Here is a 57,671-nt window from a genome sequence, read left to right as displayed (position 1 = left end):
GTGGTGGTGCCCAGCATCCAGGCGCGCGGATCGCGCACCACGTCGGTATCGAAATGCACGACCTGGCACTGGCCGTGCACGCCGGCATCGGTGCGGCCGGCGCAGACCACCTGCAGCGGCGCATCGGCCACCGAGGACAGGGCTTTCTCCAGGCTGGCCTGGACGCTGGGTCCACCCTCGCCCAGGTTCTGCCAGCCCCTGAAATCGCTGCCGTCGTACTCGACGCCGAGCGCGTAACGCATGTGCTGCTACCTCGATGTTGCGGGTGGGACGGCGCTCAGGCCGGGTCGCGTTCGGACCAGACCGCCAGTTCGTTGCCACCGGGTTCGACGAACTGGAAGCGGCTGCCACCGGGGAAAGAGAAAACGGGCCGTACGATCTGGCCGCCAGCCGCGCGCACGGCCGCTTCGACCGGCGCCAGCAGATCGGCATACAGCACCAGCAGCGGTGCGCCTGCTTCGGCCCGCTGCGGCTGGCCACGGAAGAAGCCGCCCTGCAGGCGGCCATCGTCGAAGGCGGTGTAGTCCTCGCCGTAGTCGACGAACGACCAGCCGAACACGGCCTCGAAGAAGGCACGGCTGGCGGCCGGGTCGGCCGAGGCGAACTCAACGTAGTCGATGCGGTTTTCGCGGGTCATGGGCGGCGCCTGTGGTCCTGTGGTCAGTCCAGCCGGGCGAGCAGTTCGCGCGCCTGCGCCTGGCAGTGCACGTCGCCGTCGGTGGCGACTTCTTCCAGCAGCGTCCGCGCGGTCTGCGCGTCGCCCAGGTCGAGGTAGGCGATGGCCAGTTCCAGCCGCTCCTGGCCCGCACGCGGGACCCAGTCGGGGTCGGTGGAACCATCGGCCGGCACCGCCTCGTCGTGGGGCGCGGCCGCGGGCGGCGCAGCCTCCGCCGGTTCGGCCGGCAGATCGAACACGCCGCGGAACTCCGGCTGCTGCTCGGCCTGCAGCGCGTAATCGGGCACGCCGACCTCGTCGGACGGTTCCGGCGGGGCGGGCGCGAATTCTGGCGCGGGTTCATCCCAGCGCGGGGCGTCACTCACCGCCGGCGGCAGTTCGTCGCCCTCGTCGGTCACCAGCGCCCCGACCTGCCAGGACGTCTCGACGTCGGCAGCAGGCGGTGCCATCGGTTCTTCGACCGGCTCGGGCGGCAGCGCATCCTGGTCGGCATGCGTCTGGGCGTCACGGTCGTCTTCGAGGGCCCAGGCCGGCATCGACGGTTCCTGGCGGCCATCCTCTTCGTGGCCGGCGGCCCACGACGACTGCTCGGCCAGCGAATCCAGCGCGGCACCGGCAGGCACCGCTGCGGCCAGGGCCACGGCGTCGCCTTCCTCACGCAGCGGCGGCAACGGCGAGGGCTTGCGCCGGCGCAGCAGCCAGGCGGCACCGGCCACCAGCAGCAACAGCGGCAGGCCCAGCCAGTACCACGGCGTGCCGCCGGCGGGTGCGCCGGGTGGTTGCGCCAGGCGCTGCTGGGCAGCGGCCAGGTCGTTGTCCTTCATCGCAATCAAGGACTGCTGCTGTTCCTTCAGCTTCTCCAGCTCGGCCACGCGCTGCTTCAGCTCACCGATCTCGGCATCGCGGGTGGCAACGTCTTCCCTGGCCTGCCGCAGTTGTTCATTGCCCAGCATGTCACCCTCGCTGCCGGCACCGGTGCCGGTGGTTGTGCCCGCGTGCGCGGCGTCGGACGCCAGCGCCGGAGCGATCTCAAGACGTGCCCCTGCGCTGGCGGCAGCAGCAGCGGGCGTGGCGGTGGCGGCGGTGGCGGGCGCGGCTGCCGGTGCACCGGCAGGCTGCGGCACCGTGCGCGCCTGGCGCCACTGCGCGGCATGTTCGCGGACCAATGCGGCGGCTTCGTTGCCGTCGATCGCGGCCAGGGCGTCGCTGCCCGGCACGCGCAGTACCGCGCCCTGCTTGAGCAGGTTGACGTTGCCGCGGATGAAGGCCTCCGGATTGGCACGCAGCAGGGCGATCATCGCCCGCTCCCGGCTGATCTGGTTGCCCCGGGCCAGCGCACCGGCAATCTGCGAAAGGGTCTGGCCCTGCCGCACGGTGATGCTGCCGTCGGCAGCGGCGCGGGTAGCGGGTGCGGCGGCACGCGGCCGCGGCTCGGCCGGTCGCGCGGCGTTGGCCGGCGCGGACGGGGCGGCGGCAGGCGCCTGCGCTGCCGGCGGCGGCGTATCGCGGGTGATGGTGTTGCCCAGCATCCCGGCCGGGGCGACGATTTCCGGCTCGGCCACGGCCAGTGCACTGGCCGGTGCATCGACCAGGGCGGAATATTCGCGGACCAGGCGGCCCTGGCCCCAGTCGGCTTCGACCAGGAAGCTCAGCGACGGGGTTTCCACCGGGGCCTGCGAGGTCACCCGCACCACCGCCCTGCCCTGGCTGTTGGTGGTCAGTTCGAACTGGAGTTCGCTGACCAGGCCGGTCGGCCGTTGCAGGCCGACCCGCTCGAAGGTGGCGGCCGAGGCCAGCGCCACGCGCAGGTTCTCGAGCTCGGAAGGATCGGCGGACACCACCGGGATCTCGGCCAGCAGGGGCTGGCCGGGGCGTGACAGCACGCGGAGGTCGCCCAGGCCCAGGGCCATGGCCGAACTGCTGGCCAGTGCCAGCAGCGCGGCGGAGAGATAGATGAGCGGGCGCGATGCGCCCCTGGCCCGTTTATTCATGGGCGACACTATAAAGCGTGCGGACCGCGGTCCGCATCCATGTAGAGCCGAGCCCGTGCTCGGCTGCTCGGCTGCTCGGCTGCTCGGGATGAGCCGAGCATGGGCTCGGCTCTACAGAAAAGGCCGGGCATTGCCCGGCCCTCCAATCAGCGCTGTTCGGCGGCGACCAGCTCGGCCAGCTGCACGGCGTTCAGCGCCGCGCCCTTGCGCACGTTGTCCGAGACGATCCACAGGTTCAGGCCGCGCGGGTGCGACAGGTCTTCACGGATGCGGCCGACGTACACCGCATCGGTGCCCGAGGCGTGGGTGACCGGGGTCGGGTAGCCACCAGCTTCATGGCGGTCCACCACTTCCACGCCCGGCGACTGCTCCAGCAGCGCGCGCGCTTCGGCCACGGTCACCTTGTCGCGGGTTTCGATCGCCACCGATTCGGAGTGGCCGTAGAACACCGGCACGCGCACGGCGGTCGGGTTCACCAGGATGCTCTCGTCACCGAGGATCTTGCGGGTTTCCCAGACCAGCTTCATCTCTTCCTTGGTGAAGCCGTTGTCCTGGAAGTCGTCGATGTGCGGGATCAGGTTGAAGGCGATCTGCACCGGGAAGCGCTGCGGATCGATCTCCTGGAAGCTCAGCAGCTGGCCGGTCTGCTTGCCCAGCTCTTCCATCGCCGAACGGCCGCCGCCGGACACCGACTGGTAGGTGGAGACGTTGATGCGCTCGATCCCGTACTTGCGGTGCAGCGGCGCCAGCGCCACCAGCATCTGCATGGTCGAGCAGTTCGGGTTGGCGATGATGCCGCGCGGACGGTTGCCGACCTGGTCCGGGTTGACCTCGGACACCACCAGCGGCACGTCATCGTCGTAACGGAAGGCCGAGGAGTTGTCGATCACCACCGCACCGGCGGCGGCGAACTTCGGCGCGTATTCCTTGGACACGCTGCCACCGGCCGAGAACAGGGCGATCTCCACGCCGCTGGGGTCGAAGGTGGCCAGGTCCTGGATCTTCACCTTCTGGCCTTCGAACTCGACTTCGCCGCCGGCCGAGCGCTCGGAGGCGAGCAGGCTCAGGGTACCGACCGGGAAGTTGCGCTCGGCCAGGATGGCCAGCATGGTCTCGCCGACGGCACCGGTGGCACCGACGATGGCGACGTGGAAGCTGCGTTGTGCATTGCTCATGGGGGAACTCTCACGAAAACGGGAAGGGGAAAAACTCACGCACGACAGCTGGGTTCGGGGAACCTCCTCAGGCGGGGCGCGCAGAGGTTCCCTATCGTTTCCCGGTTTTTTTGCCCAGCGCGGCACGCGCGGCGAAGGCCGCGTCGGCATTGATCGCGCTCGGCATGCGCGCTGCTTCGCCGGCCAGGCCGAGGCCGGCCAGCAGGTTGTCCACGGCCAGCTGCACCATGGCGGTACGGGTACCCAGCGAGGCGCTGCCGATATGCGGGGTCAGCACCACGTTGCGCAGCGCCAGCAGTTCCGGGCGCACCTTCGGTTCGCCTTCGTAGACATCCAGGCCGGCGGCGGCCAGGCGGCCATGGGCCAGCGCATCGGCCAGGGCCAGCTCGTCGACGATGCCGCCACGGGCGATGTTCACCAGGGTGGCCGACGGCTTCATCTTCGCCAGCGCGGCCGCATCGATGATGTGGTGCGAGGCGGGGGTGTACGGCAGCACGGTGACCAGATGGTCGGACTGCGCCAGCAACGTGTCCAGGTCCACGTAGGTCGCGCCCAGTGCCGCTTCGGTCTCGGCCGGCAGGCGCGAACGGTTGTGGTACAGCACCTTCATGCCGAACCCGTGTGCACCCCGGCGGGCGATGCCCTGACCGATGCGGCCCATGCCGAGGATGCCCAGCGTGCTGCCATGGATATCGGCGCCGAGCATGGTCTGGAACGACCACTGGCCCCACTGCCCGTCACGCAGCCAGCGTTCGGATTCGGTGATGCGGCGCGCAGTGGCCATCAGCAGGGCGAAACCGAGGTCGGCCGTGGTCTCGGTGAGCACGTCCGGGGTGTTGCTGGCGAGGATGCCGGCCGCGCTCAGCGCGTCGACATCCAGGTTGTTGTAGCCGACGCCGACGTTGGCGATCACCTGCAGCTGCGCGGCATCGGCCACCTGGGCCGCGCCGATGCGCTCGTTGAGGGTGATGATCGCGCCGTCGACCGAGGCCAGGCGCTCGGCGATCTGCTGCGGCGACCAGGCGGTGACGGTATCGGTGGCCAGCAACTGCACGCGATCGCGCAGCGGCGCGATGGCCGCGTCGATCAGCGGCTGGCTCACCCACACCGTCGGCCGGGTATCAGCCATCGATCTGCCCGGGAATGCGCGGGGTGATGGTGCCGACATCGCCGCACTGGGCGCGGTGGCGCAGCGCCTGGTCCATCAGCACCAGAGCCATCATCGCCTCGGCGATGGGCGTGGCGCGGATGCCGACGCAGGGGTCGTGGCGGCCGGTGGTGACCACCTCGACCACGTTGCCTTCGGTATCCAGCGACGGGCCCGGCAGGCGCAGGCTGGAGGTCGGCTTGAGGACGATGGACGCGACCACCGGCTGGCCGGTGGAAATGCCACCGAGGATGCCGCCGGCATGGTTGCTGGCAAAACCCTGCGGGGTCAGCAGGTCACGGTGTTCGGTGCCCTTCTGCGCGGCGCTGGCGAAGCCGTCGCCGATCTCCACGCCCTTCACCGCGTTGATGCTCATCAGCGCGGCGGCGAGATCGCCGTCGAGCTTGCCGTAGATGGGTTCGCCCCAGCCCGGCGGCACGTTGTCGGCCACCACGTCCACGCGCGCACCGACCGAATCACCGGACTTGCGCAGCGCATCCATGTACGCCTCCAGCTCGGGCACCTGCTCGGCATGCGGCCAGAAGAACGGATTGTCTTCCACCGCCGACCAGTCGAAACCAGCCGGACGGATCTCGCCCAGCTGCGACAGGTAGCCGCGCACGGTCACGCCGAAGCGTTCGGCCAGCCACTTCTTGGCGACCACGCCGGCGGCCACGCGCATGGTGGTCTCGCGCGCGGAAGAACGGCCGCCACCGCGCGGGTCGCGGATGCCGTACTTGTGCCAGTAGCTGTAGTCGGCATGGCCCGGCCGGAACTGCTGGCCGATGTTGGCGTAATCCTTGCTGCGCTGGTCGGTGTTGCGGATCAGCAGCGCGATCGGGGTGCCGGTGGTCAGGCCCTCGTACACGCCGGACAGGATCTCGACCTCGTCGGCCTCGCGGCGCGCCGAGGTGTGCCGGCTCTTGCCGGTGGCGCGGCGCTGCAGGTCGTGGGCGAATTCGGCCGCATCCAGCGCCAGCCCCGGCGGGCAACCGTCGAGCACGCAGCCGATGGCCGGCCCGTGCGACTCGCCGAACGTGGTGACGGTGAACAGCTTGCCGAACGAATTGGAACTCACGGGCGCTGCGCCGCCAGTTCGGTGATGCGGGCGCTGTGGGCGATCAGCTCGCGGCATTCGACCGCGAAGATGCCCATCTGGCCGACCTTGAATTCAACCCAGGCGAAATCGACTTCCGGCAGCAGCTTGATCAGGTGCTGTTCGGATTCCCCCACTTCGCAGATCAGCAGGCCGTCCTCGCTCAGGTGCAGCGGGGCGTCGCGCAGGATCTTCAGCACCAGGTCCAGGCCGTCGTCGCCGGCACGCAGGCCCATTTCCGGCTCGTAGGAGTATTCCTGCGGCAGGGCATCGGTCTCGTCGTTGGTGACGTACGGCGGGTTGGTGACGATGAGGTCGTAGTGACGCCCGGTCAGGCCGTTGAACAGGTCCGACTTCAGCAGGGTGACGTTGTGCGCCTGCAGGCGTTCCTTGTTCTCTTCGGCCAGCGACAGCGCGTCATCGCTCAGGTCGACGCCGTCCACTTCCCAGTTCGGGTAGTAGTGGCCCATGGCGATGGCAATGCAGCCCGAACCGGTGCACAGGTCCAGCGCGCGGCTGACGTCACGGCCAGCCAGCCACGGCTCGAAGCCGCACTCGATCAGCTCGGCGATCGGCGAACGCGGCACCAGGGCGCGCGAATCGCTCTTGAAGCTGAGGCCGGCGAACCAGGCTTCACCGGTCAGGTAGGCGGCCGGGACACGCTCGTCGATGCGGCGCTGGAACAGTTCCAGCACGCGGACCTTCTCGGCCTGCAGCAGGCGTGCCTGGCCGTAGGCCGGGCCGAGATCGTGCGGCAGGTGCAGGCTGTGCAGCACCAGCTGGGTGGCCTCGTCCAGGGCGTTGTCGTAGCTGTGCCCGAAGGTCAGCCCGGCTTCGTTGAAACGGCTGGTGCCGTAGCGGATCAGGTCGATGATCGTGTGGAGTTCGGCGGCCGTTTCAGCGGTCATGGCGGTACTGCGGGCAAAGTGGCCCACGATTATAGGGGCTGGCGCCCGCGGCGGCATCCGTTGCGACGGAAACGATCAGGCTGCAGCCGGTATGATGGGGATTACTTCCTGCGGGGGCTCCCATGTTCAATCGCAACGTCGGCATCATCCTGCTGATCGCCCTGGCGGCGGGCCTGGGCCTGCTGGCCGCGCAGCAGGTGTTCGCGCCGAAGCCGCCGGCCAACCAGCCGGCCACCGAAGCGATCACCCTGTACCCGCACACCCGCGAGCTGCCCGACTTCAACCTGGCCCAGTCCGATGGCACCCGGCTCATCCCCGGCGAGCTGAAGGGCCACTGGACCCTGGTGTTCCTGGGCTTCACCTTCTGCCCGGACGTGTGCCCGACCACCCTGGCCGAGCTGGCTGGTGCGCAGAACCAGTGGGAGGCCCTGCCCGACACTCTGCGCCCGCGCGTGCTGTTCGTTTCGGTGGACCCGGACCGTGACAACGCCACCCGCCTGGGCGAGTACGTGCACGGCTTCCACAAGGACACCCTGGCCGCCACCGCCGACATCCCGTCGCTGGAGCGCTTCGCCACCTCGCTGGGCTTCGTGTTCCAGAAGGTGCCGGGCAAGCATTTCGACGAGAATCCCGAGGATTACACCGTCGAGCACTCGGCCAGCCTGGCCGTGCTCGACCCGCAGGGCCGGCTTGCCGGCCTGGTGCGGCCCCCGTTCAACGCGCCGGCCATCGCCCGCGACCTGCAGAAGCTGACCGAGAAATCCGCCCCATGAGCCTGACCACCGCCCTGACGTACGCCCTGCCCCACCGCCTGCTGTCCTCGATGGCGCGCTCGCTGGCGTACTCGGACGACCCGCGCGTGTCGCGCTGGCTGATCGATACGGTCACCCGCAAGTTCAACGTCAACCTGGACGAAGCGGCCAACCCCGATCCGCGCAGCTACCCGACCTTCAACCAGTTCTTCACCCGCGCCCTGAAGCCGGGCGCACGCGTGGCCGACGCCGATCCGCGCAGCCTGGTGATGCCGGCCGACGGCCGCATCAGCCAGCTGGGGAAGATCGAGGCCGGGCGCATCTTCCAGGCCAAGGGCCAGTCCTTCACCGCCGCCGAGCTGCTGGGCAGCGAGGAGGACGCCAAGCCGTACAACGACGGCCTGTACGCCACGGTGTACCTGTCCCCGCGTGACTACCACCGCGTGCACATGCCCTGGACCGGCACCCTGCGCGAGACCGTGCACGTCCCCGGCCGCCTGTTCAGCGTCGGCCCGGCCGCGGTGAACGGCGTGCCGCGCCTGTTTGCCCGCAACGAGCGCCTGGTCTGCCATTTCGATACCAGCTTCGGCCCGATGGTCAGCGTGATGGTCGGTGCGCTGCTGGTGTCCGGGGTGGAAACGGTGTGGAGCGGCGAAGAAATCCCGGCCTACGGCGACCGCATCACCCGCAAGGATTACCGTGGCCAGGGCATCCAGCTGGAGCGCTTCGCCGAAATGGCGCGCTTCAACTACGGCTCGACCGTGATCGTGCTGCTGCCGCCGGGCGTGGCCGAGTTCGCGCCGCAGCTGGGCGCCGAAAGCCCGGTGCAGCTGGGCCAGGCGCTGGCGAAGCTGCGCTGAGGAAGCGGCAACAATGCCGGCCAGCGGCCGGCACTACCGGGTCGGTAGATCCACGCCATGCGTGGATGGATTCACCACCGGGCCGGTAGATCCACGCCGTGCGTGGATGGATCCACCGCGATGCCGGCCAGCGGCCGGCACTACTGCAGGGTCGGGGCCGGGCCGACGTCGACGCCGTCGTAGTCTTCCACGCCGGTCTGGCTGGCCAGGGCGGCCAGTTCCTGGTTGCGCAGGTCCAGCGAGGTCTCGTCGTGGATTTCCACGCGCTCCACGTGCAGCACGTGGAAGGGCGCATCGCCCTCCTCCGGCTCCTGCTCGAACAGCTCCACCACCTCATAGCCCTGGGCTTCCAGGGTGGCCGCCAGCGCCTGCAGGCGGTCCGGGGTGGAGTGCACGAAGTAATAGCCCCACAGCAGGGGCGTGGCGAGATCCCAGTCGGTGTTCTCGCGCAGGTTGGCGAACAGATCGCGGGTTGCTTCCAGGTCCATGGCTCTCTTCCGGTTCGGTTACTTGTCGCAGCCCTGCAGCTTCAGCACCTGGCCGGGGCGCAGGCTGTAGCTGGGGGCCTTCAGGCCGTTGGCGCGCGCCAGGGTCGGCAGTTCGCACTGGAACTTCGCCGCGATGCGGCCCAGGGTGTCGCCCTTGCCGACCTTGTAGGTCTTGGCAGGCTTGGCCCTGGGCGCAGCCGGACGCGGCGCAGCCACCGGCGCGCTCGGTGCGGTCGGCACCGTGGTACTGGCGTTCGGGTCGGCCAGCGGCACGACGCCACCCACCGCCACGCTGCCGGTGTAGCTGGCGGCGGTCGGGCGCACGATGGCCGCGTTCAGGTCGGCGGTGATGAGGGTGCGGGCGAGGTCCGCGCGCGGGCCGCTGACGCAGTTGCGCTGGTACAGGCCGGCAATGCGGGTGGTGGCATTGATCAGCGTGCCGGCCGGAATCCAGCCATCGGCTTCATAGCGCGGGTTGAGGTTGCGCAGCACGCGCATGTAGCCATCACGGGTGCCGTGGCTGCCCAGGCAGATGGTCAGCTCGTAGATGGTGGTGGACTTGGCCAGGCGCAGCGTCGCCGGCTGCGCGCTGATCTTCGGGAACTCCACGCCGTACTGCTGCGGGTGCAGGAAGATCCAGGCGGCAGCGATCACCATCGGCACGTAGTCCTTGGTCTCGCCGGGGAACTGGTTGTAGACGCTGTCGGTCCAGAAGCTCTGCCCGCCGCTCTGCTTGAACACGCGCGCGGCGCGGCCTTCGCCGCCGTTGTAGGCGGCCACCGACATTTCCACGTTGTTGTTCAGTTCGCGCAGGCGTTCGTTGAGATAGCTGGCGCTGGCTTCGGCGGCACTGCGCGCGTCAAAGCGCGTATCGAAGCCGGTGCCGTCCGGGCCCAGCCCGAAGCGGCGGCCGGTGGCGGGCATGAACTGCATCAGGCCGGCAGCGCCAGCGCGCGAGGAGGCATGCACGCGGCCATTGGATTCCTTGGCCATGATGCCAAACAGCAGTGCTTCGGGCAGGCCGCGCTTTTCCCACTCGGGCCACATCACCGCGCGCAGGTTCTGGTAGTTCTCGTAGCTGGTCAGCAGCGCCGGGCGCATGTCGGTCAGCCAGCGGCGGATGCCCGCCTGCACGGCCGGGTTGTAATCGACCATGTTGTCGAAGGCATGACGCTTGTCATTGAGCAGGGCCGCGGCGCGGGCCGCCTCGGGCACATCGGCGGTGAGCGGGCCGACGTGGTCCGGGTCGGCTTCCAGGCGGTCGCCGCTTTCATCGGCGGCGTCATCGCTGGCGGCCGCGTCGGCATCACGCTTGAGCAGGCGCTTGTAGGTGGCCAGCATGTTGCTCATCTGGCAGCCCTTCTGCTTCACGCATTCGCTGATGACATCTTCCATGTCCTCCAGCGCGGCGTCGGCTTCGTTGCTGCCCTTCGGGTCGGAATTGGCGACCAGCAGCAGGGCATCGCTGTAGCGTTTCTCGGCGGTGGCCATGCGCTGCTGCAGCGCCTCGGCCTTCGCCTGGTCCCGCGCCGAGACACGCTGCGCATGGGCGTCGGGCGCCAGGGATACCAGGCCGGCAAGTGCCAGCAGCGGCCAACCACGGGAAATCAGGACAGGAACGGGCATTGGTGGCACTGTGTGCGAAACAGGCAGGCAGAGTAGCGGGGCCGCCAAGGTCCGGGCAACCCGGCCGTCGGCCCGCCACCGTCGCCGGTTAACATTGGGCGCATTCACCACAAGGGCTGGACCATGGATCCGATTCTGCTGGGCAAAGGCATCACCGATGATGTGGCCGTCACCCTGCTGCCGAAACTCGGCAACCGCCATGGCCTGGTCGCCGGCGCCACCGGCACCGGCAAGACCGTGACCCTGATGACCCTGGCCGAGGGTTTCTCGCGGCTGGGCGTGCCGGTATTCCTGGCCGATGTGAAGGGCGATGTGTCCGGCCTGGCCGTGCCCGGTACCGGCGCCGATGCGCTGCTGCAGCGCGCCGCCGAGATCGGGGTGGCCGACTATGCCCCGGCCGCCAGCCCCACCGTGTTCTGGGATCTCTACGGCAAGCTCGGCCACCCGGTGCGCACCACCATCAGCGAAATGGGCCCGACCCTGCTGGCGCGCATCCTGGAGTTGAACGACACCCAGGCCGGCGTGCTCGACATCGTCTTCAAGCTGGCCGACGACCGCGGCCTGCTGCTGCTGGACATGGATGACCTGCGCGCCCTGCTCGGCCTGGTGGCCGAGGAGCGCAAGGACATCTCCACCGAGTACGGGCTGGTCAGCGCGCAGTCGATCGCCGCCATCCAGCGCGCGGTGCTGCGCCTGGCCCAGGACGGCGGCGAAGGCTTCTTCGGCGAACCGGCGCTGGAACTGGCCGACCTCATGCGGGTCAACCACGACGGCCGCGGCGTGGTCGGCATCCTCGCCGCCGACCAGCTGGTGCTCAAGCCCAAGCTCTATTCCACCTTCCTGCTGTGGCTGCTGTCGGAACTGTTCGAGCAGCTGCCCGAAGTGGGCGACCTGGACAAGCCCAAGCTGGTCTTCATCTTCGACGAGGCGCACCTGCTGTTCGACGACGCGCCGGCTTCGCTGGTGCAGCGCATCGAGCAGGTGGTGCGGCTGATCCGCTCCAAGGGCGTGGGCGTGTACTTCTGCTCGCAGTTCCCCGACGACGTGCCGGGCAACATCCTCGGCCAGCTCGGCAACCGCGTGCAGCATGCGCTGCGCGCCTTCACCCCGCGCGACCAGAAGGCGGTGAAGACCGCCGCCGAGACCTTCGTGCCGAACCCGAAGCTGGACGTGGCCAAGGTGCTCAGCCAGCTCGGCACCGGCGAAGCACTGGTATCCACGCTGCAGGACAAGGGCGTGCCGATGCCGGTGCAGCAGACGATGATCGCCCCGCCGCGCTGCCGCATGGGGCCGATCACCGAGGCCGAGCGCGCACAGGTGCGTGCCGGCAGCCCGGTCGGCACCCGTTACGACACCGCGGTGAACCGTGAATCGGCAGCCGAGCTGCTGGCCCAGCGCGCGCAGAAGGCCACCGAGAAAGCCGCAGCCCCGGCCGCCCGCAGCCGCGAACAGGATGACGCACAGGAAGGCGGCTTCGGCCAGTCGATCAAGGATGCGATCTTCGGCACCAAGCGCCGCCAGGGCATGATCGAAACCATGGCCAAGCAGACCACGCGCACTGTCGGCACCAAGCTGGGCAACCAGATCGTGCGTGGCATCCTCGGCGGCATCTTCGGCGGCAAGCGCTGATCTGCTGCTGCCCCGCTCCCCATTTGTCATCCAGAAAAGAAGTCGTACCGCATGTCCCGCTGGCGTCCCCCCGCAGAAAAAAGCACTGCCCTGATCACTGCCGCCGGCCACGCCCGGCTGAAAGCCGAACTGGATGACCTGTGGCGCGTGCGCCGCCCGGAGGTGGTGAAGGCGCTGGCTGCTGCCGCTGCCGAGGGCGACCGCTCGGAGAATGCCGAGTACACCTACCGCAAGAAGCAGCTGGGCGAAATCGACCGCCGCGTGCGCTACCTGACCAAGCGCCTGGAATCGCTGCGCGTGGTCGACACCACGCCGACCGACCCGCAGGCGGTGTTCTTCGGGGCGTGGGTGGAGCTGGAGAACGTGGACAGTGGCGAAACCAGCCGCTATCGCATCGTCGGCCCGGACGAGACCGATGCAGGGCTGGGCTGGATCAGCATCGACTCGCCGCTGGCGCGGGCGCTGCTGAAGAAGCGCATCGATGACGAGTTCGCAGTGGAGCTGCCCGGTGGGCAGTTCACGTTCGCGGTGATCGGCGTGGAGTACGCAGCGCCGTAACGTCGACGGTCGGTCGACTGCGCCGCTGTTGGTAGAGTCGACTGTTAGTCGACTATCGCGCGCAGCGCGGGGGTTTTCATGGACCCAAGGGCAAAGCAGTCGACTAACAGTCGACTCTACCAACAGTCGACTCTACCAACAGTCGACTCTACCAACAGTCGACTCTACCAACAGTCGACTCTACCGAAGCAGAGGCAGCGGCGGCGGGTACTGGCGGCCGGGGCGCAGCGGGCGGAAATAGTCGGCGTTGCCGTAGAAGGCGTCATCCTGCTGCTCATGCCAGCCGGGAATACCTGCCAACGGCAGCGGCCGCAGCTGCAGCGGATCACCCAGCACCCTGCCCTCGCCGATGGCGCGCGCCACCGTGTCGATACACGCGGCTTCCTCTTGAGCCTGCACCAGCACGCACTTGCCCACCAGCAACCGGCCCGGCAGCAGCGTCTGTTCCATCAGCGCGTGGCCGAACACCGCCACGATGCCGATGCCGCCGCCCTGCCAGTGCGATGGTTCAAACAGCGCGCGCCAGTCATGTGCATCCCACGCGGCCAGCACGGCCGGATCGCGCACCTGCACGACCACACCGGTTTCATCGAACTGGGTCAGCGCGGCCTGCGCCCGGTTGCGCTGGCCGGGCGCCATTGCGGCAATGTGCCGGCACTGCTGGGCATTGAGCGCGCGCTTGAGCGACGGCAGGCTGGCCCAGACCAGTGCGTTGAACAGGTCATGCCAGTTGTCCGCGCGGGTGGCGATGCGGCCTTGGGCAATACGGGTTTCGTAGTGCAGGCCGTCGGCCAGCAGCGCCGCATCCTGCTCCACCAGCTGCACGCCCTGCAGTGCCAACCGGGCATCCAGCACGGAGACGGCCGGCCACCCGGGACCGGCCAGCAGATCGGCGAAACCGCGCACGCCGGCAAACAGCGGATGGTCGAACACCCGCGCATCAACCGCCGCACGCAGCGGCGGGATGAAGCGGCGAGGGCCGCCTGCGTCGCCGCCGGCGGCCGTCGCTGCGGTCACAGCACCTTGAGGTCGAACGCCGGGCGGGCAGCGCTGGGCAGCGCGTCACCGTACAGGTCGTGCTCGTCGCTCTCGGTGATTTCCACGTCGACGAACTCGCCCACGCGCAGCGGCACCTGGTCGGCATTCTGGATGTGCACCAGGCCGTCGATTTCCGGGGCATCGGCCTTGGAACGGGCCACGGCGATATCGCCTTCGATGGCATCGACCAGGCACTGCTGCACGGTGCCGATCTTGGCTTCCAGGCGTGCAGCGGAAATCTGCGCCTGCTTTTCCATGAAGCGCGCCAGGCGCTCCTGCTTCACTTCTTCCGGCACCGCGTCCGGCAGGTCGTTGGCGGTGGCACCCTCGACCGGCGAATAGGCAAACGCGCCCACGCGGTCCAGCTGCGCTTCGTCCAGGAACGACAGCAGTTCTTCGAACTCGGCCTCGGTCTCGCCCGGGAAGCCGACGATGAAGGTCGAGCGCACGGTGATGTCCGGGGCGATACGGCGCCAGTTCTGCACGCGCTCGAGGGTCTTCTCGACCGCACCGGGGCGCTTCATCAGGCGCAGGATGCGCGGGCTGGCGTGCTGGAACGGAATGTCCAGGTACGGCAGGATCCGGTTTTCCGCCATCAGCGGCACCACCTCGTCCACGTGCGGGTACGGGTAGACGTAGTGCATGCGCACCCAGGCATCGAGTTCGGACAGGCCTTCGCACAGCGCCTTCAGGCGGGTCTGGTAGGCCTTGTCGCGCCACATCTTCTCGGCGTACTTCACGTCCACGCCATAGGCCGAGGTGTCCTGCGAAACCACCAGCAGTTCGCGCACGCCGCCGCGCACCAGGCGCTCGGCTTCGCGCAGCACCTCATCCACCGGGCGCGAGACCAGCTTGCCGCGCATCGACGGGATGATGCAGAAGCTGCACTTGTGGTTGCAGCCTTCGGAAATCTTCAGGTACGCGTAGTGGCGCGGGGTCAGCTTGATGCCGTAGTCCGGCACCAGGTCCACGAACGGGTCGTGCCTGGGCGGCAGCGCTTCGTGCACCGCTTCCATCACGCTCTGGTAGTCCTGCGGGCCGGACACCGCCAGCACGTTCGGGTACGCCTCGCGGATCTGCTCCGGGCGCTTGCCCAGGCAGCCGGTGACGATGACCTTGCCGTTCTGGTTCATCGCCTCGCCGATGGCGTCCAGCGACTCGGTCACCGCCGAATCGATGAAGCCGCAGGTGTTGACCACCACCACGTCGGCCGAATCGTAGGACGGGACGATGTCATAACCTTCCGAGCGGAGCTGGGTGAGGATGCGCTCGGAATCGACAAGGGCCTTCGGGCAGCCAAGGCTGACGAAGCCGACTTTGGGGTTCAGCTGGGACATGGAAATCGCGGGACTCTGGGGGCCTGGGCCCCTGCCGGCATGGCAGGGCGCCTGGGGGCCGGGGCCTGAAAGGGCGCCAGTATACCGGGGTTGGTGGCCGGGCTCTGAACGGCCAGCCGCCTGATCGGGCACAGCCGCTGACACGCCGCTAACCCGGCCAGCGTCGACAATGCAGGCCTGTCCCCTGCAACGAGGTACCCGACGATGTCCGAATGGATCACCCTGGATACGCATCATGGCCCGGTCCGCGCCTGGCAGGTCCTGCCCGAAGGCAAACCGCGCGCGGCGCTGGTGGTCATACAGGAAATCTTCGGGGTCAACGCGCACATGCGCGGGGTCGCCGAGCGCTTCGCCGCCGAAGGCTACGCGGTGCTGGCGCCGTCGTTCTTCGATCTGGTCGATGGCCCGGAGTCCGACCCCGACGCCCTGCCCTACAGCCCCGAGGGCGTGAAGGACGGCCTGGAGCGGGTCAACACGCTGGGCATGGAGAAGGCGCTGGAAGTGGTGCGCGCGGCGGCGACGCGCCTGGCCCCCTACGGCAAGGTCGGCACCGTCGGCTACTGCTGGGGCGGCAGCGTGGCCCTGCTGGCGGCGATGCGCCTGGGCCTGCCGTCGGCCAGCTACTACGGCGGCCGCAACGTCAATTTCCTCGACGAAACGCCCAAGGCCCCGGTGATCTTCCACTTCGGCGCCCAGGACAAGAGCATCCCGCCGGAGGCCGTGCAGGCCCACCGCGAGAAGCTGCCGCAGATGGCCACCTACGTCTATCCGGCCGACCACGCCTTCAACCGGGAGGTCGGACATGCGTATGATCCAGACAGCGCCGCCCTGGCGCTGCAACGCACCCTCGATTTCTTCACGGAGCATCTTGGATGAGCGATTTCGAACTGGATTCACGCCTGGCCACCGACAGCGTGCTGGTTGCTGAAGGACCGTTGTCGCAAGTGCGGTTGATGAACGACGAACGATTCCCCTGGCTGGTCCTGGTGCCGCGCCTGGCCGGGATCACCGAGTGGATCGAGCTGGACGGCGAGCAGCAGGACAAGCTGCGCACCGAACTCAACCGCGCCTGCAAGGCCCTGCACGGCTCGGACGGGGTGGAGAAGATCAACATCGGGGCGCTGGGCAACATCGTGCGCCAGCTGCATTTCCATGTGATCGGCCGCCACGACGGCGATCCGGCCTGGCCTGGCCCGGTCTGGGGCAGCGGGCCGGCACACCGCTACGAGCCGGCCGCGCTGGACCAGCATGTCGCCTACTGGAAGGAACGGCTAGGATATCCGGCCCACCCCTGAGCCTTTGACGACCCGATGCGATTCAATCTTGTCGCCGCCATCCTGCTGATCCTGATCGGCTTGTTCATGCTCGCCAGCAACCTGGGCTGGACGCACCTGAATGTTTCCAAGCTGTTCCTGACCTGGTGGCCGGTCGGCCTGGTCGGCGTCGGCATCGCGATGCTGTTCGGACGCGGCAAATAAGGTAGCGCCGGGCCACGCCCGGCGAATCTGTCCAACGCCGGGCATGACCCGGCGCTACCGACAGGTTTCTCAGGTACGCGGCAGGGTCACGCCGGTCTGGCCCTGGTACTTGCCGCCACGGTCCTTGTACGAGGTCTCGCAGACATCGTCGGCCGCCGCCTGGAAGAACAGCATCTGGGCCACGCCTTCGTTGGCGTAGATGCGCGCCGGCAGCGGCGTGGTGTTGCTGAATTCCAGGGTCACGTGGCCTTCCCACTCCGGTTCCAGCGGGGTCACGTTGACGATGATGCCGCAGCGGGCATAGGTGCTCTTGCCCAGGCACACCACCAGCGTGTCGCGCGGGATGCGGAAGTATTCCACCGTGCGGGCCAGCGCGAAGCTGTTGGGCGGGATGATGCACTCATCACCGACGATGTCCACGAAGCTGCCCGGATCGAAGTGCTTGGGGTCGACGATCGTGGAGTTGATGTTGGTGAACACCTTGAACTCGCGCGAGCAGCGCACGTCGTAACCATAGCTGGAGGTGCCGTAGCTGACGATGCGCTCACCGTTGGCATGCTTCACCTGCCCGGCCTCGAACGGCTCGATCATGCCGTGCTGCTCGGACATACGGCGGATCCAACGGTCACTCTTGATGCTCATGCTTTGTCCTGGGTGCGAGGGGCGCGTGGATTCTAGCAGGGGGCCGGGCAACCACGCCGCAGCCCCGCGGTGGCTGCCTCAGAGCAGCGAGGACAGGATCTGGATCGACGCCCGCGGGCGCTTGCCCACTTCCTCCACCAGGCGCTCGGCGGCCCGGCGATACGCCTGGGCGGCGGTCGAATCGGGCTGGGCGACGGTGATCGGGCTGCCGGCGTCGCCCTGTTCGCGGATATCGATCTGCAGCGGCAGCGACCCCAGCAGCGGCACGCCGTACTGCGCAGCCATGCGCTCGCCACCGCCCTCGCCGAACAGGTGTTCGACGTGGCCACAGTTGCTGCAGGTGTGCACGGCCATGTTCTCGACGATGCCCAGCACCGGCACCTCCACCTTCTCGAACATCTTCAGCGCCTTCTTCGCATCCAGCGTGGCGATGTCCTGCGGCGTGGTGACGATGACCGCACCGGCCAGCGGGATCTTCTGCACCAGGGTCAGCTGGATGTCACCGGTACCCGGCGGCAGGTCGATCAGCAGGTAGTCCAGGTCGTCCCACAGCGTGTCTTCGAACAGCTGGGTGAGCGCAGCGGTCGCCCGCGGCGCGCGCATGATCAGCGGCGTCTCGTCTTCCACCAGGTAGCCGATGGACATGGTGTCCACGCCGAACGCACGCATCGGTTCGATGCTCTTGTTGTCCGGGCTTTCCGGGCGGCCGGACAGGCCGAGCATGGCCGGCACGCTGGGGCCGTAGATGTCCGCGTCCAGCACGCCCACGCGGGCACCGAGCTGCTGCAGGGCCACGGCCAGGTTCACCGAGGTGGTGGACTTGCCGACGCCCCCTTTGCCCGAACCCACCGCGATCACGTTGCGGATGCGCGCATGGGGCGACAGGCCCTTCTGTACCTGGCTGGCATGGGGACGACGGGCGGGGCTGTTCACTGCGGACTCCGGAAGCGGTTCGTGGGGACTGGCAACCTCCCATCATACAAGTTGGACCCACCGGGCCAGGCAATGAACGCCCTCCGGTTGGCACTGACGCGCCTACCGAACATCTGCTACCGTCCGAATCCGTTCACCAATCAGTCAGCTTTCGACCTCGATCAACGCGCAGCCCAAGGACAAGAAATGCACGTGATTCCCCGCTTCCGCCTGGGTACCGCCCTGGCCCTGGCCCTGGCCGGCACCTCTGCCCACGCCGCCCCCGTCCCCATTGAAGACCTGGCGCGCCTGCCGGCGCTGCAGTCGGTTTCGATGAGCCCTGACGGCAAGCACCTGGTCGCACTGATCCCGTCCCCCGCCAACCCGGAAGAAACCGCGCTGGCCAGCTGGGACACCGACAGCCTGTCTGGCGGCCCGAAGGTGGTCACACCGTCCGGCGACCGCATGAAGTTCATCGCCGCCGCGGCGCTGAAATCCGACCGCATCCTCGCTGTCGGCCGCCAGGAATGGACCGGCCAGCTGGGCGGCTGTGGCGAAGGCAGTGTTTCCGGCGCGACCAAGACCTTCGTGGTCAAGACCTACCTGACCGACACTACCCAGAAGGATTTCGGCGAAGCCTTCGCCGACAACACCCGCAAGCTGGGCGTCAGCGAGCAGACCCAGCGCTGCCTTGAACTGGGTGGCACCGCGTCGCTGGTCAACATGCTGCCGCTGGATCCGGACCGGGTGATCATCCGCCAGCTGAGCGAAATCTCGCTGACCGCCAACTACTATCTGTACAACCTCAAGACCAAGGAAACCGAGCTGCTGTTCCGCGGCGGTACGCGCGCCCAGCCCGCGCTGTTCGACGCGCGCACCGGCAAGGTGCTGGCCAAGGCACAGATCGAACCGGTAAGTGGCGACTACGAGCAGCAGGTGCTGATCCTGGACCCGTCGTCCGGCCAGTTCGTGCTGCAGAAGCCCCTGCTGTCCAAGCTGTCCAACCGGCACTCGGTGGAGCTGGCCGGCGTGGATGACGCCACCGGCAAGTACTACATCCTGACCGACCTGTTCTCGGACAAGGTCCAGGTCCATCTCTACGACGCAAAGCTGCAGAAGTTCGACCCCGAGCCCGTCCTCGCCAACCCGAACTTCTCCATCGCCAGCCTGGTGTTCAGCACCCAGCCGAAGACCTTCAACCAGGTCGTAGGCTTCACCATCGATGGCCCCAGCGCGCAGACGGTGTACGTGGACCCGACCCTGAAGTCGATCCAGGACACGCTGAAGCAGGCCGCCGGCGGCCGCCAGGTGGAAATCGCCCGCTACAACGATGATTTCTCGCGCATCCTGTTCCGCGCCGTCGGCCCTGATGCGCCCACCAGCTACTTCCTGCTGCTGGACCGCAAGAATGTGGTCAGCCTGGGCAGCGAGCGCCCATGGATCGCCAAGGGCGCCACCGGCGAAGAGCGCTGGGTCACCTACAAGGCCCGCGACGGGCGCGAGATTCCCGCCATCCTCGACCTGCCGCAGGGCTGGAAGGACGGCGACCCGGCACCGCCGGCCATCGTCAACCCGCATGGCGGCCCCTGGGCGCGCGACTACGTGCAGTGGGACGCCTCGGGCTGGATCGCACTGCTGACCTCGCGCGGCTACGCGGTGCTTCGCCCGCAGTACCGCGGTTCGTCGGGCCTGGGTCGCGAGCTGTGGATCGCCGGCGACCGCGAATGGGGCCAGAAGATGTCCGACGACAACGACGACGGTGCCGCCTGGCTGGTGTCGCAGGGCTTCGCTGCCAAGGACCGCATCGCGATCTTCGGCTACTCCTACGGTGGTTTCGCCGCTGCTGCGGCGACGGTGCGACCGAACTCGCCGTACCAGTGCGCCATCGCTGGTGCGCCGGTGACCGATCTGGCCCGCCTGGGCACGTCGTGGAGCGACAACCGCCTGCAGCGCATCCTGCAGGGGCAGACCGTCAAGGGCATGGATCCGATGCGCAACACCGCGTCGGCCAACATCCCGGTCATGCTGTTCGTCGGTGACCGCGACGTGCGCACGCCCTCGTTCCACGCACAGGGCTTCTACGACGCGATCAAAGGCAAGGTGCCGGCGAAGTTCCACCTGATCGCCGACCAGCAGCACAGCATGCCGTGGTACCCGCGCCAGCAGCGCGAGACGCTGGGCCTGATCGAATCGTTCCTGAAGAACGACTGCGGCCCCGGCGGCCTCTGATTTCACCGTTAACACAAAGATGTGAAGAAAAACCCTCTCGATCCTGAACCGAGAGGGTTTTTTCGTTTCAAAAGCTCTATATGTCTTTTAAAAACAACGAGTTATAAATTTTCGTATTCATATTGCATTTAGCTAACGTCCTACTTACACTCGCTTAACCGAAGCATAACAAGTGGGGATCCAACCGAAATGCGCACCGCCAATCGCCAGATCAAGCCAAGCCGCGTCCCATTGACCCTCGCCGTCCTCGCATGCCTGCAGGCCGCGCCCGTCTTTGCCCAGGAAGCGGAACCGCAGCAGCCGACGACCACGTCGAGCAGCGCGTCCAAGAACGCCACCAACCTGGATGCCATCAGCGTCACCGGTTCGCTCATCAAGCGCCCGGAGTACGAAACCACCTCGCCGGTGCAGGTCATCTCGATCGACAAGAGCATCGCCTCCGGTCAGTTCGACACCGCTGACTTCCTGCAGACCTCGGCGATCGCCGCTGGCTCGACCCAGATGAACAACCAGTTCGGCGGCTTCGTCGTCGAAGGCGGCACCGGCGTGCAGACCGTCTCGCTGCGTGGCCTGGGCGCCAACCGCACCCTGGTCCTGCTCGACGGCCAGCGCCCCGGCCCGGCCGGTACCCGCGGCCAGGTCGGCTCATTCGACCTGAACGTCATTCCGCAGGCCATCCTGCAGCGCATTGAAATCGTGAAGGACGGCTCGTCCTCCATCTACGGCTCGGACGCTCTGGCCGGCGTGGTCAACCTGATCACCAAGAAGAGCATCGACCGCCCGGAGATGACCTACTCCATGAGCGTTCCGCAGCACGGCGGCGGCGAGCAGTTCTCTGCCTCGATCGCCAACGGCTGGAACTTCGAGAAGGGCAGCATCGTTGCTGCGGCCCAGTGGGACCGCCTGAACGCCCTGACCGTGGGCGACCGTGACTTCTTCTCCTGCGCCCAGGACATGGTGTGGGGCACTGACGGCAAGCGTATCGACCGCGAGGATCGTTCGATCCTGGCCGGCACCGACCTGGCAGGCTGCAGCACCGGCAACCTGTACGCCAATACCATCATCAACTACAACAACTCGGCGATCCGCTACGTGCCCTCGCCCGATGGCAGCACTGTCGGTCCGTTCCCGGGCTACCGCCCGCGTCCGCGCCCGACCCCCACCTACGCCAACGGTGGTACGGCCTATTACGAGGACGTGCTGAACTACCCGTTCTACCATGACCAGGAAGTGATCAACCAGCGCGAACGCGCCACGCTGTACGCCGCCACCGATTTCAGCTTCGACAGCTTCAACTGGAAGACGCAGTTCCTGTACAACCGCCGCGAGACCAAGGCGCACTCCTGGCGCCAGTTCTTCCCGATCGTGTACAGCGAAGCGGCCGATGACCTCTTCCAGGTCATCATGCCGTTCCCGAGCGACCAGAAGATCACCGTCGACTACTTCTACGGCACCACCAAGTTCGATGGCCAGTTCAAGTCCACCGAGAGCTGGGCCTGGGAAATCAATGCCGGCTACAGCCGCTCGAGCGGCGATTACGGTGCGCTGGCCATCGATGCGACGCGCACGGGTGATCTGTCCTACGACAACAGCGGCGACATGCCGGTTGACTACTTCAACGCCGGCTTCCTGAGCGGCCAGCGCATGGACGAGCTGGTGAACGCGATCGGCCGGTACCACACTGGCAACACCGTGTACGAACAGACCAGCGCGAACGCCATCCTCAGCGGCAACCTGTTCACGCTGCCAGCCGGCGACGTCGCCTCGGCCTTCGGCGTCGAGTTCCGCAAGTACAAGATCAACGACACCCCGTCGGAGTTCTCGCGCTCGGGCAACATCTGGGGTTCCAGCACCGCCGACATCACCAAGGGCACCGACAAGGTGAAGGAAGCCTTCGCCGAAGTGGACGTGCCGCTGCTGAAGGGCATTCCGGGCATCGAATCGCTGTCGGTCAACCTGTCCGGCCGCGTGTTCGAATATGACTCCGTGTCGGGTTCGGACAAGGTCTGGAAGACCGGCGTGAACTGGCAGATCGTCCCCTCGCTGCGCGTCCGCGGCACCATGGGCACCTCCTACCGTGCGCCGGGCCTGTATGAGCTGTACCTGGGCAACCAGACCGGCTTCCTGGCCCAGAACCAGATCGACCCCTGCATCCTGTGGGGCGACAGCAACAACGACTTCCTGCGCGCCAACTGCGGTGCTGCTGGCATTCCGGAAACCTACGCCGGCGGCGGTGGCAGTGCCACCATCTATTCCGGTGGCGGCGCGGGCCAGCTGAAACCGGAAACCTCCAAGGCCAAGACCCTGGGCCTGGTGTGGACCCCGACCTTCGCCAACCTGAACATCGCGCTGGACTACTTCGACTACGACGTGCGCGGCGAAATCACCCAGCTTGACGAATACGACATCGTGTTCGGCTGCTACGGTTCGGCCGTGTACCCGAACTCGTTCTGCAACAACCTGGTGCGCAACAGCCCGACCGATCCGGCCAACCCGAACCAGATCACCACCATCTACAACCAGTACGTGAACATCAACCGCGAGCGTACCCGCGGCTACGACCTGCAGATCAACTACGACAACGACTTCGCCTTCGGCAAGTTGTCCGCCGAAGCGCAGGTCACCTACACGCTGGAAGACACCTACCAGCTGTTCGATTCGGCAGCTGACAGCGGCTTCACCACCTCCGACCAAGTGGGCTACATCGGCCGTCCGAAGACCGTCGGCCTGGCCAGCGTGAGCCTGGAACGCGGTGACTGGGCCTTCAACTGGCAGGGCGTCTACAACAGCAGCACGCAGAACAAGGATCTGGACCGGACCTTCACCTACTCCGGCTACCAGAACGCAACGCGCGACATCAAGGCCGGCTGGCAGTTCCGCCACAACGTCTCGGTGGCCTACAACATGGACGACTGGAGCCTGATGGTCGGCGTGCGCAACCTGCTCGACAAGGCACCGGACCTGATTTCCAACACCGCCGGTACCCGCTACGGCAACACCCCGCTGTACGCGTCGCAGTACGACTGGTACGGCCGTACGTTCTTCGCCCGGGTTTCCTACAAGTTCTGACCGGCGACAACGTCAACATGAAAAGGGCGGCTTTGGCCGCCCTTTTCTTTTGTCTTCAGCCCGGCAGCCGACGCGCGGACAGACACGCGACACGCCAGCTTGCGCAAAGCCCACGCCACTTCTGCGCAAAGCGTCGCTTAATACCCTATTCATCTGTATTGCTGGCTTACAGACGCAACTATCACAAGTGAGACTAAGCCACTGTATTTGTTGCAATTTGATGAACAACTGGGACACGAAGTGCGTCAATGCGTGATGAAAACATGCATTTCCCGTTAAGGCCATGTTAGGTTCGAGTCAAGTCAGGACGACACATGAACAAACACAGAACCATGGCACGGAAGCCAGCATTCACATCCATTAGGGGGTTTCACGCATGACGATTCACCGCACGCCCGGTCGCCACCCGCTGACCTGCGCCCTGCTGGCCGGCCTCATGGCCGCCGCCGCCGTCCCCGTCCTGGCGCAGGAAGCCAGCCCGGGCTCCAATCCGGTTGATCTGGATCGCATCAGCGTGACCGGCTCGCGTATCGCGCGCACCGGCTTCGTCACCCCCTCTCCGGTGACGGCCATCACTGCCGAAGAAATCCGCGCCACCGGCGCGAACAACATCGGCGACCTGATGACCCGCATGCCGGCGCTGACCCCGAGCTACACGCTGGGCAACTCCACCCGCTTCATCGGTACCGCCGGCGTAGGCCTGCTGGACCTGCGCGGCTTGGGCACCTCGCGCACGCTGGTGCTGGTCAACGGCCGCCGCCACGTGGGTGCGACCTCCGGTTCGACCTCGGTGGACGTGAACACCATTCCGGTGGAATGGATCGAGCGCGTGGAAGTCATCACCGGCGGCGCCTCGGCCGTGTACGGCGCCGACGCCGTGGCCGGCGTGGTCAACTTCATCATGAAGAAGTCCTTCGACGGCGCGGAAATCCGTGGCCAGACCGGCATGGCCGATGAAGGCGGCTTCAACCGCTCGTTCGTCAGCGTGTCGGCCGGCACCGATTTCGCCGGTGGCCGCGGCAACGCCGCCATCGCGCTGGAATACAGCAAGCAGGACCGCTTCGTGCGCACCGACCGTGCCATCGGCCGCGAGTACCTGGTCTCGGTTCCGAACCCGAACTACGACTCCTCCAAGCCGCCGAGCGAAAGCAACCCGCAGACCGTGCTGAGCGGCCCGGGCGGCAACCACTCGATCTCCTACGGCGGTACGTTCACCCTGGGCACCTTCAGTGCCAGCAATCCGGCCACTTGGGGCAACCGCTACCAGTTCAACCCGGATGGCACGTTCCGCAAGCAGCGTTACGACGGCATCGTGGTCAGCAACAGCAGCTGCACCAACTGCGACTTCGCCGATCTGAACGCCGTGGCTGACCTGCAGCCGGAGTTCGATCGCAAGAGCGTGAACACGATCGTCAACTTCGATCTGACCGACAACCACCGCCTGTACTTCGAAGGCAAGTACACCGAGACCGAGTCGGACTTCCTGGCCCAGCCGTCGTTCGATACCACCATCCGCATCCAGCGTGACAACGCATTCGTGTCGCCGGAACTGCGTGCGCTGATGCTGGCCAACGGCGCCTCGTCGCTCACGCTGAACCGTTTCAACGTCGATGCCGGCCAGCGCGGCGAGCACGTGGAGCGCAACACCCAGCGCTTCGTGTTCGGCATGGAAGGCAACCTGAGCGAGAACTGGACCTACGATGTGTACGGCAACTGGGGCCAGAGCGAGGTCAAGCGCTGGAACCTGAACAACCGCATCAACGAGCGTTGGCAGGCTGGCCTTGACGCCGTGATCGACCCGGCCACCGGCCAGGTTACCTGCCGCACCACCCTGGACCCGAACGCCATCAATCCGCACACCGGCCGCGTCTACTCGGCATTTGGCCGTGACGGGTGCGTTCCGTTCAGCGTGCTGGGCAATGGCCAGGTCACCCAGGCCGCGCGCGACTGGATGAACGTCAATTCGTACAACTTCTCGCGCATCCAGCAGAGCGTGTTCAGCGCATCGGTTGCCAATGGCTCGCTGTTCAGCCTGCCGGCCGGTGACGTGGGCGTGGCCGGTGGCGTGGAATACCGCCGCGAGAAGAGCCGCGAAATCACCGATCCGCTGGCCGCACAGGGCCTGACCTTCCTCAACGCCATTCCCAACCGCGCCGGCAAGTACGACGTGCGTGAAGCGTTCGTGGAAACCACCGTGCCGCTGCTGGCCGACATCCCGGGTATCTACAACCTGACGATGGATGCCGCCGGTCGCTGGTCCGACTACAGCAGCATCGGCAAGACCACCACCTGGAAGGTCGGCCTGGACTGGACCATCATCCCGTCCCTGCGTGCGCGCGGTACCCTGTCGCAGGCCGTGCGCGCACCGAGCATCGGTGAGCTGTACAACCCGCAGAGCGAGAACTTCGCAACCGTCGCCGACCCCTGCAACTACCTGGTGACCAACAGCAACCGTCCGTCCACCGCCAAGGATCCGGCGCTGCGCCAGGCCAACTGCTCGGCGCTGGGCATTCCGGTGGGTTGGGTCGACACCTACACTGCCAGCCGCCCCGGCGTGAGCGGCGGCAACCCGGACCTGAAGCCCGAGCGCGCTCGCAGCTTCACCTACGGTCTGGTGTGGCAGCCGGAGTTCCTGCAAGGGTTCGGCATGTCGATCGACTACTGGAACATCAACCTGAAGGACGCCATCGGTGCGGTGACCGCGCAGACCAATGCAACCCGCTGCGTCGATTCGCCGGGGGGCGTGGGCAACGCGTTCTGTGACCAGATCGTGCGTGCACCGGTTGGCGGCTTCACCGACGCCACGGGCCGCGCCTTCCCCGAGTACTCGATCACCCGCTGGACCGCGCTGAACGAAAACCTGGCCCGCTCGCGCCGCATCGGTGTCGACCTGGAAATGGACTACCGCTTCAAGCTGGCCGGCGGCGATACCGTGGTGCGCTTCGTTGGTACCCGTCTGCTGCAGTCCCGCGAATGGGCCTTCCAGGACTTCCCGGATGAATACACCGAGTACGTCACCTACGTGACCGATCCGCGCTGGCGCGCCCAGTTGCAGACCAAGTACTCGCTGGGCCAGTGGCGTGCGTCGTGGGACATGACCTACGTGGACGGCAATCTGCGCGTGACCCCGGACAGCTACAACAGCAACCCCGGTTCGCAGAGCCCGATCCGAAACGGTTCCTACGTGTACAACAACTTCCAGTTCGGCTATCGCTTCCCGGGCGACAAGATCGACGTGTACCTGGGCATCGACAACGCCTTCGACAAGGATCCGCCGGTGAACTACTTCGGTTCGGACGTGGGTTCGGCGCTGTATGACAACGTGGGCCGCTACTTCTACATGGGCGCCTCGTACAAGTTCTGATAGCGCTTCAAGGCAGTACCCGGAAAGGGCGGCGCAAGCCGCCCTTTCCTTTTCCGTATCTGGCGGTCCGGCCAACGGCTGCGGGGTTTGCAATCGGCCATGACCTTCGACACCCTTGCAGGGCGGGCCAGCGGCGTATCGTTCGGCCCACGGCCGCCCCAAACGGCCCTTCCCTGAATCACTCGGCCTGGAGGCCATTCAAGTGACCCGTACTCCCAAGATCGTGCTGCTGACCCTGGCCGTTTCGGCCGCGCTGGTCGGCTGCGGCAAGACCGACACCCCGGCAAAGGACGCCACCGCCTCCACGCCGGCCGCCACTGACCAGGCCACCACCTACAAGCTGGACGAGGCCAAGCTGCCGGCCTACAACGCCTTCCAGGCCAGTGACCTGGACAGCGCGATGGACGCCTGCGGCGCCTTTGGCGACTACGTCAACAGCAAGTGGCTGGCCGCCAATGAGATTCCGGGCGACCGCACCAGCTGGGGCGCCTTCACCATTCTCGACGAGCGTTCGGTGGCCGTGCAGCACCAGCTGGCCGAGCAGCTTGCCCAGGTCAAGAACCCGAACCACATCGAGAAGATCGTCGGCGACCTGTGGGCCACCGGCATGGACGAAGCCAAGATCAACGCCCAGGGCATCGAGCCGATGAAGGCTGACCTGGCCGCCATCGACGGCCTGCAGGACAAGGCCGCCATCGCCGATTACCTGCGCACCAGCGCCGCCAAGGGCGACAACGTCCTGTTCGGCTTCGGCGCCGAAGCGGACTTCAAGAACTCGGCCATGAACATGGCCTACGCCAGCCAGGGCGGCCTGGGCCTGCCGGACACCACCTATTACACCGACACCAAGAACGCCGACAAGCTGAAGGCCTACCAGGCGCACGTCGCCAAGGTGCTGGAACTGTCGGGCGTGGCCGCTGCCGATGCCGCCAAGCAGGCCGAGGACGTGGTCAAGTTCGAGACCCGCCTGGCCAAGGCTTCCAAGTCGCGCGTCGACCTGTCGCGCAACGTGGAGCTGTTCTACAACCCGGTCACCCTGGCCGACGCCGACAAGCTGACCCCGAACTTCAGCTGGACCGAGTTCTTCAAGTCGCAGGGCGTTGCCGCACCGGAGAAGTTCTCGCTGGCCATGCCGGCCTTCCACGAGGAAGTGAGCAAGGCACTGGGCGACACCGATCCGTCGGTCTGGCGCGCCTACCTGCGCTTCCACACCGTTGATGGCGCCTCGCCGTACCTGGCCGACGCCTTCGTGCAGGAGAACTACGAGTTCTACGGCAAGACCCTCAATGGCCAGAAGGAACAGAAGCCGCGCTGGAAGCGCGTGCTGGGCACCATCGAGAACGATGCCGGCGAAGCCTTCGGCCAGCTGTACGTGAAGGTCGCCTTCTCGCCGGAAGCCAAGGCGAAGATGGAAGAACTGGTGAAGAACCTTGCCGCGTCGCTGAAGGAACGCATCCAGGGCCTGAGCTGGATGAGCGACGAGACCAAGGCCAAGGCCATCGCCAAGTGGGAAACCTTCACCCCGAAGATCGGTTACCCGGACAAGTGGCGTGACTGGGCCGGCCTGCAGACCCAGCGCGACAGCTACCTGGGCAACGTGCGCGCCGCCAACGAGTTCAACTACAAGTTCAACCTGTCCAAGGTCGGCAAGCCGGTGGACAAGACCGAGTGGGGCATGACCCCGCAGACGGTCAACGCCTACTACAACCCGCTGCAGAACGAGATCGTGTTCCCGGCCGCCATCCTGCAGCCGCCGTTCTTCGACCCGAAGGCCGACGACGCCCTGAACTACGGCGGCATCGGCGCGGTGATCGGCCACGAAATGACCCACGGTTACGACGACCAGGGCGCGCGCTTCGGGCCGACCGGCAACCTGGAAGACTGGTGGACCGCGGCTGACAAGAAGAACTTCGAAGGCCTGACCGGCAAGCTGGTCAAGCAGTTCGACCAGTACAAGGTCGACGGCCAGGCCGTGAACGGCCACCTGACCCTGGGCGAGAACATCGCCGACCTGGGTGGCCTGGCCACCGCCTACGACGCCCTGCAGAAGGCCACCGCCGGCAAGGAAGATCCGAAGGTCGACGGCTTCACCCGCGACCAGCGCTTCTTCTTCAACTGGGCCACCGTGTGGCGCACCAAGTACACCGCTGAAAACGCCAAGGTCCGCCTGGCGACCGACCCGCACGCCCCGGCGCAGTTCCGCGCCATGGGTGCGCCGTCGAACCTGCCGACCTTCGCCGCTGCATTCCAGTGCAAGGCCGGCTCGCCGATGGCCCGCACCGGCGACCAGCAGGTGGTGATCTGGTAAGCCGCGGCTGACGCCAAGGCAGACCCTCGAAGGCCCGGGATTTCCCGGGCCTTTGTTTTTGGCGGCTCCGGCCATCCACGCATGGCGTGGATCTACTGGCCATGCCACCCGGTAGCGCCGGGCCATGCCCGGCGGATGTGACGTGACGCATGCATCCCGTGCCCATGCCACACCCCCCGGTAGTGCCGGGCCGTGCCCGGCGGATGCGACGTGACGCATGCATCCCGTGCCCATGCCACACCCCCCGGTAGCGCCGGGCCATGCCCGGCGGATGCGACGTGACGCATGCATCCCGTGCCCATGCACGGCTTGCTATAGTTCGCCCGCCCTCAATCCATCACGGATTCGTTCTACATGCCCAATTTCCGTCCGCTTGCCGTCGCCCTGGGTATCAGCCTGGCGACCCTGGTCCCGACCCACGATGCGTTCGCCGCCAAGAAGAAGGCCGTGCGCGCCCCGGCCGTCAGCGCCCAGTGCAGCGATTTCTACGATGCCACCAACGCGGACTGGCTGAAGGCCAACCCGGTGCCGCAGTCCGGCGCCGCCACCGCGCTGGGCCAGCTGGTCGACCGCAGCCGCCAGCAGCAGCGTGAACTGCTGGACGCCTCGATGAAGGCGCCGCAGGGCAACGTGCAGAAGCTGCTGGGCGACTTCTGGGCCAGCGGCCTGGACGAAGCCGCGGTGGAAGCCGATGGCTCCAACCCGATCGCCCCGCTGCTGACCCGCATCAACGCGATCAAGAAGGCCAAGGACGTGCCGGCCTCGATCGCCGCGCTGCACCAGGTCGGCATCCCGGTGGCCTTCAACTTCGGCCCGGACGTGGACCTGAAGGCGCTGGACCGCCACATCGGCTACTTCATGCAAGGCGGCATGGGCCTGCCCGACCCGGCGTTCTACACCCGTACCGACGCCGACACCGTGGCCCTGATGGGCCGCTACCGCAACTACGTCAAGCAGATCCTGGCCCTGACCGGCACCCCGGCAGCCAAGCTGGATGCCGAATCGCAGTCGGTGATCGAACTGGAAACCGAACTGGCCCGCAACGCGCAGTCGCTGGCCGGCATCAACAACCCGTTCAACAACTACGCGCCGATCTCGACCAAGGAACTCAACAGCCGCTACCGCAACCTGCAGCTGGATGCCTTCCTGAAGGCGCAGGGCGTGAACGACGACCTGGTCTCGCTGGCGGACCCGGGCCTGTTCAAGCAGCTCGACACCATGGTCACCAAGCTCAAGCCGGAACAGTGGAAGGCTTACCTGCGCTGGCGCGTGGGCGACTCGATGGCACCGTACCTGTCCAAGGCCTACCGCGACGCCGAGTTCGAGTTCCGCGGCCGCGTGCTGCGTGGCCAGACCCTGCCCGCGCAGCGCTGGGAAAGCGTCCTGGATGCCATCAACGTGGCCGCCGGCCCGATGGTCGGCCGCGAGTACGCCGCCCGCTACCTGTCCGCCGAAGACCGTCGCCAGGCGGCGTGGATCGTCGACAAGGTGCGTGAAGTGCAGATCGAGGCGGTCAAGAACAGCACCTGGATGAGCGCCGAGGCCAAGGCCGAAGCACAGGCCAAGCTGGGCGCGCTGAAGATCGAGATCGGCACCCCGCTGCGCGACCTGGACTACACCGTGCAGCCGATGGGCCGTGGTTCGTTCGGCGGCAACATGCTGATCGCTTCGACCTGGCGCCACCGCGAGGAAATGAAGCGCATCGGCAAGGGCAATGCCGACCGCCGCTGGGACGTGCTGCCGCAGCAGCCGTCGCTGGCCTATGATCTGGCGCAGAACCGCCTGATCGTCACCGCCGCCATCCTGCAGGGCCCGGTGTTCAACGCCAAGGCCGATGCCGCCGACAAGTTCGGCAGCTTCGGTGGCCTGGTCGGCCACGAACTGAACCGTGCCATCGATGCCAAGGGCGCGCTGGTCGATGCCAAGGGCGAACTGCGCAGCTGGTGGACCCCGGCCGACAAGACCGCCTGGACCCTGCTCGGCAGCCGCGTGGCCGCGCAGTACGGCGCCTACGAATTCCCCGGCGTGAAGGGTGCCAAGGTCAACGGCACGCTGACCCAGGAAGAGAACCTGGCCGACATCGCCGGCCTGGAACTGGCCTGGGCGGCCTACACCGCGCAGGAGCCGAAGGCCAAGCCGGCGCAGCAGCAGGGCTTCTTCCGCGCCTGGGCTGCGCTGTGGCCGCAGCAGCTGTCGCCGAACGAAGCCGCTCGCCGCCTGACCGCCGACATCCGTGCACCGGGCCGCTGGCGCACCAACGGCCCGCTGTCGAACCTGCCGGCGTTCGGCGCGACCTTCAGCTGCAAGGCCGGCCAGCCGATGCAGCGCACCGACGCCGAGCAGATCAAGGTCTGGCGCTGAGCACGAGCGTGGTGCAGTAACGAAGAAGGCGCCGCAGGGCGCCTTTTTCGTGGGCGGTGCCCGCACATAAAAAGACCCCGGCAGATGCCGGGGTCAAACGTGCTGCTGAAAGAGAGCGGTTTTTACATCAGAAATCGTAGGACGCGCTCAGGCGCACCGAACGCGGCGCGGTGTAGAAGGTGCCGATACCGTAGGTATTGGAAATCGTGTGCTGGCCCGATTCATACGACGGATCGGACTGGACCGCACGGCGCTGGTTGAGCACATTGAACACGTCCAGGCCGAATGCCAGCTTGTGGTCGGCAAAGGCCGGGCGGTACATCACGCCCAGGTCGAAGCGATAGGTCCACGGCTGGCGGCCGGCATCACCCGGGCGCGACGGCTCGCCGTTGCAGTAGTGGTACGACGATTCATAGCCGATCGGATCGCTGCCATCCGCACCGTAGTAGCCGAGGCAGCTCTTCGGCATGCCCGAGGTGACGCGCAGGGTGGCCGACGCCGTCCACTCATCGTTGAACTGGTACGCGCCGTAGCCCTTCAGCTGGTGGCGACGGTCGTTGGCGAGGTAGCCACCGGCGTACTCCATCAGGTAGTAGGAATCCCAGTCCTGGGTCTTGGCCGCTTCATCCTGGCCGATGTCCGACTTGACCTGGCCTTCGGTGTTGCCGTAGCTGCGCGACCAGGTGTAATCCAGGCGGCCGTACCACTTGTCACTCAGCGGATGCTCGATGAACAGATCGACTGCAACGTAGCTGCGCTTGGCCTTGTTGCCGTTGTAGCCCCAGTCCGACGAGCTCATCTGCACCGGCGTGTAACCCGAGCCATCGCTGTGCTTGACCATGAAGGTATTGGTCTTGCCCGGGTTGAAGATCACGCAGCCCGGCACTTCCAGGCCGTCCGTATCAACGCCCATCGCATCGAGCTTTGCGTAGATCTGGTCGGAGTCGCAGGTATCGTCGATGGCGGTCTGCAGGCGACGGTAGGTGAACTTCGCACCCGTGTTCCAGGACGAACCCAGGGTCTTTTCGAAGCCCATGATGAACTCATCCTGGTACTGCGACTTCAGGTCGGTCGGTGCAACCGACAACGGATCGGGCGCAACGCCGTACTCGTTGTTGGTCGATACCGGGCCCGGGCCCAGTGCGGTCAGGTCGGTCGGGTTGCCGTTGGCATCGATGCCACCGTAGGTGAAGTACTCACGGGTATAGGTCGATGCCGATGCGCCACGGATGGCCACGCTGTTGGGCAGGGCCAGGTAGTAGCGGCCGAGGTTGGCGAACACCTTCATCGACGAATCACCAAAGACATCCCAGCTGGCGCCCAGGCGCGGGGCCCACTGGTCACCACTTTCAACGTAGGCAATGGCCGAGCTGTTGTAGTTGGTGAACTTGTCGTTGCGCAGGCCCAGGGTCAGCAGCCAGTTCGGGCTGACCTGCCAGCGGTCTTCCAGGTAGTAGGCCTTCTGTTCCACCGACATGCTGGTGGTGGTGGAGAAGATGTACTTCTGCACGTAGTAGCCATCACCACCCGGGGCGGCGACGTCGAACGCCGGCGCCGGCGAAGAACCCGGTGCGATGCGCGAATAGATCCAGGCGTAACCCGGGCCGGTCATCGCCTGCCCTTCGTTGTGGCCCTGGTAGGTCATGTTGTCGATACCGGCGGTCAGCTCATGGCTGCCGATGCGGTACTGCAGGTCCACGCGCAGGCCGCGGGTCTTGCTGCCCGCATCCAGCGACTTGGTGTACAGCGCAGTCTGGTCGTTGCGGATCGGCGTACCGCCGGTGATCGACGGATCCTGGCTGGTCGGTCCACTGATGTAGGGGTTGGCCGAATCCTGCGGATTGGATTCCAGGTTGGTTTCCTTGCTGCGGCCCCACACGGCGCTCAGGGTCAGGTCATCGGTCAGGTACCCGGTGTACTTGAAGATGTCGAACTCGTCCTTGAGCTTGGTCGTGTTGGCGAAGGTACCGGTGCGCTCGCCTTCGCTCATCGTGTCGTAGTCGAACTCGCGGTAGTAGCTGCTGTAGCGGTCCGTGTTCTGCAGCCGGGTGTATTCCAGCGTGTTGCTGTCGTTGATGTTCCAGTCGATCTTGCCGTAGAACTTGGGCGTATCGGTGGTGTAGTGGCTGCGGATCTGCTGTGCGGCTTCGGCAGCACTGGTGGACACGCCCTCGTTGCGATCCTTCTCGGCGGCGAGGTGGATGAACAGGCGATCCTCGATCAGCGGGCCGCTGACATAGCCGCTGTAGGTGGTGCGGGTCGCCGTGTCGCCCTTGCGCGAGCGGTACAGGGAGCCGGCCACCGTGCCGGTATCGTCCTCGAGTTCGAGACCCGGTGGCGCGGTGTGATTGGGGTAGTAGATGTCTCGCGGCGATTCGGCCAGCGAATCGGGCGACCAGGTGGTCTGGAAGCCGAACTTCCATTCATTGGTACCGCGCTTGCCGAGCTGGTTGATCACGCCGCCGGTGGAACGGCCGTAGCCGGCGCCGTAGCCACCCATGAAGGTTTCCTGCTGGTCGATCGAGCCATACGGCAGGCTGACACCGCCCATTGCATTGAGCGGGTTGGTCGCGTTGAAGCCGTTCAGGTAGTACGCGTTCTCGGTGACACTGGAGCCGCCGAACGACAGCACCGAGCGCGAACCATTGGAGAACTCGCCACTGCCGGCGACAACGCCTGGCGCGAGCAGGGCGATCGCTTCGGCGCTGCGGCCCAGCGGCAGGACATCGAGCTGTTCGGAGGTGATGACCGACTTGGAGACCGTGTTGGTCACGTCGATCTTCGGGATGTTGGCTGCAGTGACGTTCACTGCGTCGAGGTTGGTGGCACCGCCGCTGGCGGACTGGCCAAAGGAGACTTCCGTGCCGACACCGACCTTCAGCAGCACGTTGTCGCGTTGCTCTACCACCTGCCCGTCACGCTCGAGGGTGATGGAGTACCGGCCCACCGGCAGTGAACCGAGGTTGTAGCGGCCGTTTGCATCGACGTTCGCGCTGCGCTTGAGGCCCGAGTCGCTCTGTACGACGACCGTGGCGCCTGCGGCGGCCGGGGCGTTGCCATACAGGGAACCGGTGGTGCTCTGCGCCGCGGCGGCGCCGATGAAGGAGGTCAGGACAGCGGCAAGTGCCGTGCGCTTCAGCCGGATGGCCGTCTTGCTATAGGTCATGAAAATTCCTTGTTCCGTGAAAAGACACATTCGTTTTTCAGACTCGCTGCATCAGCGTTTCATCTTCGTAGCAGCTGAATAGAATATTAATTTCATAAAAGTTTAACTTGCAAGGGTTGATAGCAAATATTTTATCTTGTTGATTTAATTGATTTTTTCTTGACACAAAAGAAAACAATTGTTTACATTCCATTCAACTGAGACTTTTGCTGGCATTTTTGACCGCTTATCCGCGACGATATTCGAGAGAATCCGCGCCGCGAATCCGGGATATTCGAAAGATTTACCGAGTTAATTCTTTCGGTTTCATCGATGCTTCGGGGAAGAAATACAGCGACAAAAAAGGGCGCCTCAGGGGCGCCCTCGTTCCTGCGACCAGCCCAACCCGCGTCACCCTGGTTCCAGCGTTCCCCGGTAGTGCACGATGCGACCGACCAGCGGCGCGCCGATCTCGACATCGAACACGAAACGCCCGTCCACTTCCGACTCGAAGCTGTTCTCACCCGGCAGCAGCGCGCGTGGCAGCGGAATGCCGAGCAGCGACCAGCGGCGCGGTACCAGTTGCAGCTGGCCGCCCTCGACCACGACGGCCAGAGCCACCGACACCGCACCGAAGCGCTCGACCAGCAGCGCTTCGTTGCGGCCGCGGCCTTCGGTCTGCAGCGAGGAAAAACGGCGGCCGGCAAACGTGCGCGTCCAGCGCTCGCCGCCGGCTTCCGGCGTGAACTCAACGCTGACCGGCACCTGCTCGCCCGCCGCCGGAAAACCAAACAGCGCACCCAGCAGACGCGACAGCAGGCCTCGGCCGCGCTGCACCTGCGCCCTGCCCTGCCAGCGCCGCGCCGCACCCGGCGCATGCAGCGCCTGCACGGCGGCTGGCAGCTGCGCATAGGCGTCCCCCAGCACGCGCTGGTACAGGCTGGCGCCGGGCATGTCGTGGCGGAAGCCGGTATGGATGGTGCGGCCGGCAAACAGTCGATCGTAGTCGGCCAGCTCCAACGCGTGCGTCGCGGGGCGCGCACCGGGCGCTGGCCGCTCGCCGAGGAGCTGCTTGCGGATCAGCGCTTCGATGGCCATCGATGGAATGTAGGGACCATCATCGGCCTCGGCCAGCAGATGCCAGCTCTGGCGTACCGGCGCACCGTCACGCACACCGACCGCGCGCACGATCATGCCGCCGCGATGCTCGCCAAACTTCATCAGGTTCAGCACGGTGTAGAACAGCGGCGAGCACGGTTCCAGCGATGGCAGCCGCAGGCGCTGGCGGGCCTTGGCCAACAGGTTGAGGATACGGTGCAGGACTTCCGGCACCGGACCGGCGCCGATCCAGATATCGGTGAGCGTCGGGTGTTCCGGCGGCAGCACCTGCAGGTCGGGCACGTCCACCAGCGAGAAATGCAGGTTGCGCAGCGGTATCCGGCCCGGCACCGCGACGGTGAAGCGGCGGCTCTCGGCCAGGCCCACGCCGTGGCTGTCACGCCCACCACGGCGCAGCTTCACCGGCGCGCCGGCATAGCCCACCACCGCGCGCATCACGTTCAGGCCGATGCCCGCATACGGTGACGGCGCGATGCCGCCTTCCACGCTGAGGATGTCCATGCGCGTGGCCATCACCCGCAGCACCGCAGCGGTCAGCACCGGGAAGCTGCTGACCCCGGACAGCACGTAGACGCCGGCCGCCCGTGCCTGCGCGTCGAACTGCGGGACACCCGAAACGAAATCTGCCGCGTCGGCAAAGTCCAGGTAATCGATGCCGGCGGCGATGCAGGCTTCGATGGCCGCGTAGCGCTGGCGGCCGTAATCCTGGAAGGGGCCGGACGCATCGACCACCAGGTCGGGCCGTTCGGCCTGCAACGTCGGCGCCAGCTGCTGCCGGTCCACCCGCAAGGGCCGCAGCGTGGATTGGCCGCGGTACGCCAGGCAGAACGCCTCGGCCGCCGCCAGGGTGCGCCCGGCCACGAGCAGCTCCAGCTGCGGCAGATCCGCCAGCAACTGCACCAGGCGCCCTCCAAATACACCATATCCGCCCAGGATCAGGATCTTCACGCATCGTCCCTGTCGTGCTGCCATGGAGGGAACCGCTCTCCCGCAGGATGGTAGCGCGGTCCTGCAGTGCAGCACGATCCGGCATTAACACCGCCCGTGCTATCGCTGCGCCTTCGCCCGCTGCGGAGCCGCTCATGGCCATCAGGAACATCATCTGCGTGTGGTACGACAAGGACGCGCTGGAGGCCGCCACCTTCTACGCCAACACCTTCCCCGACAGCGCGGTGACCGCCGTCCACCACGCCCCCGGGGACTACCCGGCCGGCCAGGAAGGCGCCGTGCTCACCGTCGAGTTCACCGTCTGTGGCGTGGCCTGCGTCGGCCTCAATGGCGGCCCGGCGTTCAAGCACAACGAAGCGTTCTCGTTCCAGATCCAGACCACCGACCAGGCCGAAACCGATCGCCTGTGGAATGCCATCGTCGGCAATGGCGGCCAGGAAAGCGACTGCGGCTGGTGCAAGGACCGCTGGGGCGTATCCTGGCAAATCAGCCCGCGCATGCTGATCGAGGCGGTGACCAGCACGGACAAGGCGCTGGCCAAGCGCGCCTTCAACGCGATGATGCCGATGAAGAAGATCGACATCGCCACCATCGAAGCGGCGATCGCCCAGGCATGAGCCAGTGGGATGCCATCATCGTCGGCGGCGGCCACAACGGGCTGGTGTGCGCGGCCTACCTGGCGCGAGCGGGAAAGAAGGTGCTGGTGCTGGAGCGCCGCAACGTACTGGGCGGAGCGGCGGTTACCGAGGAGTTCCATCCCGGCTTCCGCAACTCGGTGGCGTCCTACACCGTGTCGCTGCTGCAGCCGAAGGTGATCGACGACCTGCAGCTGCATGCCCATGGCCTGCGCATCATCAACCGGCCGGCCAACAACTTCCTGCCGCTGGACGATGGCCGCTACCTGCTGTCGGCGCCGGGCCGCACCCAGGCCGAGGTCGCGAAGTTCTCGGCGCGCGATGCGCAGCGGCTTCCCGAGTACGAAGCGCGGCTGGAGATCTTCGCCGACGTGCTGCGCGCATGGGCACTGCGTGCGCCACCGGACCTGGGCGTGGCCGGCGGATGGCGTGCCCTGCCCACGCTCTGGCAGATGGGGCGCCTCGGCCGCGAACTGGCCACGCTGGACGCCTCGCTGCGGCAGGAGCTGCTGGACCTGTTCACGCTGTCGGCCGCCGAGTATCTGGACCGCTGGTTCGAGAGCGAACCGATCAAGGCGCTGTTTGGCTTCGATGGCATCGTCGGCAATTTCGCCAGCCCGTACACGCCGGGCAGTGCGTATGTGCTGCTGCACCACGTGTTCGGCCAGTGCAACGGCGTAAAGGGTGCCTGGGGCCACGCAATCGGTGGCATGGGCGCGATCAGCCAGGCCATTGCAGCCTCGGCGCGCGACGCCGGCGCCGAGCTGCGCGTGGATGCCGGTGTGCGGCGCGTTCTGGTCGAGCAGGGCCGTGCGGCCGGCGTGGAACTGGACAACGGCGAAAGCCTGCGCGCACGCACGGTGATCGCCAACGTCAATCCCAAGCTGCTCTACGAACGGTTGCTGGAACCGGCAGAGGTACCGCAGGCGACGCGCGAGCGGATGGCGCAGTGGCGCTGCGGCTCGGGCACGTTCCGGATGAACGTCGCACTGTCGCGGCTGCCGGATTTCCGCGCCCTGCCCGGCCACGGCGATCACCTCAGCGCCGGCATCATCATGGCGCCCAGCCTGGAGTACATGGACCGCGCCTGGCTGGATGCACGCCGCGAGGGCTGGTCGCGCGAACCGATCGTGGAGATGCTGATTCCCAGCACGCTGGACGATTCGCTGGCCCCGCCCGGGCAGCATGTGGCCAGCCTGTTCTGCCAGCACGTCGCGCCGGTGCTGCCCGGCGGGCGGCACTGGGATGATCATCGCGACGAAGTGGCCGACCTGATGATCGCCACGGTCGAGCAGCACGCGCCGGGCTTCGCGGCCAGCGTGCTCGGCCGGCAGGTGCTGTCACCGCTGGACCTGGAACGCACCTTCGGCCTGATCGGCGGCGACATCTTCCACGGTGCGCTCAGCGCCAACCAGCTGTTCTCGGCGCGGCCGATGGTCGGCCAGGCGGGCTATCGCGGTGCACTGCCGGGGTTGTACCTGTGTGGTTCGGGCACCCATCCCGGCGGCGGCGTGACCGGAGCACCGGGGCACAATGCGGCGCAGGTGGTGTTGCAGGATCTGTAGATCCACGCCATGCGTGGATGTGGGCACCGAGTGCCGACCAACGGTCGGCACCCACAAACACCTACAGCGTCAAAAGATCCGATCCAGAGCGTGCCGACCAACGGTCGGCACCCACAGCGTCAAATGATCCCTTGGATCATTTGACGCTGCGCAGATGGTTCGGGCGCTTCGGTGGGCCGGGCGGGCGGCGCTTGTTGAACGGCGGCTGCCCGCGCCAGTAGCGGATCAGCAGCCAGCCGAACAGCATGCCGCCCAGATGTGCGAAATGCGCGACGCCCGGCTGCCAGCCGGTCATGCCCAGCACCAGTTCGCCCACGCCGAACAGGATCACGAACGTGCGTGCCTTCATCGGAATGGGCGGGAACAGCAGCATCACGCGCTGGTTCGGGAACAGCATGCCGTAGGCCAGCAGCAGGCCGAACACACCGCCGGATGCGCCCAGCACCGTGGCCGGGTTCTCCAGCAGCGTACCCACCAGCAACTGGCACACGCCGGCACCGGCCACGCACACCAGGTAGTACAGCAGGAAGCGCTTCTCGCCCCACGTCTGCTCCAGCGGCGCGCCAAACATGAATACCGCCAGCATGTTGAAGAACAGGTGGCCGAAGCTGCCGTGCAGGAAGCCGTAGGTCAGCAGCTGCCAGGGCTGGAAGTTGCCGCCCGGGGAAAACGCATCGAAGCCCTGCTGCCAGGGCTGCAGCATGAAGGGCTCGAAGGTCTGCATGCCGAGCAGGAACGGCTGCTGCAGCAGGAACAGGATCGCGTTGGCGATCAGCAGGGCCTTGGTGACGGTGGGCAGTCGCGGGAACATGGGAATACCGGCATGGAACGGCCTCCATCATAGCCGCAGCATCACGACAGCGTGGCGACCGCCCCGCCCGCTCCGTTCAGTGGCCGGCAGCGATCAGCCCGGGCCCCAGATCGCGGCATCCAGCGCCGCAGCCGGGTCGATGGCCGGCATCCGCACCCGGCCGTTCTCGACCACCACGCCTTCGGCACGCAGGCGCTGCGACTGCTCGCGCCAGCCCGCCGAGCCTTCGGCCATGGCAATGCGCCCGTCCGAGCGCAGCACGCGGTGCCACGGCAGGCCGGGGTCTTCGTTCTGGCCCAGGATGCGCGCGGTGAGCCGTGCGCGGCCGGGCAGCCCCGCGCGCATGGCCACCTGGCCGTAGCCCAGCACCTGCCCTGGCGGGATCGCGCGGATCACCGCCAGGATGCGGTCACGCGCCTGTTCCGGCGTCAGCGCCGCAGGCGGGTCACCAGCAGTACGCCGATCAGCACCAGCACGGTGCCGGCGATCTGCGCCGGCCCCATCGGCTCGTCGAGCAGCCATAGACTCATCACGATGGTGGAAACCGGACCCAGCATACCCACCTGCGCGGCCAGCGACGAGCCGACGCGCTGCACGGCCAGCATGATGGCCAGCACCGGCAGCACGGTGCATACCGTGGCGTTGACCAGCGACAGCCACTGCACCGCCGCAGGTGCCTGCCACAGCAGCGGCAGCGGATGGGTGATGGCGAAATGCAGCAGCACCAGCACGCTGGCCACGCAGCTGGCATAGGCGGTCAGCCGCACCGCACCGATGCGCGCGACCACCTGGCCACTGCCGAACAGGTACAGCGCGTAGCTGAGCGCGCTGCCCAGCACCAGCAGGCTGCCGACGATGATCTGCCCGCCCTCGCGCTGCAGGTCATGGCCGAAGGCCAGCAGCACGCCCAGGTAGCTCAGCACCAGCGCTGCCACCTGCCAGCGGCCCGGACGCTGCCGCGCCAGCAGGACGTTGATCAGCAGCACCAGGGTCGGGTTCAAGTACAGGATCAGCCGTTCCAGGGTCACGCTGATGTACTGCAGGCCCTGGAAATCGAGCAGGCTGGACAGGTAGTAACCGGTGAAGCCCAGCCACAGCACGCGCGCCCGGTCGGCCCAGGACAGCGCTTCGGTACGGCGTGCCGACCACAGGGCCATCAGCACGAACAGCGGCAGCGCCATCAGCATGCGCAGGGCCAGCAGGGTGGTGGCATCCACGCCATGGCGCAGGCCGAGCTTGACGATGATGGCCTTGCCGGACGCCGCGATGGCACCGACCGCAGCCAGGCCGATGCCACCCAGGGCAATGCGCGGGGAAGCAGTGGCGATGCGGGGGGAAGGACTGGACATCAGGACGGCGGCAGGCCGCACGGGGTGCGGCCACGGAGGTATGTGGGGACGCGCATTGTCGCATGCACGCGCCCAGCAACCCGTAGAGCCGAGCCGACGCTCGGCTTCGCGATGCCAAGGCGGAGAAAGCCGAGCGTGGGCTCGGCTCTACAGACAGGCGCAGCCGGGCATGGCTCGGCTCTACACCAACCGCGGGTCAGCGCATCAGCACGACTTCCTCGGCCGAGGTCGGGTGGATGGCCACGGTGTCGTCGAACTGGGCTTTGGTCGCGCCCATCTTCACCGCCACCGCAAAGCCCTGCAGGATCTCGTCGGCCGCTTCACCCAGCAGATGGATGCCCACCACGCGTTCGTCGGCACCGGCGCAGACCATCTTGAACAGGCTGCGCTGGGTGCCGTTGGCCAGCGCCTGCAGCATCGGCCGGAACCGGCTGTGATAGACCGTCACCTGGTCGAAACAGGCGCGCGCCTGTTCCTCGCTCATGCCTACCGCGCCCAGCGGCGGGTGCGAGAACACCACGCTGGCCACGTTGCTGTAATCCATCTTCGCGCTCGGGCGACCACCAAACAGCCGGTCCATCAGGCGCCTTGCCGCGGCCACCGCCACCGGGGTCAGGCCAACCTTGCCGGCAATGTCACCCACGGCATGCACGCTGGGCACCGCCGTGGTCTGCCACTCATCCACTTCCACCTGCTGGTGCTCGCCGATGCCGATGCCCAGCGCTTCCAGGCCAAGATCGCGGCTGTTGCCGCGGCGCCCGGTCGCGAAGAACACCGCATCGAACACGCTGTCCAGCGGGCCATCATGGCCGAAGGCACGCACGCGCTCACCATCGCGCTGCAGTTCACGCAGGCGGTAATCGAAGTGGATGCGCACGCCCTGCTGCTTCAGGTTCTCGGCCAGCTGGTCGGTCAGTTCGTAATCGAAGCGTTCCAGCAGGCGCGTACCCCGCACCAGCAGGCTGACCCGGCTGCCCAGTGCCTGCAGCAGCCCGGCCAGCTCCACCGCGATATAACCGCCGCCGATGATCGCCACCTCGGCCGGTGCGCTGCGCAGGTCGAAGAAATCATCGGACACCAGGCCCAGCGCCGCGCCGGGAATGTCTGGCCGCTGCGGGTGTGCACCGGTGGCGATGAGGATGTGCTCGGCGCTGTAGCGCACGCCATCGCTGCACGCCACGGTGTGCGCATCGACCAGGTGGCCGCGCGCGGGGATGCGCACCACGCCGGTTTCGTCCAGGCGCTTGTTGTAGCTGGTGTGGATGTTGCTGATGTAGGCCTGGCGATGGATTACCAGTTCCTTCCACGACAACGCCGGGCGCGCCGGCACATCGAAGCCCATCGCACTGGCCAGGCCGATGCGCTCGTGCAGGTCGGCCGCCAGCCACATCGCCTTCTTCGGCACGCAGCCGACATTGACGCAGGTACCGCCCAGCGCGCCGGGTTCCAGCAGCGCCACGCGCTTGCCATGCTGGGCAGCCCGGATGGCGCCGGCCAGGCCGGCAGAACCGCCGCCAAGGACGATCAGGTCATAGTCAAAGGATGCAGTGCTCATCGGGATCGCTCTGAAGAAGGGAGAATCATGGATCCACGCCCTGCGTGGAGGGTGCCGCTGCCGTGGCCGAGCATGCCATGGGGAACATGCAGCGCAACGTGAGCGGCACAGGCGGGAATCAGCCCTGCGCGACCTCGCGGCGCATGGGCGGCCACTGCCGGTAGGTCATCGCGCGCCACAGCCATTCCATCGGGCCGAAGCGGAAGCGCCGCAGCCACCAGTGCGAGATGCCCACCTGCAGCGCGAACAGCAGCAACGCGAACACCACCTGCCAGGCGCGCGGCATCAGGTCGAACCCGCCCAGCCCGTAGTGGTTGAACAGCCAGGTGCAGGCCAGCGACTGCGCCAGATAGTGGCTCAGTGCCATGCGCCCTGCCGGTGCCAGCCAGCCGAGCCGCGCGCGCCAGTGCACGATCCAGGCCAGGTAGCCCAGGCACATCGGCACCGCACCAACCGACACCAGCGACATCACCGCCGTGGTTTCCAGGGTGTACTGGCCCGGCGCGAGGTAGGGCTTCCACAGCACCCCGGCGAGCGTGACCAGCAGGCCCAGCGGCAGCGCGACCCAGCGCAGGCCGGCATACAGGCGGGGGAAGCGGTCCGGTTCGGCCAGCGCCCCGCTGCCGGCAAACCAGCTGCCGATCAGGAACATGCCCAGCACTTCCGGCCCGGTGATCACCAGCGCGCCCAGCGATGAACCGAACTCATGCAGGCGCTGCACGTTGCCCTCCATCCAGCTGCCCTGCCCGTACACCAGGCGCTGCTGGTCGATGGCCTGCTGCGCATCGACCACCATTTTCTGCAGGTCCTGCGCCGGCGAGAGCGTCACCATCGCGCCGATCAGCAGCATCATCGACACGCCGGCCAGGTAGACCACGATGCCCATCCACGGCAACCAGCTGCGCGGCGCTTCGCGGCAGGCCAGCAGCGGCAGCGACACCAGCGCGTACAGCACCAGGATGTCGCCGGACCACACCAGCAGCGCATGACACAGGCCGATCAGCGCCAGGCCGAGGCTGCGCCGCAGGTAGAACGGGGTGAACTCGCGGCCAGCCGCCTGCGCGCGTTGCGCCATGACCGCGAAGCCGGCACCGAACAACAGCGAGAACAGGGTGAAGAACTTGCCCTGCACGAAGATGTAGACGAAGGCGTCGGCCACGTAATCCAGCCCGTGCCAGCGCGCGTCGATGCCGGTGAAGGCCAGGTCCAGCGGTCCGCTGAAGGCCTCGATGTTCATCAGCAGGATGCCCAGCAGGGCCACTCCGCGCAGCACGTCCAGCACGGCGATGCGTTCGCCGGAAGCCACCGGCTGCAGGGAAAGGGAAGCGGCGTTCACGGGGCATCCGGCAGGCAGGTCCGCCATTATGCCGCCGCCCTGCGCGCCGTGGACGGCCGCGCCGTGTTCCAGAAACGCAACGACCCGCCGGAGCGGGTCGTTGCTGCCCTCACGATCGCGCTGCGATCAGTGCTGGTGGCCACCGTCGCCATGGACATGGCCGTGGTCGATTTCTTCCTTGGCGGCTTCGCGCACTTCGACGATCTCGACGTCGAAATGCAGGTCCTTGCCGGCCATCGGGTGGTTCAAGTCGACGTCGACCACGCTCATGCCGACCTTCTGCACGGTGACCGCGCGCGGGCCGAAGTTGGTCTGCAGCACCACCTGCTGGCCCGGGACCAGCTTGGCGTTGCCGAAGTGCTTCTTCGGCACGCGCTGGGACAGGCCCTCGCGACGCTCGCCGTAGGCATCGGCCGCCGTGACATCGACGTCGAAGGTCGCGCCGGCTTCCTTGTCCATCATGGCGTTTTCCAGGCCCGGGATGATGTTGCCGTGGCCGATCAGGATCGACAGCGGCTCACCGCGGTCCTTGGACGATTCGATCGGCGCTTGGCCGACCTCGGAGACGGTGTAGTGGAAGCGGACAACGCGGTCTTTTTCGATCTTCATGCGCAACTCTGTCTGGATCTGCCGGAGGCAGGCGGGTTGGGGCGGGTTGTCGCCCGGCGGGGACGCCGCCATCATGACGGCCAATCCAAGGTGGCGCATTATCCGGAGAACATGCAAAAGACGCCAGTTTCGTCCGGCCTGCGCCGGATCCTCGCGCCCGCCCTGCTGCTGGCCCTGCCCCTGCTGCTGGCCGCCTGCGGTGGCGGCAAGGCCGTCCGCCCCGCCACGCCGCCGCCGTCGGCGCACTGGCCGGCCACCACGCCGGACAACCCCGAGGCCGCCAATTCGGTACTGATGCGCGCCATCAGCCTGGTCGGCACGCCCTACCGCTATGGCGGCAACACGCCCGACTCGGGCTTTGACTGCAGCGGCCTGGTGACCTACGTGTACCGCGAGATGGTCGACCTGAAGCTGCCGCGCACCTCGCGCGACCTGGCCGCCGTGCAGGGGCCGAAGATCGACCCGCAGCGCCTGGCCACTGGCGATCTGGTGTTCTTCGGCAGCCGCGGCAACGTCACCCATGTCGGCATCTACGTCGGCGAGGGCCGTTTCGTGCACGCGCCGAGCACCGGCGGCACCGTCCGCCTGGACTCGCTCAGCGGCGCCTACTGGAAAGACCACTACACAGGAGCGAAACGCGTTCTTCGCTAAAATGAACAGGCGATATGTTCAAAACTGTGACGAGCATCACTGAGCGAATAACGCTTTATTAACGGAATTTTTAACTTATTGACGCTTTTACAGGGCATGATGCCCCATCGTTTTTTTCCTGTGACCGACGCGTGACGACTGACGACCTGCAAGGCCAAGGCCAGACCGCCGCTTCTTCACGTAGTGTCCGCCCTCTTTTCCTGGGCCTGGCGCTGTGTCTGACCAGCCTCCCGGCCTGGTCGCAGAGTGCCCCCGCCAAGACCGATGCGACCCCGGCCCCGGTGGCCGAGACCGCCCGGCCGGCCGCCAAGGCCGACGCTGCCGCTCCCCAGCGCAGCCGCGCCGATGCCGCCGCCAGCGCCACCCTGGCCGCCCTGCTGCCGCATCTGGCCGCCAACGACACCATTCCGCTGATGGACCGCTCGGCCATGGTTGCCGGCGACCTCAGCCGCCTGCTCGCCAACTACGACACCAGCAGCGTCGCCACTGGCGCCGTGGTGGGCAACCTGGATGACAACGGCAAGGTGCAGTCCCTGCTGCGCCGTGCAATGACCCTGCTGGGCACCCCCTACCGTTGGGGTGGCAGCAACCCGGACAGCGGCTTCGACTGCAGCGGCCTGGTCGGTTACGTGTTCCGCTCGGCCCTGGGCATCGAGCTGCCGCGCGTCTCGCGCGAAATGGCGCATGACAACAATGCCGAACTGATCAACGACCGTGCCGCGCTGGCCGCCGGCGACCTGGTCTTCTTCGGCCGCAAGGGTCGCGTCGACCATGTCGGCATCTATGTCGGCGAAGGCCGCTTCCTGCACGCACCGAGCACCGGCAAGGACGTCCGCGTCGACACCCTGCTGACCGGCTACTGGGGCAACAAGTTCATGCAGGCACGCCGCGTCGAGCTCTGAGCCCGCCGCACCCGCGCCCGCACCGGAAGCCGCTGCCCTGCAGCGGCTTTTTTGTTGCCCGCCTGTCCTGCAGCGCCGATGCGTGGCCGCTGGCCGGCGCGGCCTGCGTTGGTCTTTGATGTCACGGCGGGATACCTGCCGCGACGGGCCGCTGGATGCGGCCATGGCATCCCGGCGTGGGGCGGCACGCGGCGATGCCCAGTCTGACACCGCCCGCGTTGCCCGGATGCTTGGGGGAAGGCATGGCGGCAAGCCTGCAGGTTCCATCACGCTGTGTGATCTGGTTCGGCCAACCCCTGGCGGGCGAGCGCGAGGCGCTGGCGGCCGCCGGTTGGCAGCTGCGCTGCGTCAGCCCCTCGCCCGCCATGGCCGTGGGCCTGCGCGGGCGCGACCACCTGGTGGCCGTGCTGGACCTGCGCCATCTCGATGCAGAGGCGCTGGGGCCCTTGCTGCCCTGGGTCGAGCAGCACCACCACCTGCCCTGGCTGGCCGTGCTGCCGGCAGGCCTGGATGCACCGCCGCCCAGCTGGGCACCGCTGCTGCGTGCCTGCCAGGACCAGTTCACCCTGCCCCGCGAACTGCAGGACCTGCTGACGGCGATGCAGCGTGACTGCGGCGAGGAGGATCCGCCCACGGCATCGATGCGCGACGGCGGCGGCCTGCCGGCCCTGATCGGCGACAGCCAAGCGCTGTTGGCCGTACGGGCTGCCCTGCACAAGTTCGCCCCGGTCGAACTGCCGGTGCTGGTCACCGGCGAAACCGGCACCGGCAAGGAACTGGCGGCGCAGGCCCTGCACGCCTTGTCCGGTCGTGCCGGCCGGCCCTTCCTGGCGGTCAACTGCGGCGCCATTCCGGCCAGCCTGGTGCAGTCGGAGCTGTTCGGCCACGAGCGCGGTGCCTTCACCGGGGCCGCGCAGCGCCGGGTGGGCCTGTTTGAAACCGCCGACGGCGGCACGGTGTTCCTGGACGAGGTGGGCGACCTGCCTGCCGACGCCCAGACCAGCCTGCTGCGGGTGCTGCAGGAAGGCACCCTGGAACGGGTCGGCAGCAACCAGCCCCTGCGGGTGGACGTGCGCGTGCTGGCGGCCACCCATGTCGACCTCGAGCAGGCCGTGGCCCAGGGGCGGTTCCGCCGCGACCTGTACTACCGGCTCAACGTGCTGCGGCTGCCGATGCCGGCGCTGCGTGACCGTGGCAACGACGTGCTGCTGCTGGCCGAGCATTTCCTGCGCAGCTTCCGCAACCGCCATCCGGGCCGCGCGCGCGGCTTCGATCCCGGCGCCCGCCTGGCGATGCGCCACTTCGACTGGCCCGGCAACGTGCGCGAACTGTTGAACCGGGTGCAGCGCGCGGCGATCGTCAGCGAACACGAACTGATCAGCGCCAGCGACCTGGACATGGCCGACGCCGAGACGCCTGCCCCGCGCGCGGTGCTGCAGGATGCCCGCGGCCAGGTCGAGCGCGATGTGCTGCTGCGGACGCTGAAGATGCATGGCTACAACGTATCGGCCTGCGCGCGGCACATGCAGGTATCGCGGGTGACGGTATACCGGTTGTGCCGGAAGCACCGGCTGGAGCTGCCACCGGAGCGGTAGGAAGCCAGCCGAGCATGGCTCGGCTCTACTGAAAGCGTGAGCGCCGCTGCGAGAAAAAAGAACGCCGGGCGAAGCCCGGCGTTACCGATGCATCATCACCGCAATCGGCTACAACATGTACGGCACCTTGAACGACAGGGTGAAGTCCGGTGCATCCGGGGTCAGGCCGATGCCCAGCAGCGTCACCATCGTCGCGTGCTGATTCAGCGCATACGTCACGCCCAGGTTCAACGACGCTGCATTGGCATCGCTGCCGATCACCTTCACCCACTGCCCGCCCTGGAACCGCGTCGACGCGCGTGCGCTGATCTTGTCGCTGAAGGAAATGCTCAGGCTCGTGCGCTCGTTGAAGGCGAAGGCCACGCCGGCACCGAAGTACACCGACCCGCCCAGCTTCACGTCGCCGGGATTCACGGTGTCCGGGTTGCTGTCGATATCGTCGAAGCCGCGCGGGAAGGAATGGATGTAGCCGGCGTTGGCGAACAGGATTGCCGGGTCGGCGGTCTTCACCATCGACACGCCCAGGTTGGCCTGCCACACGCCGTTGCCGGTCGGCTGTTCGCGCGGCACCGCGAAGCGGATGTAGTCATCGTCATCGCGCTCGAGCACCTTCCAGTCCAGGCCATAGGGCGCGCGGCCGGTGGGTGCGGTGACGCCGCCGGTCAGCACTGTTTCCGGGCGCCAGCCACGCTCGCCGAACAGGCGGTAGTTGGCGCTCGCGCTGATATCACCCAGGCCGTTGCCATTGGTCTCTTCCTGCGCGATGGCCGCCGCCGCACCACCCGCACCGCCCTTCTGGTACACGGTGCGCCGTGCCAGGTAGGGCACGTCCATGTTCAACGTCAGGTTCGGGCTGACACCCCAGCGCGCGGCCAGGTTGTAGGTCAGCGAATCGGATTCGACGTTCTCGATGGCGATGTTGCCGAGGAAGATCGCATCCAATGCCAGGAAGCCGTTGAGGCTGAGCTGCTTGCGGTCGTAGCGCGCGTAGGTGAGGCTGTTTTCCAGGGTGAACCTGCGCGAGAACAGCGCCGCCTGCTGCTGTTTCACGTCATCCACGCTGCGCCGCGCCTCCTGCTTGGCCTGCTGGGCCTCGGCCGCGGTACTGGCATACCCCTCGCTGCTGGGTGGCGCTGCGGCTGCGGCCGCCGGGGCGAGGGGTGCAGCCGGGGTCGTGGCGCCGCCGGCACGTCCGCTCAGGCGGGCCTGCATGGCCTGCACCTGCATGTCCAGCTCGCGCAGGCGGCGCACTTCCTGTGCGTAGTTGGCCTTGAGCTGTTCCAGCTGGGAAATCAGCGCCTGTACGTCGGCACCGTCCTTGGCCTCCGTCGCCGGTTCCTGGGCGAAGGCATTGGCCGCCAGCGCCGCCAGCGCCAGCGGGGTAAGCCGCAAATAAGTGTGCATGTCGTTGGCCTGCGTTGTCCGTCCTTCCCCCTTGACCAGGCCGTGTTACTGGCCCGGGCCCATGCCGCGGTTCAGCGCGATCGCCTGGGCCACGTTCTGGCTCAACGGCTGGTTGCTGGCCACGGTGTTGCGCACCAGCTCAAGCTGCAGCCGGTTGCTTGCCACTTGGCCATCACCGGACAGGGCGATGCCCTGGCCGACGCTGCCATTGCGGATCCACTGCTGGACCAGGCCCTGGCCGTCGATCTGCAGCATCAGGCGCGCCTGGTTGCCATCAAGCACCGCCGTGGCGCTGGCCCCGCCCTGCTGCATCTGCGCGATGCGGGTGCCGTCGTCGCTGGTGGTCGGCACTGCGCCGTCACGTACGGTCAGGGTGGTCACGTTGCGCGCGGTGTTGCCATCGCCGGCCACCTGCACCGCCTGCACCAGGCCGGTGGCGTTGGCCAGGCCGCTGCTGTCGATGCTGCGGCTGTCCGTGGTGGGCAGCGGGGCATCGGCGTTGGTGACCTGCACGTGCGGCTGGAACGTCAGCCGTGGCGTACCACCCTGGCGGAAGTCCATGCCCAGCGTCAGCGCGCCCTGCACGCTGCTGCCGTTGGGGCCCTGCCACTGCGAGATCATCGTCACCCCGAACCAGGCGACGTTGTTGCCGCCTACGGTGTAGCGGCCACGCATCAGGTTCAGTTCGGGATCGGGTATTTCCTTCAGGCCACGTCCTGGTGCGCCTTCAGCGGCCCAGGCGGGCAGCACCGGCAACAGCAGCAGCGTGGCGATCAACAGACGTTGGCACAGCATGATCGAGCCTCCTTCAGAACAGGTCGGCGTGGCTGAAGCCGAAATCGACCAGTTCGGCATCGGTGATCGGGCCCTGCCGCGCGTACAACGCACGTGCACTGGGCCGCTCGCTGGGTTGCAGAAGAACGGTATTGCGATCGAAGTCGCTGCCGATCACGACGAAAACAGCACGCGACGGCCACGCTTCGTTGAATTCAGCCAGTGACAGGCTGCGGTTGCCGAGGATCGGATCGGCCACCTCGACGATGCCGCCACGGACCTGCTTGAGCACCACGAAATGGCGGAACCCGCGCACGTCCATCAGGACCAGGCCGGGCACGCGCAACGTGCGCAGCCGGTTCTCGTCGATGCGGTAGCCACGCCCGCGCATGCCCAGTGATTCGACATAGCGCTTGATGTCCAGCAGCGAGAAACCGCGTTCCTTCACCAGCTGCGGATCGGACACGCCCATCATCCCTTCGATCACCGTCGCTTCGGTGGTATCCAGGTGGTAGGCGTAGCGCAGGATGGTGGCCAGTGCGGCCGCGCCACAGCTGTAATCGGTGTGTTGCCGCACCAGGTTGCGGTAGCGCCGCTCCTGCATGCTTTCCACCTTCTGCTGCATCAGCGCGCCATTGGGCAGTACGCCCGTGAACGCGATATCGCCTGCCCACGCATGGGCGCTGCCCAGCAACAGCAGGCAGGACAACAGGCGGATCCAGCAGCGGTGTGCGGCCATGGTGCCCTCCAGCGGAAGGAAGGAGCCCCTGCCCCAAGGGGGAGGAGGAGCAGGGGCTCCCGGGGGAACCCGGCCATTGGCGGATGGCCGGGCTTGTTGCACTCAACGCAGCTTCGCTGCGAAAGCGGTCACGCCAGGAGTTACTCGCCGCCGCCGGTGCCGCCACCGGTGCTCGGCTGTGCCACGGCCAGGGCCAGACTGTTGGCCTGCAGGTTGCCGGTGCCCGAGGCGACGTTCACGCCGATGTTGCCGGAGGCGCCCGAGAACGCACTGCCCGACAGCGCCGCGGTGTTGGTCGCATTCACGTTCACCCAGCGGGTGGTCGTGACGGTGCCGCTCAGGCTGGCGTACAGGTCGGCGATGCCCAGCTCGACGAACTGGCTGGTGCCGCTTTCACGCGTATCGAAGCCCAGGCCACCGACGCCCGGCCGGCCCGGGTTCGGCGTGGCGTTCTGGATCTCGTTGTCCAGATCGATGTGGCCGGTGGCGTTGCCACCCGGGTGCGGCAGATCGCCACTCCAGGTATCCAGATAGTAGTTGGCCATCTGGTAGGCATTGCCGGTGCCGCGGTAGGTGCCCGCGCCATAGGCCAGGGTCAGGCCGCCCACGCCACCGCTCATGCCCACTTCCACGGTGTCGGTGTAGGACTGCACGAAGCCCGCGTTGCTCACGGCATTGCCGCTGGAGACCTGGTTGGAGCTGATGCTGGACTGGGCCATCGCACTGGTGGCCACCGAAGCAGCGAGCGCGTTCTTCTGCTCGTTGTTGTTGCCCGAAGCGATGTTCACGCCGATGTTGCCCGACGCGCCGCTGAAGGCATTGCCACCGAGGCCGGCGGCGTTGGTGACGCCGTAGTTGACGGTGGTGTTGCCCATGCCGGACTGGTTGACGAACACTTCGGCGTCGGCCATGCCGAAGCTGAAGGATGCATCAGCCGCCGACAGCGAAGCGGCGTTGTCCTGCGCGTTGTTGTCACCGGCAGCGACGTTGAAGCCGAGGTTGCCGGACGCACCGGAGCCGACGTCATCGGCGATCGAGGCGCTGTTGGTGAGCAGGCTGTTGCCGGCGGTGTTGTGGCTGATCGACTGGCGGTTGTCGATGACCGCGATGGCGGCCGAATCCAGGTCGATGTTGCCGGTGATGGTCGGATCGCCGGAGAAGTTCACGTCACTGCTCAGGCGCAGGTCCTTTTCCAGGTTCACGTCGACGCCGTGGTTGTTCTTTTCCTTGCGCTCGTCGGCCTGGATGTTGCTGTTCTTCTGTACCTGCTCGTTGACCATGCGGTTGCGGGTCACGGTGGAGCTGTCGGTGTTGTTGCGCACCGTGGTGTTGGTACGGGTCCAGTTGCGGACCTCGTTGTCGGTGTGGTTGTGGGTGTCGTTGCGGGTCTCGGTCACGACATGGTTGTGGTTGATGTTCGCGTTGGCGTTCTGGTTGTCCCAGCCATTGGCCGCGGCAGCGGTCGAGGCAGAAGCAATTGCCATGGCGAGCAGAGACTGCTTGATGGTCGCTTTCATGGTGCCCTCTCTCATCAGTGATACATCGGGTGGTGGGTACTGCTCACGGGTTGCCCTGGACGACCAGGCCAAGCACGTTGGCCGTGTCGTTGCGGGCTCCCGCGATCTGATTGAGTTGCAGGACACCGTCGAAGCCCCGCAGTGCCGACGCGGAAACGCCGACACTACGGATACCCGCCGCAACACCGTCACCGGTATCGCCCTGCCCCCCTGCTGACGCGATGTCCGACGCCGCCAAAGCCGCGTCGTCGGTCTCGCGTATCCCTTGCCGGGCCAGCGTCGCGCTGACGACGTTGAACGTCGTGTTGGCGATGCCGCTGGTCTGGTTGATCGATGCGATGCCACTGGCGCCTTCCAGCGCCTGGCCTTCGATATGTGCGCTGGCCTGCAGCGGCCCGGACAGCACCACGTCGGCATGGCGCTGCTGGCGTGCGGCGATGGCGACGTTGGCCTGGTCGCCGGTTGCCATGCCCTGCAGGTTGGCCTGGATGTTCAGGTCGCCGCTGGCCTGGTTGACCATGATGGCGCCGCTGGCACCGGCCAGCGCGCGGTCGCCGATGCGGGCCACGTCCAGGTAGGACAGCATGCCGCTGTAATCATCGGCCCAGGCCAGGGCCGGCGCAGCCGCCAGCACCAGCAGCAGCGCGCCACGTGCCGCGCGCTTCACTTGCCACCGCCCTGCGGCGCAGCCGCACCGAGCGGGAACTGCGCCAGCGCGCCGCGTACGGTGTCGCCGATGCCGCGGGTGGTATTGCCGACCGCACCCAGCGGGCCGCTCATCGCACCGCCCAGAGCATTGCCGCCGAGCGCGCCGTCACTGGAACGGCCCAGGGTGCCGCCGAGTGCCTGGTGGGTCACCCGCTCCACGGTGGTGCCACCGGGCGCGGCCAGGTGGCCGGTCTGGCCCGCGCCGAGCCCGGCATAGTCGTCATCGCTCAGTTCGTCCATGCCGCTGGAGCCGCCGCCGCTGCCGAGTGCGGTGGCGATCTCATGCTGCGGTTTGGGGTCGGCGATCAACGCCATGCCGGGCGGCGCCATGCGATAGGCCGGACGTGCGGCCACATCCCGCAGCAGGACGATTTCGCCCGGCTGCGGCTTCACACCCTGGCGTGCACCGGAGGCGGCAGCCGCCAGCGGGCAGGCCAAGGCCAGCAGCAGCGCCAGCTGCCGGACCGAGGAACCGAGATGGGTGGTGCTGCTGTCCATGCCGCTCTCCCGTTGCGTATGCGCAGGGACAGAGCAGCTTCCGTGCCAACTTCCAAACGCCTTGGTAGCAAGCGGTTCAGCCACTTGCAGCGCGGTGGATTGCCAGCAGGGTGTTACAGAGTCGTTCGGATTTCGTTTGCCTTAACGTGCAGGAAACAACGCTGCATAAGGCCCGGCGGGGGCTGTATCAGCGGTGTTACAGGTGCTGATACAGCCCGTTGCAGTGCCGCTTCAGCTACGCGGCGGGGTCGGATCGGGGTCGTCCAGGCCGACGTTGGTCGACGGGTTGTCGTACACCGCCTGGTCGAGCAGGCCGGTTTCCTTGGCCACCAGCACCGGCACCAGCATCTGGCCGGTCACGTTCGTCATCGTGCGCATCATGTCCAGGATGCGGTCGATCGCGTACAGGTAGCCGATGGTTTCCAGCGGCAGGTTGGCCGCACTCAGCACCACGGTGGCCATGATGACCGCCGTACCCGGTACGCCGGCGGTGCCGAAGCTGCCCAGCACCGAAGCGATCAGCACCACCACGTACTGCTCGGGCGTCAGCGGCACGCCGCTGTACTGGGCGATGAACACCGCGCAAAGCGCCGGATAGATCGCACCACAGCCGTCCATCTTGATGCTCGCGCCCAGCGGCACCGCGAACGAACCGTAATCCTTGTTCACGCCCAGGTTGTGGGTGATCGAACGCAATGCCACCGGCATCGCGGCGAAGCTGGACGAGCTGACGAACGCCACCTGCATGCCCGGCGCCGCACCGCGGAAGAACTTCAGCGGATTCAGCCCGTGCGACAGCAGCAAAGCGCTGTAGACCACCACGATGTGCAGCGCACAGGCCACGTACAGCGCCAGCACGAAATGGCCCAGCGGCAGCAGCTTCTCGAAGCCGTAGCTGCCGACCAGGCCGGCGATCAGGCCGAACGTACCGATCGGGGTGACTTCCAGCACGAAGCGGGTCACCTGGATCATGATGTCGCTCATCTGCCCGACCAGCTTGCGCGCTTCGGTCACCTTCTCGCCGAGCTTGACGATGGCGAAGCCGACCAGGCCGGCGAAGAAGATCACCGGCAGGATCGAACCGCGGCCGGCGGCCAGCACGGTTTCGCCTGCGGCATTGACCTTGGTGCCGATGCCCGACAGCGCGTAGAACACGTTGGACGGCACCACGTCCAGCAGCACCTGCACCACGCTGGGCACTTCGCGCGGCACGTAGTTGTTGGCCATCGACAGCTGCAGGCCACCGGCACCAGGCTGCAGCACGGTGCCCACGCCCAGGCCCACGCACACCGCCAGCGCGGCGGTGATGACGAACCACAGGAAGGTGCGGCCACTGAGCGCGGCGACCGACTTCTGGCCGTGCAGCGAGGAGATGGCGTTGATGACCGCGAAGAACACCAGCGGTACCGCGATCATCTTGATGAGGGTGACGTACAGTTCGCCGAGCGGGCCGAACCAGGTTTCAGCGGCCGGGCCAAGCGCCCAGCCCGCCAGCGCGCCGAGCACGAAGCCACCGACCACGCGCTGCCAGAATGGAATCCGCAGCCAGGCAGAGACCAGCTTCATAGGCAATCCAGGGGGGAAGGAAGGGATGCTGGCACGATAGCCCAAGCGGGCGGGCGGTACGACCGCCCCACCGGCAAACAGTGTGTCATCGGCGTGCATTGCAGGGTTGGGCATAATGAACGCCCCGTTACACTTTGTGAGATCCCAGCGTCCATGCGTCGTTCCGTCTCCCTGTTGGCCGCCTGCGCCACCACCCTGCTGCTGGGCGCCTGCGCCAGCACCACCCCCGCCTCCGCCCCGGCCGGCCTGAAGGTCGCCGTTGATCCCGTCGCCCACCCGGCCGGCGAGACCCCGCAGTGGTGGTACCGCAGCGGCGCCGCCCAGGCGGCAGCCAATGGCGCGATGTCCGGCAAGGCGAAGAACGTCATCCTGTTCCTGGGTGACGGCATGAGCCTGACCACCGTCGCTGCCTCGCGCATCTACGAAGGCCAGCAGAAGGGCGGTTCGGGCGAAGAAAACCTGCTGTCCTGGGAGCGCTTCCCGGCCACGGCGTTCAGCAAGACGTACAACACCGATTCACAGACGCCGGATTCGGCCGGCACCATGACCGCCATCACCACCGGCGTGAAGACCCACATGGGCGCGATCGGCGTCAGCGCCGGCAGCCGCAGCGACTGCGCCGACAGCCTGTCCAAGGGCCTGCTGACCTGGCTGCAGCTGGCCGACAGCGCCGGCCTGGCCACCGGCATCGTCTCCACCGCGCGCCTGACCCATGCCACCCCGGCGGCAACCTACGCGCACTCGCCCGAGCGCAACTGGGAAAACGACACCGACCTGACCGATGCGGCCAAGGCCGCCGGCTGCAAGGACATCGCCCAGCAGCTGCTGTCGACCTCGCGCTACGGCCGTGGCCCGCTGGTCGCCCTCGGCGGTGGCCGTGGCGAATTCACCACCGTGGAAGAGCGCGACCCCGAGTACGACGACAAGGTCGGCCAGCGCCTGGACGGCCGCAGCCTGGTGCAGGAATGGCAGCAGTCGCACCCGCAGGGTGCCTACGTCTGGAACAGCAGCCAGCTGGCAGCCGCGGCCACCGCACCGGCGATCCTCGGCCTGTTCGAGCCGGACCACATGCGTTACGAGTACGAGCGCCCGCAGGACCCGGCCGGTGAGCCGAGCCTGGCCGAGCTGACCGCCGCCGCGATCAAGAACCTGTCGCAGCACCAGGAAGGCTACGTGCTGATGATCGAAGGCGCGCGCATCGACCACGCCAACCACAGCGGCAACGCCTACCGTGCCCTCACTGAGACCGTGGCGCTGTCCGACGCGGTGCGCGTGGCCAACGAACTGACCTCGGCCGACGACACCCTCATCATCGTCACCGCCGACCACTCGCACACCCTCAACTTCGTCGGCTACCCGGCGCGTGGCAACCCGATCCTGGGCAAGGTGAAGGACAAGGGCGGCGAAGACGGTGCCGGCAAGCTGGACTACGCACTGGACGGCAACGGCCAGCCGTACACCACCCTGAGCTACGCCAACGGCCCGGGCCACACCGGCGCGACCAACCAGCAGCCAGCCGGCCCGAAGGTCTACCCGCACAACCCGAGCAGCTTCGAGCAGGCCAATGGCCGCCCGAACCTGCACGACGTGGACACGACGCACCCGGATTACATGCAGGAAGCGCTGGTGCCGATGAAGTCCGAATCGCACGGTGGCGAAGACGTGGGCATCTGGGCACGTGGCCCGGGCAGCAAGGCCATCCGTGGCACGCTGGAGCAGAACGCGATCTACCACATGATCGTGCAGGCCACCCCGGCCCTGCGCGAGCGCCTGTGCCAGGCCGGCACCTGCGATGACAAGGGCGTGCCGGTGCAGCTGCCGGCGCCGACCGCGTTCGAACGCAAGGGTGAGGCGCAGTGACGGCGCGGCCTTTGCGACCACTGCCTGCCGGTGGCCGCCTCGCGCGGTCGCTGGTGCTGTGCAGCCTGATGGCCAGCGGCGCGGCGCTGGCACAGGCACCGGACTGCAAGCTGCTGACCGATGAGCACGGCCTGCGGGCCCTGCCCGGCTGCGAGGTGGTCGGGCACACGCTGAAGATCAGTGCAGCTGCGCTGAAAGACCTGGATTACGACGACCACGGGCTGGCGGTGGTGTATGCCGACCAGGGCTTCCACTACGTGGACCGCACGGGCCGCAGCCTGCTGGTGCTGACCTGGGACAACGGCCCGGACACGCCGCAGGAAGGCCTGCTGCGCGGGCGCGTGGGCGATCGCGTGGGTTATTTCGACCTGCAGTTCCGCCAGGTGGTTCCGGCGCTGTTCGATTTCGCATGGCCGTTCAAGGATGGCGTGGCGGAGGTCTGCAACGGGTGCCGGCGCGGGACGCCGGATGGCGATGGGCATACGCCGATGGAAGGCGGCGAATGGTTCCGCATCGACCGCTCGGGCCGCCGGGTGAAGTAGGTTTTTCGGCAGGGCTGCGCCCTGCACCTGCTCAAGGCAACGTCAACGTCAAAGGCAACAGCGGGCTATCCGTGGGTTGGCGGGGCGGTGTCGGATTGCGGGGACGCCGCAATCCGACACCGCCCCACCTTCGACAGGTTCACGCGGCTGTTGGTGGGTTGCCACCCGGGGGGGGGACAAAAGGAATATATAGAAATAA

47 protein-coding genes (1 of these 47 running past the window's edge) are annotated in these 57,671 nt (G+C 67.0%); 19 read left to right on the top strand and 28 right to left on the bottom strand.

Annotated features, from left to right (window positions below; genetic code table 11):
• The 7 genes from truA to prmB form a co-directional block, all read right to left on the bottom strand.
• Nucleotides 1–242, bottom strand: partial view of a tRNA pseudouridine(38-40) synthase TruA gene (gene truA / locus QMZ26_RS15445; RefSeq protein ID WP_200732321.1) — the beginning only. The gene continues 529 nt to the left of window position 1, outside the view; 242 of the gene's 771 nt are visible here — the first part of the coding sequence; the start codon lies at nucleotides 240–242; its stop codon lies off the left edge, out of view.
• A gap of 35 nt (nucleotides 243–277) precedes the next feature.
• A complete protein-coding gene (locus tag QMZ26_RS15440; RefSeq protein WP_079222632.1) occupies nucleotides 278–637 on the bottom strand; it encodes a VOC family protein in 360 nt (119 codons plus the stop codon).
• A 23-nt stretch (nucleotides 638–660) separates the two neighbouring features.
• Nucleotides 661–2,667, bottom strand: coding sequence for a FimV/HubP family polar landmark protein (locus tag QMZ26_RS15435; protein WP_283221956.1), 2,007 nt, complete (start codon nucleotides 2,665–2,667; stop codon nucleotides 661–663).
• A 146-nt stretch (nucleotides 2,668–2,813) separates the two neighbouring features.
• Nucleotides 2,814–3,842: an aspartate-semialdehyde dehydrogenase gene (locus QMZ26_RS15430; protein ID WP_164072893.1), complete on the bottom strand. Its 1,029-nt coding sequence runs from the start codon at nucleotides 3,840–3,842 to the stop codon at nucleotides 2,814–2,816.
• Between the two features lie 91 nt (nucleotides 3,843–3,933).
• A complete protein-coding gene (locus tag QMZ26_RS15425) occupies nucleotides 3,934–4,971 on the bottom strand; it encodes a D-glycerate dehydrogenase (RefSeq protein ID WP_283221955.1) in 1,038 nt (345 codons plus the stop codon).
• A complete protein-coding gene (gene aroC, locus QMZ26_RS15420; RefSeq protein ID WP_079222636.1) occupies nucleotides 4,964–6,067 on the bottom strand; it encodes a chorismate synthase in 1,104 nt (367 codons plus the stop codon). Before aroC ends, QMZ26_RS15425 begins: the two co-directional genes overlap by 8 nt.
• Nucleotides 6,064–6,993, bottom strand: coding sequence for a 50S ribosomal protein L3 N(5)-glutamine methyltransferase (gene prmB, locus QMZ26_RS15415; RefSeq protein ID WP_108770725.1), 930 nt, complete (start codon nucleotides 6,991–6,993; stop codon nucleotides 6,064–6,066). Before prmB ends, aroC begins: the two co-directional genes overlap by 4 nt.
• 122 nt (nucleotides 6,994–7,115) lie before the next feature.
• Between prmB and QMZ26_RS15410 the strand changes: the two genes are divergently transcribed.
• Both QMZ26_RS15410 and asd read left to right on the top strand, forming a co-directional pair.
• On the top strand, nucleotides 7,116–7,766 hold the full coding sequence (locus QMZ26_RS15410; RefSeq protein ID WP_108747100.1) for an SCO family protein: 651 nt from the start codon (nucleotides 7,116–7,118) through the stop codon (nucleotides 7,764–7,766).
• Nucleotides 7,763–8,605, top strand: coding sequence for an archaetidylserine decarboxylase (gene asd, locus QMZ26_RS15405; RefSeq protein WP_079222638.1), 843 nt, complete (start codon nucleotides 7,763–7,765; stop codon nucleotides 8,603–8,605). Before QMZ26_RS15410 ends, asd begins: the two co-directional genes overlap by 4 nt.
• Nucleotides 8,606–8,745: 140 nt before the next feature.
• Here asd and QMZ26_RS15400 read toward each other — a convergent pair whose 3' ends face one another.
• Together QMZ26_RS15400 and QMZ26_RS15395 are read right to left on the bottom strand one after the other, a co-directional pair.
• Nucleotides 8,746–9,093, bottom strand: coding sequence for a ribonuclease E inhibitor RraB (locus tag QMZ26_RS15400; protein WP_200732319.1), 348 nt, complete (start codon nucleotides 9,091–9,093; stop codon nucleotides 8,746–8,748).
• An 18-nt stretch (nucleotides 9,094–9,111) separates the two neighbouring features.
• Complete coding sequence (locus QMZ26_RS15395) at nucleotides 9,112–10,719, bottom strand: transglycosylase SLT domain-containing protein (RefSeq protein ID WP_283221954.1); 1,608 nt, start codon at nucleotides 10,717–10,719, stop codon at nucleotides 9,112–9,114.
• Nucleotides 10,720–10,842: 123 nt separating this feature from the next.
• Between QMZ26_RS15395 and QMZ26_RS15390 the strand changes: the two genes are divergently transcribed.
• Complete coding sequence (locus QMZ26_RS15390) at nucleotides 10,843–12,348, top strand: helicase HerA-like domain-containing protein (RefSeq protein WP_108747104.1); 1,506 nt, start codon at nucleotides 10,843–10,845, stop codon at nucleotides 12,346–12,348.
• Nucleotides 12,349–12,399: 51 nt separating this feature from the next.
• Nucleotides 12,400–12,906 carry a transcription elongation factor GreB gene (gene greB / locus QMZ26_RS15385; RefSeq protein ID WP_079222642.1) on the top strand — a complete coding sequence of 169 codons (507 nt, stop codon included), beginning with the start codon at nucleotides 12,400–12,402 and terminating at the stop codon, nucleotides 12,904–12,906.
• Nucleotides 12,907–13,086: 180 nt separating this feature from the next.
• Here the strand turns inward: greB and QMZ26_RS15380 are convergent, their stop codons facing one another.
• Both QMZ26_RS15380 and rimO read right to left on the bottom strand, forming a co-directional pair.
• Nucleotides 13,087–13,923, bottom strand: coding sequence for a DUF3025 domain-containing protein (locus tag QMZ26_RS15380; RefSeq protein ID WP_283221953.1), 837 nt, complete (start codon nucleotides 13,921–13,923; stop codon nucleotides 13,087–13,089).
• Nucleotides 13,920–15,281 (bottom strand): 30S ribosomal protein S12 methylthiotransferase RimO, encoded by a 1,362-nt coding sequence (gene rimO / locus QMZ26_RS15375; protein ID WP_200732317.1) that lies wholly within the window; start codon nucleotides 15,279–15,281, stop codon nucleotides 13,920–13,922. The genes QMZ26_RS15380 and rimO overlap by 4 nt, the downstream gene beginning before the upstream one ends.
• A 204-nt stretch (nucleotides 15,282–15,485) precedes the next feature.
• Between rimO and QMZ26_RS15370 the strand changes: the two genes are divergently transcribed.
• From QMZ26_RS15370 to QMZ26_RS15360, 3 genes are read left to right on the top strand one after another with little or no spacing between them, the layout of a single operon-like run.
• Entirely contained in the window at nucleotides 15,486–16,157 is a 672-nt protein-coding gene (locus QMZ26_RS15370) for a dienelactone hydrolase family protein (protein WP_079222645.1), read from the top strand.
• Nucleotides 16,154–16,576 (top strand): HIT family protein, encoded by a 423-nt coding sequence (locus QMZ26_RS15365; protein ID WP_079222646.1) that lies wholly within the window; start codon nucleotides 16,154–16,156, stop codon nucleotides 16,574–16,576. Before QMZ26_RS15370 ends, QMZ26_RS15365 begins: the two co-directional genes overlap by 4 nt.
• A 15-nt stretch (nucleotides 16,577–16,591) precedes the next feature.
• On the top strand, nucleotides 16,592–16,759 hold the full coding sequence (locus tag QMZ26_RS15360) for a DUF5668 domain-containing protein (RefSeq protein WP_174208692.1): 168 nt from the start codon (nucleotides 16,592–16,594) through the stop codon (nucleotides 16,757–16,759).
• Between the two features lie 69 nt (nucleotides 16,760–16,828).
• Here QMZ26_RS15360 and dcd read toward each other — a convergent pair whose 3' ends face one another.
• Entirely contained in the window at nucleotides 16,829–17,401 is a 573-nt protein-coding gene (gene dcd / locus QMZ26_RS15355) for a dCTP deaminase (RefSeq protein ID WP_079222647.1), read from the bottom strand.
• A 78-nt stretch (nucleotides 17,402–17,479) separates the two neighbouring features.
• Complete coding sequence (gene apbC / locus QMZ26_RS15350) at nucleotides 17,480–18,334, bottom strand: iron-sulfur cluster carrier protein ApbC (RefSeq protein ID WP_108758114.1); 855 nt, start codon at nucleotides 18,332–18,334, stop codon at nucleotides 17,480–17,482.
• 186 nt (nucleotides 18,335–18,520) lie between these two features.
• Between apbC and QMZ26_RS15345 the strand changes: the two genes are divergently transcribed.
• The 5 genes from QMZ26_RS15345 (at nucleotide 18,521) to QMZ26_RS15325 (ending at nucleotide 31,644) form a co-directional block, all read left to right on the top strand.
• Complete coding sequence (locus tag QMZ26_RS15345) at nucleotides 18,521–20,542, top strand: prolyl oligopeptidase family serine peptidase (RefSeq protein WP_283221952.1); 2,022 nt, start codon at nucleotides 18,521–18,523, stop codon at nucleotides 20,540–20,542.
• 189 nt (nucleotides 20,543–20,731) lie between these two features.
• Nucleotides 20,732–23,611: a TonB-dependent receptor gene (locus QMZ26_RS15340; protein WP_283221951.1), complete on the top strand. Its 2,880-nt coding sequence runs from the start codon at nucleotides 20,732–20,734 to the stop codon at nucleotides 23,609–23,611.
• A gap of 376 nt (nucleotides 23,612–23,987) precedes the next feature.
• Nucleotides 23,988–26,975, top strand: coding sequence for a TonB-dependent receptor (locus tag QMZ26_RS15335; protein WP_200732314.1), 2,988 nt, complete (start codon nucleotides 23,988–23,990; stop codon nucleotides 26,973–26,975).
• A gap of 202 nt (nucleotides 26,976–27,177) precedes the next feature.
• On the top strand, nucleotides 27,178–29,283 hold the full coding sequence (locus tag QMZ26_RS15330; RefSeq protein ID WP_283221950.1) for a M13-type metalloendopeptidase: 2,106 nt from the start codon (nucleotides 27,178–27,180) through the stop codon (nucleotides 29,281–29,283).
• Nucleotides 29,284–29,637: 354 nt separating this feature from the next.
• Complete coding sequence (locus QMZ26_RS15325; RefSeq protein WP_283221949.1) at nucleotides 29,638–31,644, top strand: M13 family metallopeptidase; 2,007 nt, start codon at nucleotides 29,638–29,640, stop codon at nucleotides 31,642–31,644.
• A 127-nt stretch (nucleotides 31,645–31,771) separates the two neighbouring features.
• Here the strand turns inward: QMZ26_RS15325 and QMZ26_RS15320 are convergent, their stop codons facing one another.
• Together QMZ26_RS15320 and QMZ26_RS15315 are read right to left on the bottom strand one after the other, a co-directional pair.
• A complete protein-coding gene (locus QMZ26_RS15320; RefSeq protein ID WP_283221948.1) occupies nucleotides 31,772–34,810 on the bottom strand; it encodes a carboxypeptidase regulatory-like domain-containing protein in 3,039 nt (1,012 codons plus the stop codon).
• A 390-nt stretch (nucleotides 34,811–35,200) separates the two neighbouring features.
• Nucleotides 35,201–36,856: an SDR family oxidoreductase gene (locus tag QMZ26_RS15315; protein ID WP_283221947.1), complete on the bottom strand. Its 1,656-nt coding sequence runs from the start codon at nucleotides 36,854–36,856 to the stop codon at nucleotides 35,201–35,203.
• 134 nt (nucleotides 36,857–36,990) lie between these two features.
• On the opposite strand from QMZ26_RS15315, the gene QMZ26_RS15310 reads away from it, so the two are divergent.
• On the top strand, nucleotides 36,991–37,473 hold the full coding sequence (locus QMZ26_RS15310; RefSeq protein WP_108758107.1) for a VOC family protein: 483 nt from the start codon (nucleotides 36,991–36,993) through the stop codon (nucleotides 37,471–37,473).
• On the top strand, nucleotides 37,470–39,056 hold the full coding sequence (locus QMZ26_RS15305) for an NAD(P)/FAD-dependent oxidoreductase (RefSeq protein ID WP_283221946.1): 1,587 nt from the start codon (nucleotides 37,470–37,472) through the stop codon (nucleotides 39,054–39,056). Before QMZ26_RS15310 ends, QMZ26_RS15305 begins: the two co-directional genes overlap by 4 nt.
• A 136-nt stretch (nucleotides 39,057–39,192) precedes the next feature.
• On the opposite strand, the gene QMZ26_RS15300 is transcribed toward QMZ26_RS15305, so the two are convergent.
• The 6 genes from QMZ26_RS15300 to QMZ26_RS15275 all read right to left on the bottom strand — a co-directional run bounded on the left by QMZ26_RS15300 (nucleotide 39,193) and on the right by QMZ26_RS15275 (nucleotide 44,716).
• On the bottom strand, nucleotides 39,193–39,867 hold the full coding sequence (locus QMZ26_RS15300; RefSeq protein ID WP_079222658.1) for a rhomboid family intramembrane serine protease: 675 nt from the start codon (nucleotides 39,865–39,867) through the stop codon (nucleotides 39,193–39,195).
• Between the two features lie 93 nt (nucleotides 39,868–39,960).
• Entirely contained in the window at nucleotides 39,961–40,299 is a 339-nt protein-coding gene (locus QMZ26_RS15295) for an MGMT family protein (protein ID WP_234458311.1), read from the bottom strand.
• Nucleotides 40,296–41,216, bottom strand: coding sequence for a DMT family transporter (locus tag QMZ26_RS15290; RefSeq protein WP_108760610.1), 921 nt, complete (start codon nucleotides 41,214–41,216; stop codon nucleotides 40,296–40,298). Before QMZ26_RS15290 ends, QMZ26_RS15295 begins: the two co-directional genes overlap by 4 nt.
• Nucleotides 41,217–41,412: 196 nt before the next feature.
• Complete coding sequence (gene gorA / locus QMZ26_RS15285; protein WP_283221945.1) at nucleotides 41,413–42,771, bottom strand: glutathione-disulfide reductase; 1,359 nt, start codon at nucleotides 42,769–42,771, stop codon at nucleotides 41,413–41,415.
• A 118-nt stretch (nucleotides 42,772–42,889) separates the two neighbouring features.
• The gene (locus QMZ26_RS15280) at nucleotides 42,890–44,134 is read right to left on the bottom strand and encodes a DUF418 domain-containing protein (protein WP_283221944.1); all 1,245 of its coding nucleotides are present in this window, start codon (nucleotides 44,132–44,134) and stop codon (nucleotides 42,890–42,892) included.
• 99 nt (nucleotides 44,135–44,233) lie between these two features.
• Complete coding sequence (locus tag QMZ26_RS15275) at nucleotides 44,234–44,716, bottom strand: peptidylprolyl isomerase (RefSeq protein ID WP_079222661.1); 483 nt, start codon at nucleotides 44,714–44,716, stop codon at nucleotides 44,234–44,236.
• A gap of 111 nt (nucleotides 44,717–44,827) precedes the next feature.
• Here QMZ26_RS15275 and QMZ26_RS15270 point away from each other — a divergent pair, with 111 nt between their 5' ends.
• From QMZ26_RS15270 to QMZ26_RS15260, 3 genes are all read left to right on the top strand, one after another.
• Complete coding sequence (locus QMZ26_RS15270) at nucleotides 44,828–45,367, top strand: C40 family peptidase (RefSeq protein ID WP_200732306.1); 540 nt, start codon at nucleotides 44,828–44,830, stop codon at nucleotides 45,365–45,367.
• A 131-nt stretch (nucleotides 45,368–45,498) separates the two neighbouring features.
• The gene (locus QMZ26_RS15265; protein WP_200732305.1) at nucleotides 45,499–46,269 is read left to right on the top strand and encodes a C40 family peptidase; all 771 of its coding nucleotides are present in this window, start codon (nucleotides 45,499–45,501) and stop codon (nucleotides 46,267–46,269) included.
• Between the two features lie 242 nt (nucleotides 46,270–46,511).
• Nucleotides 46,512–47,864 (top strand): sigma-54 dependent transcriptional regulator, encoded by a 1,353-nt coding sequence (locus QMZ26_RS15260; RefSeq protein ID WP_079222664.1) that lies wholly within the window; start codon nucleotides 46,512–46,514, stop codon nucleotides 47,862–47,864.
• 108 nt (nucleotides 47,865–47,972) lie between these two features.
• Here QMZ26_RS15260 and QMZ26_RS15255 read toward each other — a convergent pair whose 3' ends face one another.
• The 7 genes from QMZ26_RS15255 to QMZ26_RS15225 form a co-directional block, all read right to left on the bottom strand.
• Nucleotides 47,973–49,268, bottom strand: a complete 1,296-nt coding sequence (locus QMZ26_RS15255) for a transporter (protein ID WP_079222665.1) — start codon at nucleotides 49,266–49,268, stop codon at nucleotides 47,973–47,975.
• 45 nt (nucleotides 49,269–49,313) lie between these two features.
• On the bottom strand, nucleotides 49,314–50,063 hold the full coding sequence (locus QMZ26_RS15250) for a hypothetical protein (RefSeq protein ID WP_283221943.1): 750 nt from the start codon (nucleotides 50,061–50,063) through the stop codon (nucleotides 49,314–49,316).
• Nucleotides 50,064–50,076: 13 nt separating this feature from the next.
• Nucleotides 50,077–50,781: a C39 family peptidase gene (locus tag QMZ26_RS15245; RefSeq protein ID WP_079222667.1), complete on the bottom strand. Its 705-nt coding sequence runs from the start codon at nucleotides 50,779–50,781 to the stop codon at nucleotides 50,077–50,079.
• Between the two features lie 140 nt (nucleotides 50,782–50,921).
• Complete coding sequence (locus QMZ26_RS15240) at nucleotides 50,922–52,298, bottom strand: adhesin (RefSeq protein WP_079222668.1); 1,377 nt, start codon at nucleotides 52,296–52,298, stop codon at nucleotides 50,922–50,924.
• 43 nt (nucleotides 52,299–52,341) lie between these two features.
• A complete protein-coding gene (locus tag QMZ26_RS15235) occupies nucleotides 52,342–52,965 on the bottom strand; it encodes a hypothetical protein (RefSeq protein WP_283221942.1) in 624 nt (207 codons plus the stop codon).
• A complete protein-coding gene (locus QMZ26_RS15230) occupies nucleotides 52,962–53,504 on the bottom strand; it encodes a hypothetical protein (RefSeq protein ID WP_079222670.1) in 543 nt (180 codons plus the stop codon). Before QMZ26_RS15230 ends, QMZ26_RS15235 begins: the two co-directional genes overlap by 4 nt.
• Nucleotides 53,505–53,735: 231 nt before the next feature.
• Nucleotides 53,736–55,070, bottom strand: a complete 1,335-nt coding sequence (locus tag QMZ26_RS15225) for a dicarboxylate/amino acid:cation symporter (RefSeq protein WP_079222671.1) — start codon at nucleotides 55,068–55,070, stop codon at nucleotides 53,736–53,738.
• Between the two features lie 153 nt (nucleotides 55,071–55,223).
• Between QMZ26_RS15225 and QMZ26_RS15220 the strand changes: the two genes are divergently transcribed.
• Together QMZ26_RS15220 and QMZ26_RS15215 are read left to right on the top strand one after the other, a co-directional pair.
• A complete protein-coding gene (locus QMZ26_RS15220) occupies nucleotides 55,224–56,930 on the top strand; it encodes an alkaline phosphatase (RefSeq protein WP_108747122.1) in 1,707 nt (568 codons plus the stop codon).
• A complete protein-coding gene (locus QMZ26_RS15215) occupies nucleotides 56,927–57,472 on the top strand; it encodes a WG repeat-containing protein (protein WP_283221941.1) in 546 nt (181 codons plus the stop codon). The genes QMZ26_RS15220 and QMZ26_RS15215 overlap by 4 nt, the downstream gene beginning before the upstream one ends.
• Nucleotides 57,473–57,671 lie beyond the last annotated feature (199 nt).

Origin of the sequence: Stenotrophomonas sp. PFBMAA-4, assembly GCF_030053215.1 — a bacterium.
Lineage (GTDB): Bacteria > Pseudomonadota > Gammaproteobacteria > Xanthomonadales > Xanthomonadaceae > Stenotrophomonas.
Note: the sequence above shows the minus strand (reverse complement) of the source record. Positions and strands in the feature narration are given on the sequence as shown.

Coding starts and splice junctions, on each gene's coding strand:
- QMZ26_RS15440 (WP_079222632.1), bottom strand. CDS start 637: ATGACCCGCGAAAACCGCATCGACTACGTTGAGTTCGCCTCGGCCGAC.
- QMZ26_RS15435 (WP_283221956.1), bottom strand. CDS start 2,667: ATGAATAAACGGGCCAGGGGCGCATCGCGCCCGCTCATCTATCTCTCC.
- QMZ26_RS15430 (WP_164072893.1), bottom strand. CDS start 3,842: ATGAGCAATGCACAACGCAGCTTCCACGTCGCCATCGTCGGTGCCACC.
- QMZ26_RS15425 (WP_283221955.1), bottom strand. CDS start 4,971: ATGGCTGATACCCGGCCGACGGTGTGGGTGAGCCAGCCGCTGATCGAC.
- prmB (WP_108770725.1), bottom strand. CDS start 6,993: ATGACCGCTGAAACGGCCGCCGAACTCCACACGATCATCGACCTGATC.
- QMZ26_RS15410 (WP_108747100.1), top strand. CDS start 7,116: ATGTTCAATCGCAACGTCGGCATCATCCTGCTGATCGCCCTGGCGGCG.
- asd (WP_079222638.1), top strand. CDS start 7,763: ATGAGCCTGACCACCGCCCTGACGTACGCCCTGCCCCACCGCCTGCTG.
- QMZ26_RS15400 (WP_200732319.1), bottom strand. CDS start 9,093: ATGGACCTGGAAGCAACCCGCGATCTGTTCGCCAACCTGCGCGAGAAC.
- QMZ26_RS15395 (WP_283221954.1), bottom strand. CDS start 10,719: ATGCCCGTTCCTGTCCTGATTTCCCGTGGTTGGCCGCTGCTGGCACTT.
- QMZ26_RS15390 (WP_108747104.1), top strand. CDS start 10,843: ATGGATCCGATTCTGCTGGGCAAAGGCATCACCGATGATGTGGCCGTC.
- greB (WP_079222642.1), top strand. CDS start 12,400: ATGTCCCGCTGGCGTCCCCCCGCAGAAAAAAGCACTGCCCTGATCACT.
- rimO (WP_200732317.1), bottom strand. CDS start 15,281: ATGTCCCAGCTGAACCCCAAAGTCGGCTTCGTCAGCCTTGGCTGCCCG.
- QMZ26_RS15370 (WP_079222645.1), top strand. CDS start 15,486: ATGTCCGAATGGATCACCCTGGATACGCATCATGGCCCGGTCCGCGCC.
- QMZ26_RS15365 (WP_079222646.1), top strand. CDS start 16,154: ATGAGCGATTTCGAACTGGATTCACGCCTGGCCACCGACAGCGTGCTG.
- QMZ26_RS15360 (WP_174208692.1), top strand. CDS start 16,592: ATGCGATTCAATCTTGTCGCCGCCATCCTGCTGATCCTGATCGGCTTG.
- dcd (WP_079222647.1), bottom strand. CDS start 17,401: ATGAGCATCAAGAGTGACCGTTGGATCCGCCGTATGTCCGAGCAGCAC.
- QMZ26_RS15345 (WP_283221952.1), top strand. CDS start 18,521: ATGCACGTGATTCCCCGCTTCCGCCTGGGTACCGCCCTGGCCCTGGCC.
- QMZ26_RS15340 (WP_283221951.1), top strand. CDS start 20,732: ATGCGCACCGCCAATCGCCAGATCAAGCCAAGCCGCGTCCCATTGACC.
- QMZ26_RS15335 (WP_200732314.1), top strand. CDS start 23,988: ATGACGATTCACCGCACGCCCGGTCGCCACCCGCTGACCTGCGCCCTG.
- QMZ26_RS15325 (WP_283221949.1), top strand. CDS start 29,638: ATGCCCAATTTCCGTCCGCTTGCCGTCGCCCTGGGTATCAGCCTGGCG.
- QMZ26_RS15320 (WP_283221948.1), bottom strand. CDS start 34,810: ATGACCTATAGCAAGACGGCCATCCGGCTGAAGCGCACGGCACTTGCC.
- QMZ26_RS15310 (WP_108758107.1), top strand. CDS start 36,991: ATGGCCATCAGGAACATCATCTGCGTGTGGTACGACAAGGACGCGCTG.
- QMZ26_RS15305 (WP_283221946.1), top strand. CDS start 37,470: ATGAGCCAGTGGGATGCCATCATCGTCGGCGGCGGCCACAACGGGCTG.
- QMZ26_RS15300 (WP_079222658.1), bottom strand. CDS start 39,867: ATGTTCCCGCGACTGCCCACCGTCACCAAGGCCCTGCTGATCGCCAAC.
- QMZ26_RS15290 (WP_108760610.1), bottom strand. CDS start 41,216: ATGTCCAGTCCTTCCCCCCGCATCGCCACTGCTTCCCCGCGCATTGCC.
- gorA (WP_283221945.1), bottom strand. CDS start 42,771: ATGAGCACTGCATCCTTTGACTATGACCTGATCGTCCTTGGCGGCGGT.
- QMZ26_RS15280 (WP_283221944.1), bottom strand. CDS start 44,134: ATGGCGGACCTGCCTGCCGGATGCCCCGTGAACGCCGCTTCCCTTTCC.
- QMZ26_RS15275 (WP_079222661.1), bottom strand. CDS start 44,716: ATGAAGATCGAAAAAGACCGCGTTGTCCGCTTCCACTACACCGTCTCC.
- QMZ26_RS15270 (WP_200732306.1), top strand. CDS start 44,828: ATGCAAAAGACGCCAGTTTCGTCCGGCCTGCGCCGGATCCTCGCGCCC.
- QMZ26_RS15260 (WP_079222664.1), top strand. CDS start 46,512: ATGGCGGCAAGCCTGCAGGTTCCATCACGCTGTGTGATCTGGTTCGGC.
- QMZ26_RS15255 (WP_079222665.1), bottom strand. CDS start 49,268: ATGCACACTTATTTGCGGCTTACCCCGCTGGCGCTGGCGGCGCTGGCG.
- QMZ26_RS15250 (WP_283221943.1), bottom strand. CDS start 50,063: ATGCTGTGCCAACGTCTGTTGATCGCCACGCTGCTGCTGTTGCCGGTG.
- QMZ26_RS15245 (WP_079222667.1), bottom strand. CDS start 50,781: ATGGCCGCACACCGCTGCTGGATCCGCCTGTTGTCCTGCCTGCTGTTG.
- QMZ26_RS15240 (WP_079222668.1), bottom strand. CDS start 52,298: ATGAAAGCGACCATCAAGCAGTCTCTGCTCGCCATGGCAATTGCTTCT.
- QMZ26_RS15230 (WP_079222670.1), bottom strand. CDS start 53,504: ATGGACAGCAGCACCACCCATCTCGGTTCCTCGGTCCGGCAGCTGGCG.
- QMZ26_RS15225 (WP_079222671.1), bottom strand. CDS start 55,070: ATGAAGCTGGTCTCTGCCTGGCTGCGGATTCCATTCTGGCAGCGCGTG.
- QMZ26_RS15220 (WP_108747122.1), top strand. CDS start 55,224: ATGCGTCGTTCCGTCTCCCTGTTGGCCGCCTGCGCCACCACCCTGCTG.